At 38.3% G+C, this 57,671-nt stretch carries 57 protein-coding genes and 2 tRNA genes (1 of these 59 running past the window's edge); 21 read left to right on the top strand and 38 right to left on the bottom strand.

Going from position 1 to position 57,671, the window contains the following annotated elements; all coding sequences use genetic code 11:
* The 4 genes from WC819_04370 to WC819_04355 all read left to right on the top strand — a co-directional run.
* A protein-coding gene (locus tag WC819_04370; GenBank protein MFA5986550.1) for a hypothetical protein crosses the window boundary here: on the top strand, positions 1 to 142 show its 3' portion. Its footprint begins 338 nt before the window's first position; the window shows 142 of its 480 coding nt (coding positions 339–480); its start codon lies beyond the left edge, outside the window; its stop codon occupies positions 140 to 142.
* A 21-nt stretch (positions 143 to 163) separates the two neighbouring features.
* The gene (locus tag WC819_04365) at positions 164 to 451 is read left to right on the top strand and encodes a hypothetical protein (GenBank protein MFA5986549.1); all 288 of its coding nucleotides are present in this window, start codon (positions 164 to 166) and stop codon (positions 449 to 451) included.
* 99 nt (positions 452 to 550) lie between these two features.
* Positions 551 to 1,342, top strand: coding sequence for an ATP-binding cassette domain-containing protein (locus WC819_04360; GenBank protein ID MFA5986548.1), 792 nt, complete (start codon positions 551 to 553; stop codon positions 1,340 to 1,342).
* Entirely contained in the window at positions 1,330 to 2,097 is a 768-nt protein-coding gene (locus WC819_04355) for an ABC transporter permease (GenBank protein ID MFA5986547.1), read from the top strand. The genes WC819_04360 and WC819_04355 overlap by 13 nt, the downstream gene beginning before the upstream one ends.
* Before the next feature lie 70 nt (positions 2,098 to 2,167).
* Here WC819_04355 and WC819_04350 read toward each other — a convergent pair whose 3' ends face one another.
* Positions 2,168 to 2,398 carry a hypothetical protein gene (locus tag WC819_04350; GenBank protein ID MFA5986546.1) on the bottom strand — a complete coding sequence of 77 codons (231 nt, stop codon included), beginning with the start codon at positions 2,396 to 2,398 and terminating at the stop codon, positions 2,168 to 2,170.
* A 230-nt stretch (positions 2,399 to 2,628) separates the two neighbouring features.
* Between WC819_04350 and WC819_04345 the strand changes: the two genes are divergently transcribed.
* Entirely contained in the window at positions 2,629 to 3,522 is an 894-nt protein-coding gene (locus WC819_04345) for a hypothetical protein (protein MFA5986545.1), read from the top strand.
* 1 nt (position 3,523) lies between these two features.
* On the opposite strand, the gene WC819_04340 is transcribed toward WC819_04345, so the two are convergent.
* Positions 3,524 to 3,961, bottom strand: coding sequence for a MarR family winged helix-turn-helix transcriptional regulator (locus WC819_04340; GenBank protein MFA5986544.1), 438 nt, complete (start codon positions 3,959 to 3,961; stop codon positions 3,524 to 3,526).
* 131 nt (positions 3,962 to 4,092) lie between these two features.
* Here WC819_04340 and WC819_04335 point away from each other — a divergent pair, with 131 nt between their 5' ends.
* Positions 4,093 to 5,943 carry a hypothetical protein gene (locus WC819_04335; protein ID MFA5986543.1) on the top strand — a complete coding sequence of 617 codons (1,851 nt, stop codon included), beginning with the start codon at positions 4,093 to 4,095 and terminating at the stop codon, positions 5,941 to 5,943.
* Between the two features lie 52 nt (positions 5,944 to 5,995).
* On the opposite strand, the gene WC819_04330 is transcribed toward WC819_04335, so the two are convergent.
* The gene (locus tag WC819_04330; GenBank protein ID MFA5986542.1) at positions 5,996 to 6,862 is read right to left on the bottom strand and encodes a hypothetical protein; all 867 of its coding nucleotides are present in this window, start codon (positions 6,860 to 6,862) and stop codon (positions 5,996 to 5,998) included.
* A 158-nt stretch (positions 6,863 to 7,020) separates the two neighbouring features.
* Between WC819_04330 and WC819_04325 the strand changes: the two genes are divergently transcribed.
* The 3 genes from WC819_04325 to WC819_04315 are packed head-to-tail and all read left to right on the top strand — an operon-like array spanning position 7,021 to position 7,833.
* Positions 7,021 to 7,167 (top strand): lmo0937 family membrane protein, encoded by a 147-nt coding sequence (locus WC819_04325; GenBank protein MFA5986541.1) that lies wholly within the window; start codon positions 7,021 to 7,023, stop codon positions 7,165 to 7,167.
* 47 nt (positions 7,168 to 7,214) lie between these two features.
* Entirely contained in the window at positions 7,215 to 7,568 is a 354-nt protein-coding gene (locus WC819_04320) for a YggT family protein (GenBank protein ID MFA5986540.1), read from the top strand.
* Between the two features lie 25 nt (positions 7,569 to 7,593).
* A complete protein-coding gene (locus tag WC819_04315) occupies positions 7,594 to 7,833 on the top strand; it encodes a GlsB/YeaQ/YmgE family stress response membrane protein (protein MFA5986539.1) in 240 nt (79 codons plus the stop codon).
* Positions 7,834 to 7,937: 104 nt separating this feature from the next.
* Here WC819_04315 and WC819_04310 read toward each other — a convergent pair whose 3' ends face one another.
* The 5 genes from WC819_04310 to WC819_04290 all read right to left on the bottom strand — a co-directional run bounded on the left by WC819_04310 (position 7,938) and on the right by WC819_04290 (position 13,112).
* Positions 7,938 to 8,309: a hypothetical protein gene (locus WC819_04310; protein ID MFA5986538.1), complete on the bottom strand. Its 372-nt coding sequence runs from the start codon at positions 8,307 to 8,309 to the stop codon at positions 7,938 to 7,940.
* A gap of 121 nt (positions 8,310 to 8,430) precedes the next feature.
* Positions 8,431 to 9,117, bottom strand: a complete 687-nt coding sequence (locus WC819_04305) for a hypothetical protein (GenBank protein ID MFA5986537.1) — start codon at positions 9,115 to 9,117, stop codon at positions 8,431 to 8,433.
* Between the two features lie 107 nt (positions 9,118 to 9,224).
* Positions 9,225 to 9,749, bottom strand: coding sequence for a 5-(carboxyamino)imidazole ribonucleotide mutase (gene purE / locus WC819_04300; protein MFA5986536.1), 525 nt, complete (start codon positions 9,747 to 9,749; stop codon positions 9,225 to 9,227).
* A 208-nt stretch (positions 9,750 to 9,957) separates the two neighbouring features.
* Positions 9,958 to 10,656 (bottom strand): hypothetical protein, encoded by a 699-nt coding sequence (locus WC819_04295; protein ID MFA5986535.1) that lies wholly within the window; start codon positions 10,654 to 10,656, stop codon positions 9,958 to 9,960.
* 62 nt (positions 10,657 to 10,718) lie between these two features.
* Positions 10,719 to 13,112, bottom strand: coding sequence for a TPM domain-containing protein (locus WC819_04290; GenBank protein MFA5986534.1), 2,394 nt, complete (start codon positions 13,110 to 13,112; stop codon positions 10,719 to 10,721).
* Positions 13,113 to 13,484: 372 nt separating this feature from the next.
* Between WC819_04290 and WC819_04285 the strand changes: the two genes are divergently transcribed.
* On the top strand, positions 13,485 to 14,411 hold the full coding sequence (locus WC819_04285) for a M48 family metalloprotease (GenBank protein MFA5986533.1): 927 nt from the start codon (positions 13,485 to 13,487) through the stop codon (positions 14,409 to 14,411).
* 182 nt (positions 14,412 to 14,593) lie between these two features.
* Positions 14,594 to 14,911 carry a hypothetical protein gene (locus WC819_04280; GenBank protein ID MFA5986532.1) on the top strand — a complete coding sequence of 106 codons (318 nt, stop codon included), beginning with the start codon at positions 14,594 to 14,596 and terminating at the stop codon, positions 14,909 to 14,911.
* Between the two features lie 88 nt (positions 14,912 to 14,999).
* On the opposite strand, the gene WC819_04275 is transcribed toward WC819_04280, so the two are convergent.
* The 13 genes from WC819_04275 to WC819_04215 form a co-directional block, all read right to left on the bottom strand.
* Positions 15,000 to 15,392: a hypothetical protein gene (locus WC819_04275; protein ID MFA5986531.1), complete on the bottom strand. Its 393-nt coding sequence runs from the start codon at positions 15,390 to 15,392 to the stop codon at positions 15,000 to 15,002.
* A 199-nt stretch (positions 15,393 to 15,591) separates the two neighbouring features.
* On the bottom strand, positions 15,592 to 16,146 hold the full coding sequence (locus WC819_04270; protein MFA5986530.1) for an NUDIX hydrolase: 555 nt from the start codon (positions 16,144 to 16,146) through the stop codon (positions 15,592 to 15,594).
* A gap of 386 nt (positions 16,147 to 16,532) precedes the next feature.
* Positions 16,533 to 17,534, bottom strand: a complete 1,002-nt coding sequence (locus WC819_04265; GenBank protein ID MFA5986529.1) for a hypothetical protein — start codon at positions 17,532 to 17,534, stop codon at positions 16,533 to 16,535.
* Positions 17,535 to 17,815: 281 nt separating this feature from the next.
* On the bottom strand, positions 17,816 to 19,606 hold the full coding sequence (locus WC819_04260; GenBank protein MFA5986528.1) for a hypothetical protein: 1,791 nt from the start codon (positions 19,604 to 19,606) through the stop codon (positions 17,816 to 17,818).
* 68 nt (positions 19,607 to 19,674) lie between these two features.
* Positions 19,675 to 20,751 (bottom strand): ribosome small subunit-dependent GTPase A, encoded by a 1,077-nt coding sequence (gene rsgA, locus WC819_04255; GenBank protein ID MFA5986527.1) that lies wholly within the window; start codon positions 20,749 to 20,751, stop codon positions 19,675 to 19,677.
* Between the two features lie 121 nt (positions 20,752 to 20,872).
* Positions 20,873 to 21,901: an ornithine cyclodeaminase gene (locus WC819_04250; GenBank protein MFA5986526.1), complete on the bottom strand. Its 1,029-nt coding sequence runs from the start codon at positions 21,899 to 21,901 to the stop codon at positions 20,873 to 20,875.
* 306 nt (positions 21,902 to 22,207) lie between these two features.
* A complete protein-coding gene (locus tag WC819_04245) occupies positions 22,208 to 22,987 on the bottom strand; it encodes a hypothetical protein (GenBank protein MFA5986525.1) in 780 nt (259 codons plus the stop codon).
* A gap of 169 nt (positions 22,988 to 23,156) precedes the next feature.
* Positions 23,157 to 23,381: a hypothetical protein gene (locus WC819_04240; GenBank protein MFA5986524.1), complete on the bottom strand. Its 225-nt coding sequence runs from the start codon at positions 23,379 to 23,381 to the stop codon at positions 23,157 to 23,159.
* Positions 23,382 to 23,507: 126 nt separating this feature from the next.
* Positions 23,508 to 24,017, bottom strand: a complete 510-nt coding sequence (locus tag WC819_04235; GenBank protein ID MFA5986523.1) for a zeta toxin family protein — start codon at positions 24,015 to 24,017, stop codon at positions 23,508 to 23,510.
* Between the two features lie 69 nt (positions 24,018 to 24,086).
* Complete coding sequence (locus tag WC819_04230) at positions 24,087 to 24,530, bottom strand: SRPBCC family protein (GenBank protein ID MFA5986522.1); 444 nt, start codon at positions 24,528 to 24,530, stop codon at positions 24,087 to 24,089.
* A 183-nt stretch (positions 24,531 to 24,713) separates the two neighbouring features.
* Entirely contained in the window at positions 24,714 to 26,315 is a 1,602-nt protein-coding gene (locus WC819_04225) for a hypothetical protein (protein ID MFA5986521.1), read from the bottom strand.
* 170 nt (positions 26,316 to 26,485) lie between these two features.
* Positions 26,486 to 26,737, bottom strand: coding sequence for a hypothetical protein (locus WC819_04220; GenBank protein ID MFA5986520.1), 252 nt, complete (start codon positions 26,735 to 26,737; stop codon positions 26,486 to 26,488).
* Positions 26,738 to 27,036: 299 nt separating this feature from the next.
* Positions 27,037 to 27,423 (bottom strand): hypothetical protein, encoded by a 387-nt coding sequence (locus WC819_04215; GenBank protein MFA5986519.1) that lies wholly within the window; start codon positions 27,421 to 27,423, stop codon positions 27,037 to 27,039.
* 350 nt (positions 27,424 to 27,773) lie between these two features.
* Between WC819_04215 and WC819_04210 the strand changes: the two genes are divergently transcribed.
* Positions 27,774 to 28,919 (top strand): hypothetical protein, encoded by a 1,146-nt coding sequence (locus tag WC819_04210; GenBank protein MFA5986518.1) that lies wholly within the window; start codon positions 27,774 to 27,776, stop codon positions 28,917 to 28,919.
* Between the two features lie 139 nt (positions 28,920 to 29,058).
* Here the strand turns inward: WC819_04210 and WC819_04205 are convergent, their stop codons facing one another.
* The 7 genes from WC819_04205 to WC819_04175 form a co-directional block, all read right to left on the bottom strand.
* On the bottom strand, positions 29,059 to 31,053 hold the full coding sequence (locus WC819_04205) for an AAA family ATPase (protein ID MFA5986517.1): 1,995 nt from the start codon (positions 31,051 to 31,053) through the stop codon (positions 29,059 to 29,061).
* Positions 31,054 to 31,078: 25 nt separating this feature from the next.
* A complete protein-coding gene (locus WC819_04200; GenBank protein ID MFA5986516.1) occupies positions 31,079 to 31,591 on the bottom strand; it encodes a hypothetical protein in 513 nt (170 codons plus the stop codon).
* Positions 31,572 to 31,994, bottom strand: coding sequence for a type II toxin-antitoxin system antitoxin SocA domain-containing protein (locus tag WC819_04195; protein MFA5986515.1), 423 nt, complete (start codon positions 31,992 to 31,994; stop codon positions 31,572 to 31,574). The genes WC819_04200 and WC819_04195 overlap by 20 nt, the downstream gene beginning before the upstream one ends.
* Before the next feature lie 164 nt (positions 31,995 to 32,158).
* Entirely contained in the window at positions 32,159 to 32,587 is a 429-nt protein-coding gene (locus WC819_04190; protein MFA5986514.1) for a very short patch repair endonuclease, read from the bottom strand.
* Positions 32,588 to 32,591: 4 nt separating this feature from the next.
* Positions 32,592 to 33,674 (bottom strand): HpaII family restriction endonuclease, encoded by a 1,083-nt coding sequence (locus tag WC819_04185; protein MFA5986513.1) that lies wholly within the window; start codon positions 33,672 to 33,674, stop codon positions 32,592 to 32,594.
* Positions 33,658 to 34,566 carry a DNA cytosine methyltransferase gene (locus WC819_04180; protein MFA5986512.1) on the bottom strand — a complete coding sequence of 303 codons (909 nt, stop codon included), beginning with the start codon at positions 34,564 to 34,566 and terminating at the stop codon, positions 33,658 to 33,660. Before WC819_04180 ends, WC819_04185 begins: the two co-directional genes overlap by 17 nt.
* Before the next feature lie 114 nt (positions 34,567 to 34,680).
* Positions 34,681 to 35,592 carry a hypothetical protein gene (locus WC819_04175; GenBank protein MFA5986511.1) on the bottom strand — a complete coding sequence of 304 codons (912 nt, stop codon included), beginning with the start codon at positions 35,590 to 35,592 and terminating at the stop codon, positions 34,681 to 34,683.
* Positions 35,593 to 35,834: 242 nt separating this feature from the next.
* Here WC819_04175 and WC819_04170 point away from each other — a divergent pair, with 242 nt between their 5' ends.
* The 5 genes from WC819_04170 to WC819_04150 all read left to right on the top strand — a co-directional run bounded on the left by WC819_04170 (position 35,835) and on the right by WC819_04150 (position 40,090).
* Complete coding sequence (locus WC819_04170) at positions 35,835 to 36,521, top strand: hypothetical protein (protein ID MFA5986510.1); 687 nt, start codon at positions 35,835 to 35,837, stop codon at positions 36,519 to 36,521.
* A 108-nt stretch (positions 36,522 to 36,629) separates the two neighbouring features.
* A complete protein-coding gene (locus WC819_04165; protein MFA5986509.1) occupies positions 36,630 to 36,821 on the top strand; it encodes a hypothetical protein in 192 nt (63 codons plus the stop codon).
* Positions 36,822 to 36,881: 60 nt separating this feature from the next.
* Positions 36,882 to 37,265: a hypothetical protein gene (locus WC819_04160; protein ID MFA5986508.1), complete on the top strand. Its 384-nt coding sequence runs from the start codon at positions 36,882 to 36,884 to the stop codon at positions 37,263 to 37,265.
* A 68-nt stretch (positions 37,266 to 37,333) separates the two neighbouring features.
* Positions 37,334 to 38,413, top strand: a complete 1,080-nt coding sequence (locus WC819_04155) for a tyrosine-type recombinase/integrase (protein MFA5986507.1) — start codon at positions 37,334 to 37,336, stop codon at positions 38,411 to 38,413.
* 156 nt (positions 38,414 to 38,569) lie between these two features.
* Complete coding sequence (locus tag WC819_04150) at positions 38,570 to 40,090, top strand: recombinase family protein (GenBank protein ID MFA5986506.1); 1,521 nt, start codon at positions 38,570 to 38,572, stop codon at positions 40,088 to 40,090.
* A gap of 78 nt (positions 40,091 to 40,168) precedes the next feature.
* On the opposite strand, the gene WC819_04145 is transcribed toward WC819_04150, so the two are convergent.
* Positions 40,169 to 46,957 (bottom strand): ATP-binding protein, encoded by a 6,789-nt coding sequence (locus WC819_04145; protein MFA5986505.1) that lies wholly within the window; start codon positions 46,955 to 46,957, stop codon positions 40,169 to 40,171.
* Positions 46,958 to 47,481: 524 nt separating this feature from the next.
* Positions 47,482 to 47,676, bottom strand: coding sequence for a hypothetical protein (locus WC819_04140; protein MFA5986504.1), 195 nt, complete (start codon positions 47,674 to 47,676; stop codon positions 47,482 to 47,484).
* A 278-nt stretch (positions 47,677 to 47,954) separates the two neighbouring features.
* Between WC819_04140 and WC819_04135 the strand changes: the two genes are divergently transcribed.
* The 4 genes from WC819_04135 to WC819_04120 all read left to right on the top strand — a co-directional run bounded on the left by WC819_04135 (position 47,955) and on the right by WC819_04120 (position 52,019).
* Positions 47,955 to 48,746 carry a hypothetical protein gene (locus tag WC819_04135; protein ID MFA5986503.1) on the top strand — a complete coding sequence of 264 codons (792 nt, stop codon included), beginning with the start codon at positions 47,955 to 47,957 and terminating at the stop codon, positions 48,744 to 48,746.
* 131 nt (positions 48,747 to 48,877) lie between these two features.
* Positions 48,878 to 49,048 (top strand): hypothetical protein, encoded by a 171-nt coding sequence (locus tag WC819_04130; GenBank protein MFA5986502.1) that lies wholly within the window; start codon positions 48,878 to 48,880, stop codon positions 49,046 to 49,048.
* A gap of 56 nt (positions 49,049 to 49,104) precedes the next feature.
* Positions 49,105 to 50,160: an AAA family ATPase gene (locus tag WC819_04125; GenBank protein ID MFA5986501.1), complete on the top strand. Its 1,056-nt coding sequence runs from the start codon at positions 49,105 to 49,107 to the stop codon at positions 50,158 to 50,160.
* Positions 50,161 to 50,417: 257 nt separating this feature from the next.
* Entirely contained in the window at positions 50,418 to 52,019 is a 1,602-nt protein-coding gene (locus WC819_04120; protein MFA5986500.1) for a recombinase family protein, read from the top strand.
* On the opposite strand, the gene WC819_04115 is transcribed toward WC819_04120, so the two are convergent.
* The 8 genes from WC819_04115 to WC819_04080 all read right to left on the bottom strand — a co-directional run.
* Positions 52,008 to 52,079: transfer RNA gene (locus tag WC819_04115), tRNA-Asn, on the bottom strand. The two genes, WC819_04120 and WC819_04115, sit on opposite strands and share 12 nt — an antisense overlap.
* 441 nt (positions 52,080 to 52,520) lie before the next feature.
* Positions 52,521 to 52,652, bottom strand: a complete 132-nt coding sequence (locus tag WC819_04110) for a hypothetical protein (GenBank protein ID MFA5986499.1) — start codon at positions 52,650 to 52,652, stop codon at positions 52,521 to 52,523.
* 240 nt (positions 52,653 to 52,892) lie between these two features.
* On the bottom strand, positions 52,893 to 53,321 hold the full coding sequence (locus WC819_04105) for a hypothetical protein (GenBank protein MFA5986498.1): 429 nt from the start codon (positions 53,319 to 53,321) through the stop codon (positions 52,893 to 52,895).
* A gap of 17 nt (positions 53,322 to 53,338) precedes the next feature.
* Positions 53,339 to 54,541 (bottom strand): RNA polymerase sigma factor RpoD, encoded by a 1,203-nt coding sequence (rpoD, locus tag WC819_04100; protein ID MFA5986497.1) that lies wholly within the window; start codon positions 54,539 to 54,541, stop codon positions 53,339 to 53,341.
* A 195-nt stretch (positions 54,542 to 54,736) separates the two neighbouring features.
* The gene (dnaG, locus tag WC819_04095) at positions 54,737 to 56,539 is read right to left on the bottom strand and encodes a DNA primase (GenBank protein MFA5986496.1); all 1,803 of its coding nucleotides are present in this window, start codon (positions 56,537 to 56,539) and stop codon (positions 54,737 to 54,739) included.
* A 94-nt stretch (positions 56,540 to 56,633) separates the two neighbouring features.
* Positions 56,634 to 56,810: a hypothetical protein gene (locus WC819_04090; GenBank protein ID MFA5986495.1), complete on the bottom strand. Its 177-nt coding sequence runs from the start codon at positions 56,808 to 56,810 to the stop codon at positions 56,634 to 56,636.
* A 130-nt stretch (positions 56,811 to 56,940) separates the two neighbouring features.
* A tRNA-Pro gene (locus WC819_04085) sits at positions 56,941 to 57,012 on the bottom strand.
* Between the two features lie 91 nt (positions 57,013 to 57,103).
* Positions 57,104 to 57,671, bottom strand: a 568-nt coding sequence (locus tag WC819_04080; protein ID MFA5986494.1) for a hypothetical protein, incomplete at its 5' end; no start/stop codon positions are given.

Raw genomic sequence — 57,671 nt, 5'->3', positions numbered from 1 at the left:
AGATATTGATACCGAATTTTTAGGAGAGTATGTCCGATTCAAAAAGAAAGCAAAGAAACTTTTGAAAAAAGATGGCAAGATCTTGGCCTGGGGAAAAGATTTTTTTGAATATTTGTTGAAAAAATCACAAAAAGTACATTAACAATGATCATGGGAGAAAGAAATGAGATACATTAAATTGATCGAATTGATGGGAAAAGAGGTTTTTTTGGTGGATGGCGTTTATGAGATCGTTTTAAAAAAGAAAAGATCGCAAAAAGGAGACTTCATAGGAAATTTTGACACATCGCTTTTTCCTCCCCAATTTTCACTCATTCATACTTATGAACTCTTCGCAGGATTTGGCAAGGCAAAAACCTACATGACCATCGAAGAATTATCTGTTCCTCACGAAGGTTTTTTACGTCCATACGACGGATCAGATACGCTTATAGGCTACAGAGTCATCTGACGTATAAAAACGCTGCCAGTATTAGCAAAACTATTTCTGGCAGTTTTTATTTTCTTGCGTTGCATTGATACGTCTTTATATATACGGTATAATGAGAGGATGAATATTATCGAGGTCAAAAACTTGGTCAAAAAATTTGATGACATCACAGCAGTAGATGACATCTCTTTTAATGTAGAAAAAGGAGAGATTTTTGCCTTTCTCGGACCCAACGGCGCAGGCAAAACTACCACGATCAAGATGTTCACCACTCTTTTGCAACCGACCAGTGGAAAAATATTGATCAATGGATTTGATCCCGCCACTGATCCGGACAATGTCCGGCGTTCATTTGGCATCATTTTTCAAGATCCGAGTCTTGATGACGAATTGACTGCTTTTGAAAATCTGGAATTTCACGGCGTACTTTATAACGTACCAAAAAAGATTCGACACATCCGCATTGAAGAACTTCTCAAAATTGTTGAGCTGGAAAAACGTCGCGATGACCTTGTCAAAGAATTTTCCGGCGGCATGAAGCGACGTTTGGAGATCGCACGCGGACTACTCCATCACCCGCAGATCATTTTCCTCGATGAACCGACACTCGGGCTCGATCCGCAAACGAGAAATCATCTATGGAGTTACATCAGAGATATGAATCAAAAGGAAGGAATCACGGTATTTTTTAGCACCCATTATATGGAAGAAGCCGACCGTATGGCGGATCGGATCGCAATCATCGATAATGGCACAATTGTCGCGGAAGGCACAGCACAGACACTCAAAGATCAAACAAAAACAGACACTCTCGAAGACGCCTTCCTGCAACTCACAGGCAAGCAAATTCGCGAAGAAGGCGCCAAAGGCATTGATCACTTAAGAAATATGCGACGTGTATGGAGAAGATAAAACAATATGCAAAAGTCATTTATATCCTGTGGCTTCGCCAGATCAAAAGATATTACCGCTCACGTGCGCGCATGTTTGGCTCTCTCGCCCAACCAATCCTTTTTTTGGTGGCACTCGGATTTGGCTTCGGGCCAATCTACCAAGCAGCGGGCGGTGGCAATTATATCCAATTCATCGCTCCAGGTATTATTTCCATGAGCATCATTTTTACAGCAATGTTTGCCGGCATTGAAGTGATCTACGACAGACAATTCGGATTTCTCAAAGAGACCCTTGTCGCTCCGGTACCTCGCTGGACGATCATGCTGGGACGCACCTTTGGCGGTGCAACTGTCGCGACGGCGCAAGGCATTATCGTTTTTTTGATCGCGCTCCTCGTGGGATTTCGACCGGAAAATTATTTTATCGCTCCGCTTGCAATCATTTATATGGTGTTGATTGCAACATTTTTTACCGCACTTGGTACAGCCATTGCTTCACCGATGGAAGATATGCAGGCGTTCCCACTTATCATCAATTTCCTCATTATGCCTCTATTTTTCCTTTCTGGTGCACTCTTTCCTCTGAGTGGCCTTCCTAAAGCAATCCAGACCATCACCTATGTCAACCCTCTCTCTTACGGCGTAGATGGCATTCGTGCCGTGCTCACCGGTCAAATACACTTCACTTTGCATACTGATTTTTTTGTCCTTTCCCTTTTTGCTTTTATCACACTTACGATCGGCAGTTATCTCTTTTCTAAAATTGAAGTCTAGACTCAGTCGATAATAAAAAAGTCGCCAATCTATATAGAGCTGACGACTTTTTTTGGATGATTCAATTTCATTACGTGTACAAATTTTCACATCGTGGACAACGTTTTATAGAAAGATTCCCATTAGCCATTTTAATATTACCCATCCACAGACCATTGGCAAATGGATGATTGCACATGCTACATTTTTCCTGATTTGACGGATCACCCAAAAACTGCAGATAAACAGCTTTACTCTCTCCACTCCTGAGAGTAATTTCAAACTTTTGGATCGTCGATATGATCGGCAATTCTGTCTGCATACATCACCTCCCCTAACTAAATTGATCTCATGAGTTTTATTAGTAAGTAACTGACATTATCATAGCAAGGTGACTCATATTATGTCAAACATTGGACAAAAAGTTAGAATCATTGTATAATAAGTTGATTTCATTACTTTGATCTTAAAGTCATTCTTTCTTCTTTGCACATATGCATTTTAAAAAGGCCTGCAAACGAGAAATCTCTTACTCTTTAATCTCTCACTCCCATGACAGAAAAACCTTTTACACTTCTTAGTCTCCCTACTGTCAAAAACACACGGCAGGTTATCAAAAAATTTCCTTTTCCCATTGCGCTCACAAAAGGATCCTATCCCAACATTGTAATTTTTATGCATAATGGGAAAGTGCGCGTTTTGCATAATGATGTCGATACAAGCACGTTTTCTTTCGTATGGTTGAGTTCCGGATGGAGCCAGCGCGACATTGCTTATGCGATCAATCTTTATTTCAACCACACAAAAACGCCCCACTCCTACGTTGAAAAAAGCTCATCAAAAGTAACTGATTGCATGGCATTTGCATTAAACGGTCTTCCGATGCCGGACACTGTTTTCGTCAGTCGTTCGAGAGTCGAAAAACATCTGTCTCTTATTAAAGAAGTGTGCAGTTTTCCTTTGATCGTAAAAGATATCAGAGGATGCCAAGGAAAACACTCCGCATTCATCTCCTCAGAAGCAGAACTCTTGGAAAAAATGACGACATTGCCAAAGAGCAAAAAATTTCTCTTCCAACGATTTATCCCCAATGAGTACGATTGGGGCATCATGGTAGCAAACGGCGTTGTTGTCGCAGGAGAGAAAAGTTATCCAACCGGCGGAGAATTCAGAAACAACACCTGCAATGGTGCAAAGGAATGTTTTGTAAACATAAAGGATATACCGGAAAACATCAAAAAAATGGCAATTGATGCCAGTGACCTACTCGGACTTTCATGGTCGCGCACTGATATCATTATTGATAAAAATACCGGCCTCCCCTACGTCCTTGAGGTCAATAGATTTCCCGGCATCACATCCGAATCGCATGAAGTCCAAGGCGCATACACATTTCTCGCATCACATATCCATTCTTCCATTCCCCAAAAGCTTCCCGAGAAATAACTCACCGAAGATTTTTTTGTATAGTAGCCACTACACCTGCAATTTTTTTGATCTCTTTCTTTTGCTCCGCGGAGAAAATGTCATCCACGATGACATCCGCCCTTTCGATTGCCTCAATGAATTTCTGTTTTCCTCCGGAGGCAATACTGATCAAGCTTACGCGTGCATCATGATCGTTGACCTCTTTTTTGACCAAGCCGATCTTCTCCATAGGCAAAAGCAACCGTGTAATGCCGGATGCTGTCAGACCAACTTTCTCTGCCAGATCGATCCTGCGCATCGTCTCATTTTCCGCTTGGCTCAGATGAAAAAGGATGATAAATTCATTGAATCCCAGGCCACCCAAACCATTATCAAAACGCCTCTGCATGATCGCATGGATCTTTGCGAGATCGATAAAAAACTTTGCATCGTTACCTAATGTAATTTTCTTTGTCATATGTTTGATTAATATTTGATATATCAATTATATGTCACATACCTATTTTTGTCAATGGACATATATAAAACACTTTTTTACAAAAAGAAAAGTAGTGTATACTTACTAATATCCACTAATGATCTAATGCTATGGAAAATCACAATTGGAATCAGATCTACAATAAAGTTTCTGCGGAGGCAGAGGCAGCAAAAGAAAAATCACGTCAGGGATTATTATTGAGCCAACGTGAGGCCGCGGTAGTAAGAGAAAAAGAACTGTATGATCGTATAGAAAGAGAAAAAACTACTACGCCAGAACCAAAAATTGCAGACGACTCGCAGACCGACCGACCAGTCTCCGCAAAAATTGGACAACCCGCCCCAGAAATTACGGTTGCAACAGACACACAAAATGATACGCCGACTGAACGTGTGCAAGACGATACACCCGAGAACGACATCATGGACAAATATAAGACGGACTATGCACATACCCGCGCTGCCGCATGGCACACGATCCACAAATTGGAAAATTCTCCTCATCAGACATACGCGGATTTGTATGCGGAAACAGAGGATGCTGGCGATAAAAAGTTTTTGGAACTCACGCGAAATCTGTGGACAGAATTTGCGGTCCATGGCATGAGCGGAGATGGTGGAAAAACATGGGCCAAGGAATCCGACCTGGACGGAGAGAGTTGTCTCATGTTGATGGATCTGGCTGGTATAAAAATAGATCGTGATAAAGTAACTTTTTTGCCGAAAGGAGACACTCTCGAAAGCGGCATCATCATGGATACATCAGGACGAGACGGTGTATTGTCTGAAAATGGTGGCAAGGTCTTGATCTTTGATCATCATGATAAAGACAAGTCTACGCGTGGCACTTCCGCGACAAAATTTGTATATGAAACACTTGTTGATATGGGTCTTTTGACACGTGAACCGTATTTGGATCAGTACGTGGACTTTGTCACGCGCATGGATAACTTTGATATCCCCCAGGATCAGTGGAATGCGATCTGTGCCAATTATCCCAAAAATCTCTACGGTTTGGCCAATGCTCTGGAAGTGCACGATGTGATCGCATTATTCAAAAATAATACCGATCCCGCACAACCATTGGAGCCAGAATATCTTGCACAACATGAATACACAATGCGGGATGGACAGAAAAAAACACTGGAAACACTCAGTAAAGAGATAGAAAATCACATGGAAAATGCAAAGAGAGATATCGCTGAATTGGAGCGCGAAGGATTAGTGTTTGATTCTGGAGCAAATCACTTTGGTAAAATTTTAATTGATCCAAAGAAAGTGCTAACAAATGGACGGGCATATAACCGTGTATCAGGATCAGGCGCTTCCGCACAATTATCCGTATTCAATGAGAAAGACCCCGATGGCAAACCAAAGTATGGCGCTTACATGATTTGGTCGCCTGAACAAAACTCCTTTGTAATTTACACAAAAAATGCAATGACATTCGGTCCGGCTCTTGATGAAAAAAGAGATGGACTTATGGTACGCGAACATATGTGGATGTACCCAAATAATGACAAGCCCCTACAAATCGGACTGAAAGACCTGCTTTCACGCTTATCTGGCGACGATCGTGATATTCCGCCATCCCTCCAAAAAGCATTGAGGACAAATGACCTTGCAAAAGAGATTATGACAGATATAGCGGAAAACAAAGATTTTACAACCGCATCTTTGCGTGAAAGATTTGCCAAGAAAAATATACCGACCGAGAATGTTTTTTCTATTTTGAAAAATCAGAGCGTCACTCTGCGTCGCATTTACAAAGAAAAAATTGACGAAAAAACAAAAGGATTTGATGCTACAAGAAAAAAAGAATTTCTCACTGCATTAAGAAAAAACAAGGGAAATGCATATACGCCGCAACAAAAAGCAGATCGCGAGATATGGGAAAACGTCTATTTAGAAAGTCTGTGCACTCTCAATGCAAAAAATGGAAACGGGAAATCCGCTGCATAGCCATAAAAAATTCCCATTACGAACGTAATCCGGAATCTATCCACCGTTCCACTTATAAGCAAACTTCCTCCACTTCTTTATCGTGAACATTCGGATAGGGATGTTTGTATTTGGCAATGCGCGCCTTTTTCAGACCGTCGATCTTTTTTATATTCACACGATTTTCCCAAAAAAGTACACCAGGAAAATATGGCACCAAATCCAAATCCTGAAACAACTCTACCAACGGCTCCCAGATCCATTTTTGCTCTTGCCATTGCAATGAATCATATTCACTCAAGATAAATAATGACAATGCCAATGTCGATGCAATGATCGCGATCACTAACGCCGCAATGGGTGATCCGACGTTCTCATAAAACAATGCGAACAAGATGATCCCAAAAAGAAATAACAAGCTCCCCCATTCATAACCGCTCATTTTATTCTTTACTTGAAATGCGGACTCTTTCAAAAGAATACTGATCTCCTGCAAGTTATCAAGCATTTTTTCTTTGATCATCTCCTGTTCTGCGCCAACCGCTTTGATGCCCCTCACCATGCCAAAGATATATGAGAGGTTTTTGCTCGATTTGCCGATGTCTTCGAGCTTCCAATCGATTTGTGCGATCAAATACTGATCGATCTGGTTTCTCACTGCAATAGTAACGGCAGGATCGAAATATTGCGAGAATTGATAGAGATTGAATAATCGCGCATCTTGATCGCGCAAAGTAATCTTGATCGTGTTTATGCGATCCCGCCTGTTCTCCATAGAAAAAACGATATACAGACCGAAACTAAAAACCGTAATGATCAACACCACATACGCGATCACCTCCGAAAAATCAAAATTCGTGCCTCCATCAATGACAATTGCCATCAGAAAGAACAGGGGAAACACCACCAGAAGTTTTGTATAGATTGGAATTTTTTTCATCTCTTTGTATTTGTATTTATATGCTACCATTGTACCACGCAAAAACAGCACCTTCAAACACCTGTCCAAAAAAATCAATCCATACGACGTCTTTCATAAAATTGAAATAAAAAGCCATTTTTTTGTGTACTATCGGTGTAATTAACTTTTGACAAATTATGTGGGCAATAATTGTGACTCTGTTCTTTCTCTGGATTTTGGGACTGATCACATCGCACACGCTGGGTGGACTTCTCCATATCCTGATAATCGTTGCGATCATTTTGCTTGTCATACGCATGTTGCAAGGTCGTAGCGTCATGTAGACAAAATATCAAAGAGGAAGAAAGGTTTTTATTTTTAACATAATCACATGGATTCATCAAATTCTCCAAGCACAAAACCATTGTACAGAGGAACGCAAATCGTTTGGTACGTTTTAAGTATACTGGAAGCATTACTTGTTTTTCGGTTTGTCTTGAAATTATTGGGCGCAAATCCTATTGCCGGATTTACCAATTTTATCTATAGCATAACGCATTTTTTCGTAGCGCCATTTCTCAGCGTATTTCATATCACAAAGATTGCAGGTAGTATTTTTGAGTGGACAACGCTTTTGGCGATGTTGGTATATTGGCTCTTGGCCGTGGGCATCATCAAATTATTTCTCATGGGCAAAACGGTATCAACGACCGAAGCGGCAACAAAATTGAACGACCAAGAATAATAATTTATATCATCACATAATACATATGGGAATCATTCTATGGATCGTCTTTGGGGCAATTGTGGGGTGGATCGCCTCTATGATCATGGGGACCAACGAGGGTTTGATCTTAGACATTATTTTGGGCATTGTGGGATCGGTTTTAGGCGGATGGCTCATGAGCTTTTTGGGGGAAGGCGGAGTTACCGGCTTCAACCTCTATAGTTTCTTGGTAGCCTTACTCGGAGCGATAGTACTCATCACCATTGTAAGAGCCTTGCGATAAAAGCATAAACGATAACTACATAAGAAAAACACCCAACATATATTGGGTGTTTTTCTTTTGATTCCTTTAACTTCGCTATTGTAAAAAATTTTCCAAATTAGGACTTACGCGAAATATCCTGCGTAGATCAACGCCGCTCCCATAGCAAGAACGATCCACGGCATGATGATGAGATATTTTTTTATATTTTCTAAAGCAGCATACAAACTCTTCCCCAATGAAGGAATAACGATGATAAATAACCCTTTTACAAGAGCTACCCATCCAAGTATGGTAACAATGATGGAGTCCGTATCATATAGCGCGACAATGAGATATCCTGTAATAAGAGCAAACAGTCCCATCAGAAGAAGGACTCCCCTGTTATTTAGTATATCTCTTAATGTTTGTTTGTACGCTTTGCCATCAATTACCCATGCGAGACCGATCAAGAATAATCCGATCCCAAAAATTTGAAAGATTTGTGCGTCATTCATTGTTGTATTTTTAATTCTTATGATTATATCATACACCAAAAAATGCCTCTACACCACTTTGTAATGTCAAGACTTGTACCATCAAGGTTCAAGTGGTCTTACAATATCATCTCCAAAAATATCAGACGATGCGTTTGGACTGTATTTCAACCGCTTTTGTCCCCCGCCAAAAAGAAAAAAGTACATAGATCATCTCCACTTCCTCAACGATTCGTTGTAGCATATCTCTTTGTCGATCATTTATGTCAGCATTGAAAATGCAAAAAACCTTTACACTGAGAACATCTTGACGAGATGAGACGACGAAAAAACCATCCTTGACCAGTCCATCGATAAGTTCCTTGTTTCCAATATGCGACAAGCTTTCATTGTTTTTTAATTCCTTTTCAGTAACAGTCCTGGCTTCCTCAATGTCTATGATTCTCAATAGCACATGATCCGCCTTTGTTATTCCCGCGACAATTTTCGTCAGATCAGCCATTACCTTGCCAAACTCATGTGAACTTCTTGGGTATTTCTGCACATCATCAAAGATCTTTCGTAAACTCTGTATTTCAACATTGGTAGTTCCTATATGTCTTACTGCCTCTTTAGATCGATAGTCCAATACTTCCATCTCATTCCTATACATCCTGTAGATAACAAAACCAATGATAAACTGAGTAATGATCATGATAACCTCCACCGTTTCTTCCTCAACAAAAGATATGCCACTACGGACCATCAAAGGAGTCAGAACCGTGGTCACTACTAAAACAAAGCCTAAAAATATATATGCGTTTTTGAGTGTTATTATTTTTCTGTCCATAATTTTTATTATAACACTTCAAGTATATCACTTGAGCCCAAAAACAAAAAAAAATGACGTCAAACGATATATTACACCGTTAACGTCATTTTGTAAGAGATTACCGATCAATCCGGCCATTCCTGATGGACATTCAGTTTTCTCGATTTCTCTCTCACACCATCTGCCATTTCAAGACGATGCTGAAGTAATTTATCTCTTAGATCAAGATCACCGCCCACAGCAAGAATTTCCATCGCCAGAAACGCAGCGTTGGCAGCACAGTCTATCGCGATTGTTGCTACAGGTATTCCCGAAGGCATTTGCACCGTCGCCAAAAGCGCATCCAAACCATTAAGTTTGGAACTGGAAAGTGGAACACCGATTACCGGCAGTATTGTATTGGCAGCAAACGCTCCTGCGAGATGTGCCGCCCAACCCGCACCGGCGATAAATACCTTGCATCCACGTCCCTCCCACGCGTCAATGAGCTTTGGAACGTCTTCCGGTGTGCGATGTGCCGAGCAAATTGTCCCGGCATAAGGAACATTAAATTCATCGAGAACATCTCTTGCCTTGCTCATTTCCGTTATGTCAGAATCACTCCCCATAACAATGCCCACCTTGATAGGACTCCCGTTTTTTTCATTCATCCGCATTCTCCTTGTTTTCGTTGATTTTTGATCTACACAGACATCTCCACCACAATAAACCATATTATAAAACAACTAATGGTCCATGTTATCAACATATTTGCTGTTTGTAAAGAGAATGATATTTATTAAAAAAATAACTTTTAAAATAAAAACCTCTGGGAAAATTTCTCTTCCCAGAGGTCATATGCTCAGCTGAACATATTATTTACTGTTTTGCCTTGTCTGCAGCAATCTTTGCTTTTCTGGCCGCAATCTTTGCTTTAGCATCGGCAAGGATCGCATCCTGACCGAGACCGGTTTGCATGTCGCCCATAGCTCTTCGCAATCTGGCATCGGCGATATTTGACTTCGTTTCAATACGTTCCTGAAAATCATCCACTGAAGAAATTTCTCCGCCACCAAGCTTATTTGCCAGCTCAATCGCATCAGCTGCTTTGTTCTTGGCCTCGGCAGTATTCGCCTGCGATTGGAGCAGGGTGATCTGCGTAAGTCGCGTCTGTTGCTTCGCTTTAAGAGCAGATGCAACTTGGTCAACGGCCATCATGGTTTGCTTGAAGGTCTCAACTTCTGCTAGCGCAGATTTTTGCTGGACCTCGAGACCTGTAAGTCTTGCTTGAAGGGGTTCGGACAAATGGTCATTTGAGTCATCACCATCACTGAGTATAAAAACGATATTGGTGTTGAGCTCGTCAACCTGCGCTGTAATGGCCGTGGCCCTGTTATTGGCGGTAACCATACTTCCTTCTGCTTCTGCAGCCTCTTCATCAAGAGTTTTGATAGCTGCTTCGATATCACGCAGATTCTGCTTGAGTGCAGGGATCGACATTTCATCGATGGCCTTATCAAGCAACGCATGTGCCGCACCAAGAGTGATCGTTCTTAACTTCTGAAAAATTGTCATCATTGTACTTCCTCCATTTTTACTTTTTTGAATTGAATTTGCCTTTGTTCAACGGACCAGCGCGTTTACCAACCAGTGTCACCACCACCTCCGCCGCCACCGGTATCAATGCTGAATGTCGTGTCGCCACCTCCGCCGCCACCGGTATCAATGCTGAATGTCGTGTCGCCACCTCCTCCAGAACTTTCATCACTATTTGATGTTCTTCCGCCACTGCCACGAGTATCATTATGAGCTTCATGCTCACCAGAATATCCACCGACAACGACAACTGTGTTATCTCGTGATTCATATTCCCGACGCGATCCCCAAGAATTTCTATTCCGGGATCGATGTGCATTTTCTACATCGTCTTTGGCGACGTTATACGCATGATCTGCCGCTTCTTCCGCCAAAAACATAAGTTGTGATCTCTGATTGAGATCTGCACAATTCACCGCTCGCTGGAAATTATTTTCCGCTGACGAAAGATGTTCTCTTGATTCTGGATTGACATCCCTGTCATGATCCTCAAAATACTCCCTTGCCTTCGAAATTTTTCTCTCAACATTGTCCTGTTGAGAGCTCAATTTCCTTCGCTGACGTTCAGCTGTTTCACGCTCATCGACCGCTTGATCATAGATCTTATCGGCCAACGCATTGGCTTCCTGTGCCCTCTTGAAAGCCGTGGTATAGTCAGGCATTGTTTTTTTGAGTTCGTCCTTCACCTCCTTGATCATTTTTTCTGCCTGTCGGAGATCATCCTCGAGACTGTCTCGGATGTCAGCATCGTATTGTTTGATATAATCCCATGCTTTCTGAATATCACTCTCGGTATCTGTAACCTCTTTGGCCACATTTGCCTTTGCTCGCTCAAGATTCTCCTTGAGCGAAAAAACGGATCGCATGAGCGACTCAGCCTCGCCGAGCCATTGACCTGCCTTTTCGACAAGATCTTGCCCCTGTGACCAGTCCTGGACATCCATACTGATGCATTTTCTGATTACATCAATTGTTGCCGTCGCCTTTTTGATACGATTCTCCGCTTCTGAGCCATTGCCCTTGATCGCCTCCCACGAACGTAGAACAAAAGACGCGGTAATCATCATGAATGTTTCTTTGGCATCACCAATCATCTTGACGACTACAGGGATCTTGGCTTCAATGTCCATAACCCTCTTCTCGATCGTTTCCCCGAGATCAGGAATGGCCAGTGCCCGCTCCTCGATACTGTTGAGCTGACCTTCCACCTCGTTAGTAACAACAGCAAACTGCTCATACTGTTTCCCATCAAGGTGACCTTTGGCCTGCTGAAGAATTTTCAGGGTTGTGTTGAGAAGCTTTGACACTTCATCGATCTTGAACCCCTTACCGATCAAAGCAGTAACTACGCCACTGACTTCTTCCGCTCTTTGATTGAGAGTTTCCAATGTCTTTGATGCATTCATTGCTTGATCACGAAAAGTTCTTACTTCTTCTTCCAATTCCCGAATGAAACTCAACGCGCCACTGGAAGATTCGGTGACTTCTTTGTACTTATCTTCCATAGCAGCATATTGTGCATCCATCAATCCATCAACATCAGGATCACCTGCCGCAGTTCCTGTTCCAGAAAAATCAGATGCCAATTTGGCCTGTGCATCCTTTGCTTTTTGGAGTTTTTTCCTGAGCAATTGTGCCGATTTTTCATCCATCACGCCAGTTATTGCTGTCACAAGCGTCTCGAGATCACTCATTGCCGCTCTGATCGATGTGATTTTCTCAGTAGCATTTTGTTTCTCGATCCTTGCTCGCTGTTGCGCTCGCAGTTTCTTTTCCCATTCTTCCCGACGCCTGTTGAACATCCGTATTAAAAAAAATCCGACAATACATACAGTCAGGATACCGAGACACCACTTCATCACAGTCCAAAGACCAGTCAGGTCAGTGGGTTTTGACGGCGCCTGCTGTTGCACTATCACCGTCTTACTTGGAGAAACTTGCGACGGATGAATGTGCTCATCAACAAGTCTCGTAACTTCATCAAGTCCGGCGATAAATCCTTCCGCAAATTCACCGCGTCCAAACTTAGGATTCATGAGATCTGTCTGGATTCTAATCCAATTCTTTTCGAGCGGTCTCCCAAACTCACTGCCATAATACAGTCCGGTCTTTCTTTCCGTCAGAGACATCATCAGCACGATAAGATTGCTCTTTCGTTTGCCATTGGCTGATTGCCACGCCGGAAAACTTTTCTCAAGTTTTTCTTCATACTCCATGAGCGAACTCGCCTCTCCGGCAAAAGATCTGATTGTCCAAATGTGAACATCCGCTCCTTTGCTCTGGAGGGCTTGTGCTGCCCTCTGTACATCTTGAGCCTTGCCACCAAACAGATTTGCGTTGTCAACAATTAATGCATTCTGTTGATCTGCAGCAAAAACTCCAGAAAAACCAACGGTGATCAACACCCAAACCAAAACAAACAGTTTAGTTGTTTTCATCTTTTTCCTCCCTGTTGTTATTGTTTTATTTTTTCCCACAAATCAAGAAACACCCTCAAACATTTTAATCTTTTTATCGTCTCCTTTTGTAAAATATTTTTACGTATTCACAATGTTAAAGATCTACTGCAAAAATCCGTTTTTATGGCTTTTGCAGACCTTTTACCATAGCAAATATCCTGTATTTGTCAAGCTCAGAAATAAAAAAGTCGCTGGAAAGTCCATCGACACATGAGTGGTAGGTGACCATGACAAAAAATGAATTTGATATAAATTTTCCTTCACTTATTTCTTGACATGACATATTTTTTATGATATATTCCCATGTTGTTCAAAAAATTAACAACCATCAACCAATAGGAGGAAAGTACATTGAAAAATCAAACAGTAAAAAACTACAAGGTGTATTCTACATGGGTACGGAGTTGGGCATCTTTTTTTGTTGCATTCATCGCAATGACGTTGATGTGGAGTATATGCCTTCTGGTAATTGCCAGATTTGCTCCTGGCGCAATACGATTGTTCTATTGGGGAGCTATTGGCGCTGTGCTTCTTTGCGGAATTTTGCTCATTTTTAACGAGCCTATCGTCGCACTGACCATGCATGCAAAACGTATTAGATCACGAGAACAATCCCCAAGACTGTGGGATACTGTTCACAAGGTAACACCACTTATTGCAAAGCCGACACCGCGGATCTACTTAGTTGATACAAGTGGCATGAATGCTTTTGCATTCGGCTGGGGACTGCCTTTTTTTTCTGCAGTGGGCGCAACACAAGGCATCATAGACAATCTAACACAGGAAGAGTTAGAAGCTGTCATGGCTCATGAAATAGGCCACATCGCCAATAGAGATATTCTTGTATCTATGGCGATGACGATAAGCGTCATGATAATGGCATTTACCGGATGGATTCTTTTAAGGATTGGACCTTACCAGTCAGGAAGCGATCGGCCAACATCGAGTAAAAAAGATAGCGGTTTGGCGCTATTGGCAATTTTACTCATCGGTGGAGGAATGTACTTGTTCGGACGTCTGTTTGGATATATTCTCCAACTTTTTGTTTCACGCCAAAGAGAATATGCTGCGGATGCCTCAGCTTCAAAGATCATGGGAACATCACGACATCTCGTGTCGGCCCTACAAAAGATTGTGAAAAATCCAACGATTGGATCAGAAAAAGTCGGCGCAGCTGTAGGGTTCCTCTGCACCGCAGATCCAAATCCATCTGACATGTTGTCAACTCATCCGAGCATGTCAAAACGTTTGGCCGCATTAGAAGCACTCGAGACATGAGTCAAAAAACAAAAACCACGAGAGGTAGACACTTCCTCTGGTGGTTTTTTTATTTTATTTGAAAAATTATTTTTAACGACATTCGTCCCACCTTTGACAAAATATGAATTGTGTAATAAAACATTAGATAAGCTCTCTTACAATCGAAACACAATCAAAAATCTCACTTAGTGGAGGATTTCATGAGCGTCACTGGCACAAAGAAAGAAAATGATAAGACGACATTCACCATCCAAGATCTGGAGCATTTCGGAACACCGGATCCAGAGCCGAGAGAAATTGTGGTAATGCACGACAAATTATGTGAATTACCAAAAATTACCAAGGGGGAAATGGACGTCAAGGCCAAATACAGCCCTAACACGATCCAATGGAAATTCTATGATATCGCTGGTCAAAAAATTGTGTTTGAGTTAAGTTATGATGACACTGATTTTTGTTCAACGGGGTTTCGTGCCAGCGCACATTCAACATCATGTCCATATCTTTTGACGAAATAATCACATTATGCAAACCACTTAAAAAGCCAGATCTAAAAAAGATTTGGCTTTTTCTTTTTGCATACGCAAACGGTTGATATAGAAAAATTTAATCAATCGAAAAATGAGAATGAAGCAGATCCTCATTCACTGCATTAATAATTTTTTCAAAAAGCATTTGCACAACCCTTTGACTGGCTTCCGGAGTCAAATTTTCAATTGTATCCAGATCCACCCCAAAAGCAAGTATGGCCATCCCTACATATTTGATCCCCGAGTTTTGAAAGATCCTCAGGAGGACTTCTGTATTTGGCTGACTCTCCAAATGCTCTCTAGCAAGTACAATAGCCGCGCAACTCAATGTCCATAGAGATTTATAAAGATCACCCGCCGTCAATAACACAGGATCGATCACCGGGTCATCCTTATGTCGCCTGTCAGGATTCTGCAAAACATCATCGATCTCTCTTTTGCTCAATTGTTTATTGGGAACAAAATCCATTGTTAATCCTCCTTTTTTATGACTATGCTTAAATTTTTGTGCAAACCAACATAAAAGAACTGACTAATGATTCTAATATGCAATAACAGTTTAGTCAATGGAGAGTAATATCCATTTAAAATATAACGTTTAAAATAAAAGGACTGCTAAAAATTTTAGCAGTCCTTCTCAAAAAGAACAAAAATTCGTTAAGCCTATTTCAGAGAAGATTCAGATAATCCAACCCTCTCAGCCCAGCTTCGGAATTTGTCATTTGCTGACTCCTTAACATTTGCCGAAACTCACCGAGTGGAACCAAAACAATTTCACGAAGGCTAGGGTGTCTTTTGCGTCCTTTCGGAATTTCTTCTAACACACATTCTGTAATTACCACTGAGAAAAAAACTCCAGTGGAATATGCATCGCGAAATGATGATCCGACTGCTAATGATTCTTTGCCGCGATATCCCGTTTCTTCAAGCAATTCCCTCTCTGCAGCAATTGCCGGATCTTCATCTTTGTCCACATCTCCCGCAGGCAATTCCAGCAAGATTTTTTCCGGTCCGGGTCTGAAGTGTCTTACCATGACAACTTCACGTTTTTTTGTTATGGCAAAAATTCCTACGCCATCCGGCTCTTGTTTGACACACACATCCTTATAGAATTCATTGCCAGGCCGTAAATAATCGACACTAAGTATCGAAAATCTTTTGGCTACAAATACCACCTTTTGTGAAAGACTTCTCCACCTCTCAATTAAATATGCATTTTTCATAGACAGCTCCTCTCTATTTTTTTGTTAAGCTCGCCTAAATATTAGGACTACGCATCCTAGCACATTTTTGGGACTTTGTCCATCTTTTTAAAACGGAATGTTCCCGTATAAAAATATGAAATATTATCTAGACAACGCGAGTACTAACTGGATGACCGTTAAAAAATATAATTCTCGCCCCTATAAATACAGAGCTCAAAAAAACCAGCATTTTTGGCATAGTATAAAATATTTTTTTATTATACCATTTTTCAAGAAAAATAATCACCCAAACAAAAATCCTCTGATAATGCGCATTATAAAAAAATCGACTGAAAATAAAATAAGGCGAATAGTGGCAGGTGAGCTATTCGCCTTCAATTTCAATAGCACATACATCAACAGGTTTACACGACATTACATGCGCAGAAACCGATTGCGCGCGCCATTTTATTAAATGTTTTTTGATCTGCAATTTCTCCGTACCGTGCAAATACAATTGCCTCAACGACACAACCGGGGATACTTGTCGCGCTGTATGTCTCTAACGCTGGAACAAATCTCAATCCCTCCAAAGAGAGCCCAGCCCGATATATTGATCCTTTTTCGAACGGACGCTGTATGGGCGGATGAGTTTCACCAATGATAATCGCGCCATCTCTCAAGTACTTCATGTGCGGATGAAAATCTGACCCTTTGGCAGAAATTACGATCACGATATCTGCCACACGCAAAATATCATTCACGTCATTTGATAATTTTCGACCTTCTGGATCAAAAACACTTTGTGCACGTATATTTGTCACATTGTACCCCTCTGCTGATAAAAATTCCGCAATACTCTTTCCCACGCGGCCAGCCCCAAATACGGCAATATTTGCCGTTTGTAAAGATATTTGATGCTTTTGTGCAACAAAATACAAAGTCTCAATCGTACAAAACACCATCCCCTTTTCTCCTTGGACAAAAGGATCTTCTAAGACTATGCCGTGATGCATGAATATCGATGGTGCTCTTCCAGCAATCGCAATCCCCTTCACTGAAAAGCAGTCTGCAATTTTTTTCATTTTTTTCTCTAAGATGCGACATTCCACTTCCGACCGCAACATACTGCGCACTGTGGACGGAGAACCAATCAAAAAACCCCTTCCCGCCTTTTTCCCTGGCGGAGCAGTGATAATACCTCCAAAGAAAATCTGCGTCCTGCACCATGCACTGTTCGCAAGAAAATACGGCAAATATCCTCCAATGTCACTTTCTTTACCTGGATACACAAAGAAAATATAATCAAAAAAACGCGGCAATAATCGCATTAACAGCGGAAATGGTCCTCGCAAGACAATGATTCCCAATAGAAGCAACGCTCCGACACGAATTCTTCCTTGTATTTTTCTTATTCTTTTTTTCACGAACTATCCCTCCATTTTTTTGGTTGACAGATCAAAGAACAATTTCTTCCTTACTATAAAGCATAGTCTAATTTACATCAAGTAACAATGGCATTATCGGATTCTGATTATCCATTTGGTTATAAATAGTACTATGGCTAGCATCAGATAATATATAACCACATAACATATGCATCCAGCAGATAAATTGTGTCGCCCTGTGATAACAGCGACCATCAAAAAAATATTCACATTTCACTTACCCCTACTCGTATGTAACCAATAGGCAAAGCTCTATAGACTTATTGATAGAAGCTCTCCACAATTTTTTTGTGCTTTGCGTTTAATTGATTACGCACGTCAACTTTCGCATTAAACACCTTTCTGTCTTCTTCAAAATTAGCAACGGCATTTTTGTATTTCGCATATAGTTTTTTATAATCATCATAAGCACTATTGTCACTGCTTTTTGCCAATTTATTAAGCTTGTCTACCATCTTACCAATTTCTTCATTTTGATCATTCAAATCTTTTCTCAAAACATTTAATTCACCATCCATTTTTCTCACAGCAGAAAGAAGACTCTCAATTTCCTTTTGGGTATTGATGGTTTCAATTATTCCGGTGTAGACCCGTCCATTAATTTTGTTTAAAATCTCAATTTCCCCCAGAGGATGGGATTGATCTTCCGAAGAATCGACGCCAAAATCATTGAGCTCTGTTTTCGAAGAAGCAATGCGTGATTTTTCCATAATACTTGGAGCAGATCCAATTTTGTTTCCCATGCTCGTGGTTTCAAGAAAACAATACCCTGAATCATAATTGGAATATTCACGAGGACAAGCCACCCCTATCGCCATATGCTGATCTTCCGGAAAGATAAAAAGAGCAACGCCATATCCCAAATCTCTGAGCAAAGAGTATGCCAGATAACTTTTATCAGAACAAATTCCCTTGTTTTTATATAATACCTCATATGGATAATCCTCTTTAGGCACCACTGTTTCCCTGTTATTATATTCATTGTCATCATACGGAATTGTTTGAACGAATGACGCCACCAGCTCCACGATCTGGTCTTCATTGAGATCGTTCTTCTCTCCCAGTGATTTGATTGCTTGCGCCAGATCACCGATGGTTTTATCTCTCGTATTTTCCGTCACAAATAGTTCGTTCTTCTTTTCCAACTCTCCAACAAGAGACTCTCCGTTAAAAATATTTTGTGCAGGAAGCGACTCATAAAATGTATAATATGAGTCATATAGCTTTTCATCCAAAGAATAGTTTTTTCCTTTATATTTCCAATTGAATGTCACCTCTTTTTCTCCTTCCGGACTGGGGAGCTTGGCCTCATCATTTTCATTGATCATTGTATCAATCTTATCTACCTTCCAATATCCACCATCCATTTTGATCATGTGTATTTTCAGACTATTTTTACTGTTCTTTTCCCCTATTGATATCTCGGCAAAATTCCCTCTAATGTCACTCTGCCTAATCTCAAAACCATCAAGTCGACTCCTTTTTTCCTTGTTGATTGCATCAACCAGAGACATGGCATGCTCCGTATCTTTTCCTGAAATTGCCATCTCACCATTGGTTATTTCATTCTGGATAATTAAAACATTTGACAAATTACCTCTTAAAAAAACAGCTATTTCTTTGCCAATATTCCTTTTGGTAATATCCGCAAAGATCCTTGTGCCGACATCGTCAAATGTCAAAGAAATTACTACTTCATCTCTATCCGTAAATGATACAGATGCATTCTTTACATTTTTTCCGGAAAGTTCCGTATCGACATATGCACTGGCGTCTTTACTTTTATCACGGTTTTCTTCTTTGATTTCCACTATGGAAGTATTCAGACTATCGATCCATTCTTGCAATTGTGCCGGTGATTCTCCGAGACTCTCTGCAACACTTTCACTATCAAGATATTTTTTAACATCAGCACTATCAGTGATGATCGCCTCTCGCAACTTATAAAGAGAATATTCCGGAGTTCTTGTGATATAATAGGCCACTCCGACAGCAAAAAGCACAAAAATAATGACAGAGCCGCCCACTATTTTCAGAAAAACTTTTTTCATAATACTTTATTATATTGGAAAACTCTGCTTTATTACTCCATACATGATCAAAACAAAACGCGAATAGATCAGTAATCCTTATGCCCAAAATTCTTTAATCCCTTTTTTGCTTTTTTGACAAACTTCCCAAACTGACGCTTCTTTTCTTTCTTTTGAATTTTTGTCATTGTATAATGTTTTGCTTCTTTTTTGAGATTGACGTAATTGGTGTATTGATTCTCGTCCAATTTGCCCTCTTTTAACGCAACGAGGACTGCACATCCGGGTTCATGCGTGTGCGTACAATCGACATATCTGCAACCTACAGCAAGCGCAGTTATTTCATCAAATAGATTGTCGATACCACTACTCGTATCTGTCATCCCCACTTCCCGCACGCCAGGATTGTCGATCACGATGCCACCTTCAGCCAAAAAATACATTTCCCGCGTTGTCGTCACGTGTTTACCTCGCCCGGAACGCGCTCCGATATTTTCCGTTTTGATGCATTCTGCACCGAGCAATTTGTTGATGAGAGATGATTTTCCCACGCCCGATGAACCGAGAAAACAATACGTCTTACCTGGCGCAATATATTTTTTGAGTTTTTCCAATCCCTCTTCGCTACGCGTACTGGTCGGGATCACATCAACTTCGCCCAACCTGTTTTTTATTTCGACCAATTTCAAATCCAACTCTTCCTGAGATATCAGATCGATCTTATTGAGAATAACAGCTGGCTGGATGCCACCGTCTCTGGCAATGGCGAAATATCTTTCCATGCGATTGAGATTATAATCCCGATCCAATGATTCGATGACAAAAGCCACATCGATATTTGTGGCAATGATCTGCGTTTCATCCTTGCCACTATATCTTCTTTTCATTACCGTTTTTCTCGGCAACACCGCATGGATCGTCACCTGCTTTTGATCAGCATCAGCGATCATTACCCAATCACCGACTGCCGGATAATCTTCTCTGGATATCGCATCACGCATCTGCTTTCCAGTTATCCTCGCCAGATATTCACCTTTGGTATTTTTGACCTTATACGCTCCTTTATATTCGGCAATTACCCGCGCAACCGAAAAACCATCTGATCCGAACTTTTTTCGATCAGCATCAAAAGATCCATTCCACCCTAAATCTTCAATTTTTATCATTTTTTCCTCCATATCTATACTGTATCACAATTTCCGGTGTTTTCCTCGGATACAAAAAGCAGACTCGTATAGAGCCTGCTTTTTTGGGATTGTTTTGTGCCTATGATCACAGATCATTGTTTTACTTTTTTTCAGTGACCATTGCAATCAAATTTTTCGTATTGTCCAAGACAGGCGTAAAATTCAATTCCTGTCCCAGACCATACCGATTTGCCAGATCATAGGTAAACCGCAAAACAGAATAATCCTCAAGAGCGATCCCGACAGAATCATAAATCGTGATTTGCTCATCGCTTTCTCGTCCTATTTTTTCCCCGGTAATAAGTTCGTGAAGCTCGGCATGTACATGTTTTTTGGCTTCCTGACGATCAAAGCGTTGGATCTCACCTTCGGTCATGCATTGATCCAAATACTCCACAACGATACGTCCACGAGAAAGTATGCCAAATTCCAATTCCGTTTTGCCTTCGGAGTCCCCGCCAATTCCGTTGATGTGTACGCCGGCATTGATCCAATCATTTTTGAGTACATCCACGTGCGCTCGACAAGCGGTACACGTTGTGATTACATCTGCTCCTTTGACAGTCTCTTTGCCATTGTTGCATCGCACCAGCTTTAGATTGCTATTTTTGAAATTACTTTCAAACTTATCCATTGCCAGAGAATCGATATCAAAATATCTCACTTCCTTGATATCGCGTATCAATCGCAATGCATTTGTCAAAAACTCGCTTTGCGCGCCTGTTCCAATGATCCCGAGAATTTGACTGTCCTTTCGGGACAATAGATCAGTGGCTATAGCGGTCGTTGCGGCAGTACGCAAGGCAGTCAATAATGTCATCTCAGAAAACAGCAAAGGATAGCCCGAATCCACACGCGAAAGTTGACCAGTTGCCACCACAGTCATCATGCCGTTTGCTGTATTTTTAGGATGGCAATTTACATACTTGAAGGCAAAGATGTCCTTATCGCAAATTGGCATCAATTCAAGTACGCCGTCACGCACATGCATGGCAGGACGAGGAATTAAATTAAATTCATTCCAACGACTAAAATCATTTTTTAGCACCAACATGAAATCCTTCAAAAAATTTTCAAAGCCATGGATCTTGATTAGTTTTACCAAGACTTCTTCAGTGATAACTTTCATATATTTTTTAATTAAGGCATTCAGCTCCAGGATTATTGAGAAAAACAAAAACCCCTCTTGGTCGGGGCCGCTGAATGCATATCATTAAGAAACATAAGACACCCCGACTGCTATCTAGGCGTCGGAGAGGGGATCAATACTAATTTATTGTCTAATCTCGTGTTCATGTCTTTCATTATAAATGCATATACCGCCTTGTCAAGTCACGACAAAATAATCTCGTAAATATTTAATTGCTTATTCAGACAAAATAAAAACCCACGCCATTAGATGCGTGGGCAATGATTACAGATGATTGCAAGGATATTATATCCCGGTTTTTGACTTGACCCCATTTGCTTTCATTTTTTCTGCCATGTACGACAAGTTCCTTATGGATGCATCCACAAGAGGCGCTGAGTTACGTATGATGGTCTTCATTTCCTCAGGAGAGAGATTTAGATCCATTGACAGAAATATTAGCCACATGCTAGCCGAATCTATCTTCTCGTCTACACTTTTTTTATTGATATCTTCCTCAGTAACACCTGCATCTAGCACATAATTCATGATATTCTCATGCCGTGCCGTTTTCTCCCCACCAGCGCCCATATCAATAAAATATGCGCCATCTAATTTGACCACTCTCCATGTCTGCCGTATGGGTATAAACTTTTCAATACCCAAAATATTTGGAGAAAAAAAGAATGGTGATCTTGTAGAGTCTGGGTCTCTAGATAACCTCAGATTAACGATATATGCAGCAAAGGCCGACGTGATATCAGTAACATCCATTGACACATTTACTTCACAATCGCCGTCGGTATCAGAACATCTATCTGACAAAACAGCAGCATTTTTCACCACAATAGGTGTTTGGGTTATACTTTGAACAAAAATCAACTTCTCTCTGGAATTTACTGTCTGCGCATGCATCTGTTCATATCGCTTGAACTCCATGTTCCTTAAAAACATCTGGACAGCTGAACCAGCTTGCCCGATTTTTTTTTCGGTTTTTTTTGGTTCTTCTTTGCACCCTGTTACCAGAAAAGATACCGTCAAAACCAACAACAAAACCTGAAGCACGCTTTTCGTTCTTGTTTTCATCTTACAGCTCCTTTTGTCAAAGTAACAATTTGGCGTAATGCCCATTATAAACTAATTTGATAAAGATTATCAAGCAAATCATATTTTGTCAAACTATATGCTTACAAAAAAGCCGCTTTTCACTAATTATAGTTACTAAGTGGCTTATGGCGGTTTGAATTGAATGATTTTAGAGCACTATGCTCTGTAGTGCAGAAAAGGTAACAAATACTGGTGCGCCATCTTTGGTCAGTATCCTCACACCATGCTCGGTCACAGGTTCCACCTCCTTCACATCATCGAAAGTGATCGTAAATGTGGTTTTCTTACGATGAAGCGTAAGCCCGAATGTAATTTGGTTTCCTACTCTTTTCTCTTCCGTGAGAACTGCCCCACTAGCTCTTGTCGTGCCCATGTTTTCCTCCTTCAAATTGACATTTTGATCATTTGTTAAATTACTTTGTCTATACTCCTCACAACGCTCCATCCTAACGCAAAAAATGTCCAATGTCAAGCATGATTGGATGAATTAGAAGCAGTTTCACAAATTAGCGACTATTCGAATATGTTTAACCGTATCGTCGAAAGCATGCCTTTCTCCAATGATATTTTCTCTGATACTCTCTAGGAAATTCTCACTTTTGTACCATGATCGCATCTCTTTTTCGCCGAATTCATTATTATTTAGTCTTGTGTCATGCCGTCTGAGAGTTTCTTCAAAAGAGATGTCAAAGTAAAAGAAAAAATTATTTGATGGATGGTTGCGGATAATTTCCTTGAACATCTCTTCATAACGCCCTTTATCAAAGATGCCTTCCATGATGACATCATATTGATTGTGCAAAAGAAATAACACCGTTTCTTTAATCATCTGTATATTAAAACCCCCAGCAACATCTTTTTCCTTAAGGACGATTCGTCTGAAATAATCTTGCTCCACGTACGCCATTGGATTATTGTGATCGAGCCACTCCGTTTGAATCGCTTTTGCAATTGAGCTTTTCCCAGAGCCAGACGGACCGCGCAAAACAATAAGTTTTGTTTCTTTCATAAAATCACCGATAATACTTTTTTATATGTGCTTCGAGCGCTGGATGCCGTTAAAATCTGTTTACAATTTTTACTTCTCTAACATTTCTTTTAATTTGTCTATAACAGCATGTTCCCAAAAACGCATCGCATACCATCCAATTAAGAATCCACCCAAAATACGAAGGATTGGATTTTTTAATTCAATATTATATGAATAGTTGATTCTTGTACCTTCCGAAATTTCTTCCATAAGAAATTCTTCGTAACCAAAAGTTCCAATGCCACTTTTATTATCTGAAACATATCCTTTTGGTGGACGCAATTGAGTTTCCATTTGCACGGAAATAATACGTCCAAATGTTTTAGCTTTAGCTTCAATAGTAAGATTATTCCCATCCCTTTTTAAGATGTGCAGTGACTGAGCTACTTTCGGAAAATATTTGGGCATATTTTCAAAATCGCTCATTATTTTATAAACTTCTTCGCGAGGAGCATTTATAACCCAAGATTTTTGTAGAAGAATTTTTTTCATATCAATATTTTACCACAAAAAGTTCTATCGCCCCACTTGGATATAAAAAATGAGTCGCTAGAACGGTTCTAGAAATAGCCCAATAAGAAAAAGAAAAACTGCCCCTTCATATGGGCAGTTTCCAGACATGCTCGGCAAATGGTGTACCTTTCATACGGTTGGAATCAAAATTAGGAATGAATTTTATTTCTCAAACACTATTTTATATCTCGGAATTTGCAAGGTATCAAATCCGATGACCACTACTTTTCCGTTTGCCTGCAGGATTGAATTCATATTTTCAATTGCTGTTTCTTTTTCATAGACCGGAGCTTCTTCAAATTGAACAGCCTCCAACTCTTGCTTCATCTCCTCTTTTGATGTCCAATTTCCCATTGTCTGTGGAGTTGTGTTGAGCCATGTTTTCATTTTAGCAGTCAGATCCATAATATCTGGAATGGATGATTCATTAGGATAAACAATCACCGAAACACCTAACATCAAATTATTATAATCCGCAACAGTTTTATAAATACGAATAGAATTGACGTCTTCTTTTGTTGCAATCAGATCTAAATCTTTTTCTGTAAGCATCGACACTTTTCGATTTCCCAGATCAGTTATTATTTTTTCCGGTTCTCCCCAAAGTTTCTTTTGTTTCTCATTAGACAATGCTCCAATATCCTTGAAGATTGAAAAAAATCCGCTGCCGTCCAGAGTGGCATGCTCTCCATGCGGATAATAGCTAAATGCCCCTTCCTCTGGAACATAACACTCGGCAAAGTTGGTTTTAACAAGATTTTCAAGTATTTTTTTGGCCTCAACCTTGTCTTCCGTTGAAGCATATTGCCATATATATCTAGTTATCATATAAGTGCCTTTCCCCATCTTTAATTCCCATTCGTGCCATTCATCTAAATCCTCGACATCTGGCGTTGGCTCAGACATAACTTCAAGAGCAGTCTTGAACATTTGACTTCCATATCGTAAAGGGAAGGTCTCATAAATATTATTGCCATCCTTATCAACGAACGCTTTAATAACTGAAGCGGTATTGGTTAAATCTTTTTTTAATAATTTATGATCCGCTCTCGATCTCGGTCCCCAGAATCCTGTTTCCGGATCCTGATTGTCATAAAACCATTGGAGCAAGGCCTGCTTCCATTCGTCAGAAAATTTATAAAGACCTTTTTCTTCCATCATTCCCTCGCCATTGGCATAACTTAATATGCTTCTGGCAAAAACATAAGACGTTTGCGGAAACTTCGTTGAAATCCAACTGACATAAGCAACATCATCGAGAAATGCTTTTAATTTTTCCGGTGTATTGATTTCGTCGAGATATTTTAAAGGATATTTTAATTTGAGTGGCTGTCCAGTTTCTTTTGTCAGCGCGTCAAGATTGTTTATCGCATTTTCTGTAACTTCATTGTAAACTGCATACGGATAAATATCGTCAATGAAAGCACCTGTCTTGGGATTTTGTAAATTCAAATAAAACTCAATTTCTTCCGCTTTATTATTAAACTCGGGCAATTTGATTAGTCCTTCTCTGGTTTCGAACTGATTATGCAGTTTGTTAAGCTGCACTAGGGCACGATAGTATTCTCCTTTATCCAGCCAATACAAAACCCCCATCATTTTGAATTCAAAATCACCCATGTAATAACCTGCTTCTTGCGATTCTTTGTTCATCCGGAAAAGATCTTTCACTTGAGTCTTGGTGCGATACACTACAAAAAATCCCGCGCTTGCAAGAAGGATTAGAATCAATAAAATTACAATGATTGATTTTTTGTATTTCATAATTAAAAAGTATCATAAATAAACATTAAGCGCAAAACAGTTTAAATCCCGTTCGGACACCCGAAATAAATGCTTAAAAAAATCTTGATGAATTACTAGGACAGTCATAGAAAAACCTAGCCAAAAAGAAAGCTCACCTAAACGGAAAGCTTTCCGTGGCGAGCTTAAAATCAATCTGTGGATTCAATTGTTTCTATATCAACAACAGGGATTTGAATAAACCTAAATTCTTCTCCCGCTGTGCCAACAATTTCTTTTCCGACCGGGCTTTCCATATGGTCGCCCGGCATGAGATTTTCATTATCTTCATCCTCTGTCAATTCCCATGGATTGATCAAATAAATCAATCCTCCTTCGCTACCAAAATGGAAACCCTTGTACATAGTACCATTCTTTTTTATGACTTTTACCAGTGCCGGCATAATCAATTCCTCCTCTGGAAGTTTGTTTATCGTCTAGCCCTTTCTATAGAAAAAAATTTTATGAAATAACTCAACAAAAGAGCGTAACACAAATGCTACACCCTTGTCAATGTCATTGCTCCAGTTGGTTGATATGTTCAAAACTCTGGACTTAAAAAAATAATGCAATCATTGGAAATGTTGGCTGTTGGGAAATAAAAAGGCGACCAGTTGGGTTGCAACGGGCCGCCATATTTCTGGAGTTATATAGTTGTGACCCCAATCAATGACGGTCCTCGACTTCACATCATGCGTGATTCTTAATTTAAGAGAATCTGTCTCAAATTGCTGACGAAATCACGAGTCCCGAGACAAATAAGATCATTGCCTTGAACGGGCTTAAACCAGGCACGAACCATTTTGGCCTCGATAAGTACTTTGCCATATGCTCCAGATGTTTCAAATAGACCAGAGTTCAGAAGATTGGTCGCATCGGCTAACGTCAAGATCATTTCAGACTTGTTTCCCAAGCCAAAATGGCCGATAAAACGAATTGATTCACTATCTCTGACGATTTCCACTCCCCGAGCGTCATTAATAGCTTTAATCATTCTCTTTCGATGCCGTGCGGTTTTGATTGTTCCAATCGCTCCCGATTTTTGCCATATTTCCCATAGCCTTGAGTCGTTCACTTTACTCCTGTTCATTTTCTCCTCCACCAAATGATGGTTAATTGAATGCTTCTTGTACAAACTGACAATAAAATAATAAATAACTTGATTACTTTATTGTCAGCTTGTGAAAAGTTTATATGAAAAGAACTAAAAAAAAATTCTACCATATAACTATATTTTAATCAAATACAACCAACAAAAAAAGGCTTTAAAAAGCCTTAAAATGTGTTTGTTCCGCATCCTGGACGACATTCGAATTGATTTGCAAGAATCCTATACAAAATGATTGACTAAATAGTTAAAATACGATATCATTCTCAGTTGCTTTTTGCATGTAAATTAACAGAAGAATAATACAATTCAAATACACTGGAGGAACAATCATGTCTTCAAATGTTGGATTACAGAGAATCGACCACTTATTATCCCACTGGGAAAATTTGTGTTTCCTTCGAAGTGCAACATCAATGAATTTGCAAAATTCATTGCCTCAAAATCACAGAGATTTTGATTCTTTCAGAGAATGTCTTTTAAATCTAACAAAAAAAGATCTCTTTGAAAAAAGATTTTTGAATTACATACCAAATTATAATGAAGAAAGTGAAGCAAATGGATTTATTCCATTTTCCATATTATCATGGAATTTTTCCTCCAGAAGGATATTTCACTTACCCTCAAACGTCCAAAATCTATTAGACGCGACAACCATTAACGCAGTTCGGTGGAAGGAAATTAGATTTCCTTTTGATTCATTCATTATCACATTAACCGATTTGTTGGTATCCTATGATGGAACAGCTTACGATTCAATTATTGTGAGCAATATCGGCAAGTTTCTTCCTTCTGCTGATTCTTCCGATTTATGGGAGCTACGTCTTTTGCCACCAAGTCTTTCTAGATGTAAAAGACTCAAAAAAACCGAAAGAAAAGAGCTGTTAAATTTAATAAGGAGACAGGCATCAGAGCATGAAATTGAGTGTTTTTTTGAAAAACATCTTAGCTATGACAAAGATGGCAAAATGACACTTCCGATAATGTATTTCAAACCAAATGAGATGTCCGAAAATTTTGTGATTAAGACATTTCTAAATGCTAACATTCTCGATATAAGTGCTCCGCTTAAAGATTTTGCAATAAACTCTGCGTTTCATATTTTCATAAACTTATGTATTTATCTGGAAAATTTTCCAGCAAGTACAACAAAGAAAAATGAAAAAATGAAATCAAGTTCAAAAAAACGAGTTTCTTTAGAAAATGCATTCATTGATCAAACATCTGATTTATTCACTGTATCAGCTAAGTTCAAGATGAAACAAGAAAAAATCGACCAATTGGTTAGCTTCATCAAATCATCTAAGGCATCACAGGAAAAACGTGTGCATTGGAGAAGAGCCCATTGGAGAAGAAAACCTGGCTGTGGCAACATCCCATTAGACCGTGCACCAAAAGATTGGATTCCAATGAAACTGATCAATGCGCACAAACTACCCGAAAACGCTTTGCCAATAGCAACTGAGGCAATAGCATAAAAAAAGAGCTTCTTGCATAAATGCAGGAAGCTCTTTTCTTGTTTAGTTCAAATGTCATCTTGTATGGGGCTCCCGCTAATGGACATGTTCCGCAACTTAAATATGAGAGAAATATCACAAGAAATACGACTGCTACAATTCAGTCAGTGCTAAAGAAAGCTTTTATGCATGCCAAAGCTTGTTCTAAATCTTGCCTTGCATTACTTTGCAAACAATCCACATCAAATGTATTACTCATTTCCGCTTTACTTTTTATAGCATAGCACAATGCCTCCTTAATAATTTTATTGTTCCGACTAATATAATTATTCACAAATCTATCCGTAAAATTTCCTTCAAAATCACCTTTGTTATATACAAAAATTCCAATATTTGATAATCGTTCGACTAAATCACTAAATCTACGCTCTTTATCTGGGCTAGCCGCTATAATACTTCTCATATCCTGAGCTGATACCATCCCACTACCCCCTCTCACCTCTTCTTGTGTAAGCACCTCATCAAAAATGAAAGCCCTTGGTACCCCACCAAATGACTCAATAATTCTTCCAATCGAACCATTGAATAAACAATCGATATCAATCAGACATGCACTTTTTATTCCCAATTGCTTATATAATTGAACTGTATCAGGTATTTGAGATGCGCCACCAGCTGGCTGTAAATTGCCACTATCTCCGTGATCAGTTCTTGGTTGCGAAGATACTGATTGAGCCATTGTAATTGCATTAGATTCTAAGTCTTCATTCAATAATCTCATGAAAATAGCATTTAGACACACCGCCTCGCACCCCTCAACTATCAACACTCTTTGTGAAAAAATTGTTGACGCTTGAAACCGTAATATACGAGAGTTTATTTCCATAGTGCTATCTGTCGATCCATCATGAAATAGTATAGATTTGATCTTTCCGTCTGGATCAATCGCACCTGGGAATATCAAATTTGAGCCATTCATAAAAGGCCACTTAACAAATCCCTCATCATGCGTCGAAACAATTACTTGCGCCCCAGAGTCAGCAAATTTCTGTTTAAGAATAGATACGAGCTTTATTCGCGCTGGAGGATGAAAGTGTGATTCAGGCTCTTCTATCTGTAAAATCGTAGCCCAGTGTGATGGAGCGGATCCACTCCGAGATGTGCTATATTCTGGATGATTGAGAGCCTCTCGTTCAAGAAAGCCCAAAAACAATGCTATAGCACTCGCAGATTGGATACCGTGACCCTTCTTATCAATTTCAGCAAGAAAAGGATCAGATAAAAAAACATGAGCGTATTTATACAATGAGTCACAATGCTCATGATCAAAGGTGTGAAGTGACAATTCACTTATATCACCAAAGAGATCCTTGAGAATATCTTTTACAGAATTATCAAATTCCAATGGAAATGATTGCAAATGACATTGATCAAAATAACTTTCGACTTCACTATTTTTTTCTTTTTGTAGAATTTTCAAATATTTGCCAAGCCACGTGTGTTGTGCCACTTGAAATATTTGTCGATTTTCAGATCTGGCAGCTGGTATAAACAAAAATGAAATCAGATTACTCCTCACCCACTTGGTCAATGAAATTTGAATGGATGTATAGTTGCCATCATTTTTATAAACTGGCTCACACAAATTAAGTACGACGAAATTTTCAACACTCAGACTACCATCTTCTCTTTTAGCAACAGTAAAGAAATGTACGGACTCAATATTTATATCCTCCCCAACTACATCTGTTATGCTATCTATTTCATCTCCATCAAGAAATTCTCGAGGTGTGGCATTTGAAAATTGTCCATACACCATTGATCGAACATTGCCTTTTGCAAGCTTCAGATTTCTAATGAAGTTTATTCTGTTTCTATTAGATGAACAACCGATGTTTGGAAAGGCAATTTCCACACAAACAACAAAGTTATTCTCCTCTTCATAAAAAAAAGAATGGTCAAGCATATCCTCAGAAAGCCACGTATCCCCCACAACAATATCCACAGCTTGAAGAATTGTACTTTTTCCAGCGTTGTTCGGACCTATCAAGAAATTAAGTCCAGCCCCAAAATCAATTTCAGCATTACTGAATTTCTTAAAATTTTTCAGATATATTTTTTTTACATAGAATGTTTGACTTTGAGTTATTGGCATATTTTACAATTATTCTTACAAAAAATTATTTGTAGTGATTTCTTCGTATAGCAACAATATATATCATCTTTTTTTGTCCATACACCCAAAAAAATATTCTACCACCTTGATTTGAAATGTATGATTCATAAATCGTAGTTTCCTTTATGTCCACACCGCACATTTTCAGTTTATTATATAACCTTTTATACTGATTATCGTTTGCAATCTTTTTTGTTTCAAAACCAAGATGTTTAAGCGTCCTAAGGTTGCTACAGTGCGATCCAATCAGTTTCAATAGTTGCAATGCTCGACCTGAACATTTATCTCCATTGCTAATCATTGCGTCTATCTCACATTCATTACTGGCATATTGAGAAAAACTTATAGAATAAACTTCACTATCATCAAATACATCACCCATACTGGCAACACTTTCAGGAACTCTACCCTCATTTACATCATCTCGTTGTACACCAACAACGCACTCTATCAAAGAAGACTTCTTTTTTTGAAGTCTTCTCTCCTGTTTTCTTTTGTTATTTCGATTCTTGGACATCATCCGTTGTTTTAGCAAGCAGTTCTTTATAAAAACTTTTCATCAATTTTGTATCAATCTCATTTTTTGAAGCATTGAACTCGCCAACTCCAGCGCGTGCAACACGCCAAGGTTTTTCGTTATGTGATAAGATTTCTAAATAATCAGCATCATATTTTCCATACACTTTCCAAATATCCGATAAAAACCTCTTCGTATTATCTGATATTTTATCCAAAAAATCCTTATCAATTTCCTTTCTAATTGGAAAAAAACCGAACATCTTATACTCTTGATAAATGGAGTAGATCGCCGGTCCATGCATCCACGCCTCTATTTTGTCATCAAAAAGCCTCCTGTTTTCAAAAACCAAAAACCACGCTTGAGCATAATAAAGCATCTTTTGTAATTTTTTTGGCGTCATTTCATCCCCTTCCTTACACGCTCTTGCGATAAAATACTCCGCCACCTCGATAGCCCTTAAGTATTTTGTAGCCATATATAGTAATATCTTAATAATTTCAATATAACAGATATTTCCAAAAAATCAAAATTCCGATTTCTTGATCAAAAATAATTGTATTTCCATTACTTTATTCGTGCACTTTCATCTTTCAATAATAAATAACTAGTTTTGTCAAACGATTTCTGAAAATTCCTCTTCAAATCATGCTCCCAAATTCGGATAATTTTCCAACCATTTTTTTTATAATAACCTGTAACGTCCTTATCTCTTTTTTGGTTTTGTACCATCTTTTCACTCCAAAATTTCTGTCTTGTTGAAGGAAGTTTGAAATGTTTTTTGCATCCATGCCAGAAACAAGAATCGATGAAAATAACTGTTCTATATTTTTTAAGTAAAATATCTGGTTTTCCAAAATAACCAGACGCGTTCTTTCGATATCGAAATCCAGAATGCCAAAGTTTTTTTCTGAATTTTACCTCCATTTTGGTTTCTTTTGATCTTATTTTCGACATTATTTCGGACCTTTTTTCTTTTGAAAAAATATCTACCATTTGCTTATTTTATAAATCTAATCTGCAAATTATATTTGATTTTTTTCTCTCCATTTTCATCATAAACGTCGCCAAATTTATGTCGTGTCGTACTTGGAGTATCCAGCTTTGTATTATTATAAAGATAGTCCTCAAATTCGTCTCGATTGTAGATATGATAACAGATTATTTCTCCATTTTCTTTTACAATTATGTATCCACCGTGTGCACTGGCATGTCCATCCCATTCTCTGCTTGGAGTCATGCCCAAAGCAACATCTGATAAAAATCTCTTTACCTTAAAAATAAAGTCACTTTTGTCTAAATCAAGCTTTTTGCAAAAATCAACATCCTTCGAAATATGATCAACCAAATCAGAAATGCTATTTCCCCTGCCACCATAGTAATGCCTTACAATTTCTGCAATTATTTCTGGAAAATTCGAATCAATCTTTCTAAGGTTTTTTCTAAATTTAGCACTGTCCATCCCACAATATTCAAAACGGCCACCTGCATCATAGATAAATTCGGCCCTATCTCGAACTGTAAGCGATTTGTTACACACATCAAGCTCTTCATCAGACTTGCCGCTTTCAGCAACCTTATAGACGAAATTTGTCGCCCCTGAGGCATTCAAAAGTGTTGATGGTGATCCGAGCATGGATTTCACGCTAAACCCCAATTCAGGAAAGGCTGGTGATTTTTTGTCGTGCAAAACAATCATTAAGTCCGCCTTTCGTCCGCTTGATGCTTTTATCTGGGAACAATGCAAATCCCTCATAGCCTCTTCAGCAAGTAATATCTGGAAAGTAGATCCTTTCGCTTTTCTCATTTCATCAAAAATATCCGCAACTCTTTTTTTTATTTTTTCCAAATCAACAACATCACTCAATTTCATCATTTCATCAAAAATCACAACTTTGCCATCCCGCTTAGAAATATCATAAGATTTCTTCCCATTAGTTTCCTCTCTAATAATTTTCAAAACAATATAATAATTATCTCTCAATATTTCGAGATCTTTATCTGCAGTAAACATTTTGCCATCAGTCAATATTTTGAGAAAAGCATAAAATTCACTCCATTCTCCTTTATTTCCTTTTATCATAAGAGTTCAATGATTCAATTATTGCCTGTGCAACAGCTTGAATGGCTGGCACAGCTACAGCATTCCCAAGCTGCCTCATTGCTTGGGTTTCAGAAACTGGAAATTTGAAACCTTTCGGAAATCCCATCATTTTTTTCCCCTCCGCAGAAGACAATCTTCTTTCTTTACCGTCAACCAAATATGTGTCCCAATTTCTCCTGTCATTCAAACCAGACCCCCTACCACCGCATCTGAGAGTAAATCCCACATCTCTACTGCATTTTCCTCCCCATATGTCAGACATGTTCATTTTCAAGCCAACTGGATCTGGAAACTCAAATTCTATCTTTTTATTTTTGAAGCCAACCATAAATAAACGAGGTCTATGCTGGGGCAAACCAAAATCGGAGGCTCTAATAATCTCAGGATAAAAAGAATAGTTCAGTTCTTCTTCTATTGTTTTTTTGATTACTGAAAAAGTATTGCCATCATCATGATTCAATAATCCCCTGACATTTTCTATAAAAAACGCTTTTGGTTTTTTTTGTCTCAATATTTCGACTATATTGAAAAATAAAGTGCCTCTGGTATCCAAAAAACCCTTTCTGTGTCCAGCGTGACTAAAGGGCTGGCAAGGAAATCCTCCCGTCAAAATGTCAAAATCAGGAATCTCCTTTTTGATGTTTTTGATTGAGTTTATATCCCCTATAAATTTATTTTTTTCAAAAAGATTTGGAGAAATCTTTTTGAAATTGAGTTCGTACGTTTTTCTGGCATTTTCATCCCATTCTGAAGAAAACACACACTCAGCTCCGATATTATGAAAAGCCTGGTGAAATCCCCCTATCCCAGCAAACAAATCTATAAAAGTATAATTCTCACCTATTTTTTTCTTATTTTTTCTATTATTCATCACAAAAGTAATAACTGATATACAAATTTAGTGTACAATCAAAAGAACGTTCAATCAAGCAGCCTTGAATAAACGACTGAAATAACCATATCGGAAAAAAATTCTTTTTTTACATCATTTCACCTCAAATTTGAGAGTTTCGACATATTTACCAACTCTTGGATTATCGGACCCAGTTGCTGGAAAAAACGACAATGAATTTTGTACAATTTCTTCTCCAAACTGTCCAGAAAAACTTGCAACAAGGTGATCTCCGATCAACTCCATTTCATCTTGAGTAAGAATTCTCCCTAAAGTATTTTGAGCATAGTGACTTTTCTGGTACAAACCAAGAGTCTTTTTATCATCTAATATATCAATAGAAACTTTTTTTCCTTTCTCTTGTACAACTTTTGTCACAATAAATTTTATATCTTCTTTGAAATAGTTACTTTGTACATCGACTGGATCAATCAAAATTCCAAAATCAATCTCACCTTGCCCATATTTATTATTTATTGTATAAACAACTTCATAGTTCGGTGTTTTTTGAATATCCTGAACTTCTTCAACTTTTTCATTTTGACTGGCTATTTCCGAACTGTTTTCTGAAATTGCATTCTTTTCCTCCGTAATTTGATCATTCTGTTCAACAACCTGTGCCATACTACCAGTATTTGAATCTTCTTTTTTATCATCAATAGGCAAATTTTTCGCAATTTCCTGCTTTTGTTCCTTTGAAGTTGTTTGTGTTTTTGTTGAAGCATTAGAACCAATTATAACCAGGACTGTCATCAAAAATAAAATGAAACCGATCGTAGCGGCGATTTTACCGCCATTACTCCATTGTCTAGTCCAAATGAGAACAATCAGTCCAACTGGAATAAAAAACCAAAAAAACGGCAACATTACTATTATTGCAATTAGTATAACCCACCATTTTTTGTACCACTTTTGTTCTTGATTTTTTTGAGCCTCATCAATAGGCATATTGCTATCCATAGCATTTTTATTACAAATTATTTTTATTTCAACAAGATTATCCAAACAAAAAAGGACAACCTGCTGGTTGTCACACCCAACTGAACACGAACACGAGGTTGCGCTCAATTGTTTTTAGCAAGGTTGCCCCTTTCCAAGAACAACCTCGTCGCCAAAAACGGCATTCGTGCTAAATATTCAGTTGGGTGTGACATTACCAATGTACCATCTAAAAAGATAAAATTCAAGCAATAATATTGATTTTTTCTCTCAAATGAAGCAAAATGGATATAAATAACTCTCAATATATGGATCTTAAAGAAATTATCAGAACGCAAAGCGCAGAATTCAAGATTGCTGTCTTTTGGATGTTGCAAGAAATCCGAAAAGAAATTGATGCAAGCATCAGTGATAAGATAGAAATCCGTATTCAAAGCGCCGATTCGACTCTGCCAAAACCAGACGACCAAAGACGTGTTTTAAGATTTCTGCAAAATGCAAGTATTATTACTATAGAAAGAAGCATGTATTCCGATTCGCCACTCGTTGATTCATTCATAAAAACAAAAGCCGCATTTGGAGGAGTTATATCTACTAAGCCTCAAAACTACACACTTAAAGTAAATAGAAAATCTATTTCCGATATATATTCTTTGTATGAAAATACAAAATCACAAAATATACAAATCTCTTTCAATACTGCAAATGGTGCACTTAAAATTTCTGACTCTTTTATTTATTTTGAAATTGGCACCGCCTCTTATTACATCCTCAGTGCATTATTTGATACGCATGATGAATATTATTCACCTGGACAATTATTGGATTTCCAAACCGCAAATGAAATTATTACTAGAACGGACGAGACCCATAAATTGAATGAAAAATCATTTTATAGCGCAAAAAACCACATAAATGCACAAATTCTTAAGAGGACTGGATTTAGCGAGTTTCTAACAATTAAGAATAAATGTCTTCAGCTAAATTATTACTAGAATATGGTGGAATATACTGAAATTAGGTAAAAAAGTACTAAAATTTACTAAAATTTACTAAACTTGAAAGATATAAACTGGTCTCAAGGATAAGATCAGTTTTTATTTATGCAAAAAATTGAAGACGAAAAACCATTCTATGAGGAACTCTCTCAAAAGAAATTATCGAATGAGGAAGTTATCGAAGCAAATCAAAACTTTGTCGGTTTTTTCGACCTGCTCTATCGCATAAATAAACGCGAAAAGGAAAAAACACTCATCAAGAAAGAAAAATATTCTGACCTGCCATACATCTCATAGGTTTTTGAGAGTTTCCTGTGTCTTTATGGCAGATCAAAATATTTTTCCTCAAAAAACTCTATGAAAAAAATAACTACATCAAAAAAGAATAGATTTAGTAAATACCAATCATACACCATCGATGACGTGGCGTTTATCTGCGACAAAACTCGCAAAACAGTAGAACGCTGGATTGCAGATGGTCTTGCGCCTTATAATCCAGGCTCAAAACCATATTTTTTTATGGGAGACGCTGTTGCTGACTATCTGCATAATAAAATCAAAACGCGCAAATGGAATATGTCAGGAGGAAGCTATCCATGTTTCAAGTGCAAAAAAGGTGTCAAAGCAAAAGAAAAAAACATCCGTGCAGTTGGCAATATTCGTCATTCATTGTGCAAAAAATGTGGTTCTCATATCTGTAAAACAATCGGAAAGGCAAACGTCCAAATACGTTCGCCATAATGTACTACCATGTTTTATCTAAGATTAGATAAATGTCCGAATGTCCATAATTTGATAACAACACTAATATGACCAATTCGATCATAAAGAATGAGGCGGCAAAACGTGAATATTTCAATCATTGTCGTAGCGCAAAAGGCTTTGCAGAAAGCACGATCAATAAATACGCGCAGTGCATCTACAAGTGGCAAGTGTGTTTTGAAAATTCTGATTTTGCAGAGTTTGATCGGGATTTATGTGATGAGTTCAAAAAATACCTCAAGCGAGAGGCTGATAAGAATAACACTTCACTCTCAAATCAATATGACATTCTCAGACACACTAAACGCTTCTTTTTATGGCTTAGTGATCAACCATTCTATGATAAAATCAAGAAAACGGACCTTGACTACCTGCGCCTTTCAAAGAAAGAAACGAGCATCGCACTTGAAAAAACGGAAAAAGATATTCCAACACTTGAGGAAATCAAATCAATTGTCCAGAGCATCTCGGGAAATCACGAGGTTGCCCTGCGCGATAGAGCAATGATTGCATTCCTCATCTTGACAGGCATGCGCATCAGTGCCGTTGTATCTCTACCTATGCAAGCATTTGACAAACACAAACTCCACATCGAACAGAGCCCCGCAATGGGCGTCAAGACAAAAAACTCAAAAAAAATTATATCAACATTTTTTCCCATTGGCTGGGATGATGGTGAGAGAATTTTTCTTGAATGGTATTCCTATCTTACAGAAGAAAAGGGCTTTGGGAGCAAAAAGCCAATATTCCCAGCAACACAAGATTTCTCACTCAAAAAAGTCTCGGATGAATTTTGGCAATCATCAAACCCTGCGCGAAAAATCATACAAGAGAGATGCAAGGAAGCAAATGTTCCCTATTACAATCCTCATTCATTTCGCCATTCCGCTGTTGCATTTATGAGTGAACTCGGATTGACTGAAGCGGATAAGCGCGCTATCAGCCTCGTACTTGGACATGAACATATCGGTACAACATTTGGCTCATACGGCTACGGCTCCCTAACCCCCATTGAGGCCGTTGAACGGGTAAAAGCTATGAAAAATCTGAAAAATAATGGACTGAGTATAAACATATCAAATGAGGAACTCGGCAAAGCAGTGAGAAATGCATTGCTCATAAAATAGAGACCTACCAAAAAACACTTTCTTACTGTATAATTTCATTGCTTACCCAATAGAATAAATTCAAGGACATCGTCCTACTCAAAGGGCGGTTCTACCAGTATTTCCTTGGATTTATTGGGTAAGCTAGAACCGTCCTTTTAGTATTTATAATTCACTATGAAAAAATTTATGAAAGCATTGATACTTGCTCGTGTATCCACAAAAGAGCAAATGGAAGAGGGGCAATCAATACCATCACAAGTTCGTCGTATGAGAGAATATTGCGAATATAGAAATCTTCTTGTTGATGAAGTGTTTGAGATTACAGAATCATCAACAAAGGATGTTCGCAACGAATTTTCCAGCATCATTGAGATCATCAAAAAATCCAAAGAACCAATTGCATTGATCACTGATACCATTGATCGCTTACAAAGAGGCTTCAAGGAATCTGTTATTTTGGATGATTTTCGCAAACAAGAAAAATTGGAATTGCATTTTTTACGTGAAAACCTCATTCTCAACAAAGATTCAAACAGCGCGGACCTATTGCGTTGGGATATGGGAGTAATGTTTGCAAGAAGTTATGTCCTACAACTTGGCGATAACGTAAAGCGTAGTTTACGAGAAAAACTAAACAACGGTGAGCTGCCTGGGAAAGCTCACATTGGATACAAAAATATCACATTGAGTGATGGTAAAAAAGATATTGTTATTGACGAAGAGCGCAGTCACTATATTCTAAAAGCATTTGAACTTTATGCCGCTGGCGGATATTCTGCAAAATCACTTGCAAAAGAAATGAATAAGAGAGGTCTTACAAATTATCCAAGCAATAAACCAGTTACAGCCAGTCAAATTCACAAGATACTCAAAGATTCATTCTATCACGGGGAAATGCTTTATAATGGAAAAATTTACAAACATAGATATGACACGGTCGTCCCGAGACATCTTTTTGAAAAAGTTCAAAAAGTCATTGCTGGATATAACAAACAAAACTACAAGCGAACCAACAAGCCATACATTTTTCGGGGACTTGTAAAATGCGCAGAATGTGGATGCGCAATTTCTCCAGAAATTAAGAAGGGAAAATACATTTACTATCATTGTACAAATTACCATGGAAATTGCACAAACGTTGTTTGGATACGAGAAAAAGATTTGATTTTGCAAATCAAACAAGAGTTTCAAAATATGAAACTCACAAAAAAATCCTTGGATAAACTAACTACCGAAATGCGACGAATTCACGATTCAGAGCAAGAATACTTTATACAAAATAAAAATACATTAGAGCATAAGCTCAGTAAAATCCGAAATCGATATAAAGTGATGTACGAGGATCGATTGGATGGACGTATAACAACTGAAGATTATGATAAGCGCTGCAATGACTATAAATTACAAGAACAGGACTTAATGGAGCAATTAGAAGATCATAGCAAAGCAAACCAGAACTTCTATATTACAGCTGGTACTATTATAGACTTATCTCAGAAGTCATGGGAGATTTTTCAAGTTGCGGAACCAGAGGAGAAAACACAACTCATCAATTTCGTATTTCAGAACTTTTCGTTACAAGGAAAAATTTTAGTATTTGAAACAAAAAACCCCTTTGCAGGGGTCATTGCTTACCAGAAAACTGGAAAATTGCTCCACGTTATGGAAGAAGTCAGAACCTTATTGAAAAAATAAAATAGTCCCGTGCTTGAGCATAAAAGACAAGACTAGGCCTTTGTTTGGGCTTGTGTGCACTTTTAATCAAGAGTGCGACTACTTATCGCCTTTACGACGACGCGACGTGCGCTTAGCCAGATCTGGCACACCAGGACCAGGAGATATCACGCTCATTGCTTTTACATTGGGCAATTTTTTGATTAATTTAGCCATTGGTATGCCTGTTTCTTTATGTTCTTTATAAAGATTTGCGATATCCGTGCCCGATATGGTTGTTCCGGGGGCTGCTTCAACCAAAGTAGACGTGTGCAATTGAGCATCATCATAGTTTTCAGCCCTAATCATTTGATCCAAAAGCTCATCTGGAGAAAAGTTATCTAATAATTCCTGCATCCCTGCCCCATGTATATGCTTGTAGCCGAGCCTTGGTATCTTTCCTTCGCTTATAGAAAAACCAAAAAAATCCTCATCGTGGAACGGAATATGAAAACCTCCATAATTTATAATAACTCTGTCATCTAATTTCATTTGAAAATGATAGTGTGGCATTTTTCCTTCATGACTATCTTGATGTCCGCTAAAGTCAGATTCTGCACATGAAAAAGACCATTCTAAGTTTTTATACCGAATTGTTAACTCAATTTTCTTTGAAGATGTTTTTTCCTCAACAAGATCATTTATATTTTTTAATGGCACATCAGTATTTGCCACCCACCGAAGATAAGCCTCCATTCTATGAAAATTATATTTTTCAAATAATAATGGAAAATGCTTTTTTTTGAAACCATTGGGCTTCAATAGCCAATGAAGGCAAGGCTTTTTTTCAGAGAACTGAGAGATTGAATTACCACATAAGCTGCACTTATTATTTTTAAGTGCTTCTTTTAGCGCTTGAAAATCCAATTCGGTTTGGGCTGTCTCTTTTTCACTTTTTTCCAGAAGCTCTTCATCAGTAATGTTTTCGAGATATTTATTTAATGCAGCGTTCCTTTCTTCAATTTCATTTAAATCATACCCCTTGGGCTTTTCGGGTATACCAATAACATTTATTAATTTAATCTTACTATCCTTTTCAACCTCATCATAGCTGTGCTTCCTTGTCCTATAGGTAGTTTTCAGCATATATCCAATCTTAATATCTTTGCCCAAGCAATCATCTAAGAAGCTTTGTTCCACTATCAGAAACTGACCATGCGGTATGGGCATATCTCGATTGTATCTCTCCTTTAATCCCTCAAGCCAATCACTATGCATGACCACAGCTTTACCATTTTTATCCTCCAGCTGCCAGCTATTTTTTTGTAAAACGAGCTTAAGCTCTTGTGAAAGTGGGAGGTTTAAATTGAATGGTACATTATAATCTCTGAAATATTGCCAAAGGGCAATGGAAAGATCGCGTTCCCTGGCTATGATAGGATAGATTACAATATCCTTGATTCGGAATGGCTCATGCCTAACTGGTAAATGATTTTCCTTATCTTCTAAGAAATTAAAGGGCTTGTGTGTTCTTGAGGGGATAGTAATCAAACCAGGAGAAGCATAAGAAATTCTATCTGAAACCTCATCCGGGGTTGGCACTTCTGGACCTACAGCTCTGTAGCCAAAGGCGATCAACTTAAATGAATGTTCTGGATCATTTTTCCAGCCATTATCTGGCTTGATAGCACCCTCAGCTGCAATTATTAATTTATCATCCTGATTATTAATCAAATCCTCCGGAGCTTTCTTAAAAGAAATACTCTCCAAAGAAGTATCTTCATTATCGTCTTCCCTACTTTTGGATGCGATCTGCGGCCACCATTCTGGCGCACGATTTGGTAAAATTTTCCATTTGGATAATTCTATAGGCAGCGTCGCATAAGCATATTCCAAATAAAAATCTTTCTCGATATCTCCATTTTGGTAAAAATATTGTATAGCTCTTAAAAATGCTGATCTATATACTTCACTTATTTTTGTGGAAAAACCAAGTAAAAATTCACCTTGTTGACTGCGACCATAATAATAAACATGGTCATGGTTAGGCTCTATTCCTAAATCCTTTATTATCTCATCTGAAATAAACGCCCATTGTTTGATAAAGCTTTTCCCTGATCGCCTTTCAATATTTTTTGCCCTATCCATATAAATAGGTGCAAGAAATGTTTGCACATGTTTAGAGAAGAAGCTACTTGGAATATAACCATCTCCAAATTCCTTAATATTTTTAAAGGGCTTTAAATTTGGCGTTGGCTTGTTTTTTAAATCTGAAAGCTCCTTAAATAATGCTTCTATAACTTCGGAACTTACTGACATTGAAGAGGCTACATCGTCAATGTTGATGTATTTTAAATCTTTAGTGTCTTTACATATATAAAAAGTTTTGATGATAGGAAGAAGTCCAATTGCTGCTACAGATTCTATCTTTTGTTGTTTAAGCCAGAGCAACAGATGGTTAAAGATATTCAATTTTTTCTTACTCGAACAAAGCAAGCTCGCTAAGGCAGTGGCAGCTCTTTCTCGGACTAATGGACTAGGCCAAATTAATCGCTGAATTAAAATATCAAGCGCGTCAATTTCTTTTTCCTCCAGCCATGCTGGCGATGGCAGATTGCTATTTGCCATCAAGGATTTTGCAAACTGGATACTTGCCTCCACTATTTCTTCGGCCCGCTTTAAATCATTGAATAAAAGAAAGTATTCAACCCCTCTTGATAATGGAATATAGCCATTAGTGCTCTTCTGAAAAAAATCTACATATCGTTGCGGGTACTTTTCTTTAATAAACTGCCATCTTTTTTCAGATTTTTTCTTGTCAGTCCAATATCCTTGCCATCCATTATCCTTTGATTGAGCTTTGCATACAATATCAAAAGCGGCTTCATTATCAAATTCATACGCTAGAGGGTATGCTATATCAAGAATCTCTCCTGATACAGATTGAACGCCAAATTTGTCAATAACATTTTTGAAAATGTCATATATTTTGGCTTTATTATTTTTTTCCAACCAATAAATAAACCATCCCTCTAAATAGCTATTTCGCTCCCATTTATTCTCAAAATTATTGCTAATGTGGTCTACTAATTTATCAGGATTAATCTCTGAATAGTTATATACGGGCTTGCCTGAGCCGGTATAAGGACTTTGTTTTTCTTCAGGAAAACTAATTTCACCAAGATAAGCCTGCGTGTCATTCAAAGCCTCTGAGGCGCCGAGATTATTCACTGCAGTTGCTTTAAGCTTCAAAAAAGAATCTTTTTCAACAACAGTCTTTGCTAAGGCAATCTCCTCTTCACTTTTAAACACAAGAGAGGTCAATACACACTCAAATAAGTCTTCAGCGTGATAAAGATTCTCCTGATCAGCAGACCAATAATAATACTTACGCAATAGCCCGGGATTATATTTAGCTAAAACATCTGCAAGTTCGATAGGTAGGGCATGTGTTTCATCTCCATCGGTATATTTTCCGACATTTTCTATCAATGGAATAGTTTTTAAAATCCATTCATTAATTTTTTCTTGACCAACCCCAGCTTGTGCACAAAACTCTATTACTTCAAGCACATCAAACAAATAGACGTCTTTATGGTCACCATAGCCAAGAAGATTATCCGCCGCTTTCTTCAGGACCTCTTTTGATAATTTTAAATCTTCATACAATCTAGCAAGTTTTGAGATGACGCCGTATTCTCTAGCCCTAATGGGAAACTGATCTACGGTATCACGAAGTCCGTATATATTTTTATTTTTTATTTTTTCATATACCTCACGTGAAAATAGTGGCCTGTATATTTTTAGAACTAACGCCGTCAGATTATTTTCATTTAAGAAACTTGTGCTACCAGTGATCATTATATAATCAGACAGAGTAATTTCTTGATTGTCTCCAATGTATCCCTTAATATAAATAACGATTTCAAATATTTCGCTAATAGCGTCACTGAATGCAGTCTGAAAGTTTAAAACATCCCGATCTTCGGGCCACTTCAGAGCTTGCAAGTCAACCAATGAATTGAATAAATCTACATATTCAAATTTACAGTTTTTAATGCCGTCACTAACTTTTAAACTTGCAACAAATAAGGCGGCTACTGCCTTAGCTGGCCATGCATCAGGAATATTAGCAATCCATTTTTCTATATCTTTTTTATTGTCAGAAAAACCATATAACAATCCAACAATAAAATTATGATAATAAAATTCACTCCATTTTTTTCGCTCTTCGGGATCATGCTCACGAATTGTTTCAGGAAAAATATCATATTTTGGAAGAGCAGGAAGATTAAATTTCTCATTCCTTATTGATTTATACAGCAAGCAAAGTGGCGTTAAATTTTGTTCCTCATTAAAATAGATGGAGCAATCTTCGGTCCTATTCTTAAATCCATGTACAGCACATTCCGCTAAAACAGCTCTCTTCTCAATATCATTGAGCTTAAGTTTTAGTAACTCAAGCACTTTGTTTTTTTGACCTAATTCCAATAGTCTACGAGAATAAATTTTAAATAATTCACCTGTTACATCTAGATTTCTAAATTGAACTATATATTTATAAACTTTGACTAATTTATGAGCTCTATCAAAAGGAATGACATCTAGAAATACACCCGTTACTCGAGGAATTTCATTCTTACGATATTCTTGCCGACTTAAGCGCTCGATTAACTCGTCTTTAGCTTCCTCTGCTGCAAGATTATTTCCGTTGGAATCTGCCATTTCTGCAACAACAGAAAACAGCGTTGTTGGTAATGATTTAAAATCAATATATTCAAAGATATTTTGCTTCAGACAAAGTGCTTCTTCGAAAATTAATTCGGGAGTCTCCTCTGCAAAATCTTTGGAATTTATATAGTAAGTATGCAAATAAGAAATTTGCAATGCCGCTCCAAAGTCTTCTTTTTCAAGATTCACTCTGACAGCTAATTTCATTTGCTTAGAAATTTGAGCAGTATTGCATGGATAGCAAATAGCATCTATAAGCCACTCTCTATCTATTTCAAGAATCCGTTCACTATTTCCAAGTTCATGCTCAATTATCCTTAATTCTGCCCATTTTAGATATTCATAATTAGATTGCTCCAGCCATTTCTTAATATTTGTTTTTATAACAATTTTTTGCTGTGTCATTTCCTTCCGATTCCTCAAAAATAATTCGAAACTGTTATGAAATACGCTCATCTGCCCGCGTATATTTTTTGAAATTAAATGTGAGATTTGATTAAACCCATCTGTTACATCCTTAGAATCGGTCACAAAAAAAGAAATGCATTCAATAAGTTGCTGCTCCGTAAAAAGAAAATTAACACTAGCCATTGTAAGCAGGAGTGATTTTGCGTTATCTGAAATATGATTCCAGAGAGAATCATAATACTTTTCTATACCATCTCCATACGATATGAGATCGTTGCAGGAATATTCCGTAACGATACTATTCCCAGATATATTTTTTAATTGCTGCAAACTATAACGCAAATGCAATGGATTACCATCTGTGATTGAAAATAACTTTTCCACTAAACTCTTGAGTAGCTCTGCTTGATCTGGTAGATGTAACTTTATGTTGTTTTTTTGGATAACCCTTGAGACAGCTTCCTTGCTCAATCCCTTTATTTCCATCCATTTGTTCTCTGGAAACTTATCAAAAACCACTTGAGGCAAATGCGACTTAGCAATTAATTGCATACCAATAACTATCCAAACTCCAGGCTGCGGTACGCATATTTCTCTTAAAAAACTCTCTAATTCTTCCTTTTCACCATAGCGCAAAACATGATCAAGTCCATCAATAATTATAACGAGAGTTTTGTTATTTCCATTGAGTTTCGTGCCTATTTTTGTAATAAACTCTCCAACTGGTATTTTTCTTGAGTCCTTATTCGCCAAATCACCAAGAGCTTCCTTGTGAGACTTTAATTGTGACTTTATGGCCTCAATTACTCGCTTCGCGTTCAAGCGCTCTTGGGGATTAGAATCTTCTGGTGAAATGTGGTAATGATGCTTGATTGAAATTATTTTTTTCTCACCCAGCTCATCAGAAAGCTTTGATAAATATACGCTCTTGCCAACACCTGGATTACCAAAAATTACTCGGATACCGCCCTCTGTTTTCCCTAGATCATTTAGGATAGACTGATGAGTTTTATCATCAAAAAATTCAAAATCAGTCGGAATATCAAACTGTTCATCCAGTGACCGAGGCGTATCAAATTCACACCACTTACGAAGTAGCTCGATGCTTAGTTGTTGAGTATTCTTTTGCCTGCACTCCTTGTCTATTTCATGATATAAATTAGTAACACCGGACTCAGTCGCATTAAGTTTTTCATAATAATATTTTCGTATGTTTTTTTCTAATTCATCAGATGACAGATTTTCTTGATTGAATTGAAAACGAAGTGTTTGAAAAATACAATCAACATCATTCTCGATTCCTATTTCTACAACAATTCGATCATAAAGAGCGGGGTCCTTTTTCTTTATTTCTTCGATATTAAGCAATTCATCGTATATATATTTGCTAATGCAATCTTCAGAATCACCATTTGTTATAAAAAATGCCGCCTTGGTTTTGTCGAGACGATTAGCTAAAGAATTTGCCCATTTTCTTATAAGTGAAGTTCCGCCACTCCGTTCCGCATTTAAAAAATTATCCCAGGTCCACTTATTAGTGCAATCCTGTCTATATTTAGTTTGATACAAATGCCATAAGTTATCTGAATCAAGACAAACAATGTCGTCCAAATAGAATTTATTTGGATCTTTTTCATCAGGACATGTTTCAAATTGAATCCATTTGTACTGCTCTGGACTAGCCAACCATTCTCCGCACAGCCTTAAACCCCAGAAATTCTGGTAGGCAAAACCGCTTCTAATTGAGCTTGTGCGATTGGTATTTGTCATATAACTTTTCTTCTCTTAATTCAATTGCTTTTTAAATCATCGACCCTTATATAAGTGTTTGTAAGGAATTCTAGGCCACTCTTATTTAAAAAACTGGTCTCATAACCAGTCTATCACTATTGCAAATTTTATAAAGCATAGCAGTTTATTTGTTGCAAAATCTCTTCAAATATCTATAACAAATAAACATAAGAACATTCAGAAAAAGAAGCACTCCAAAAGCAATACTCCAAATAATAGCCATACCAAAGATGTCGCTGTTTATATTTATAAAGGACATCAGATAAATAACTGCTATTAAATTGAATACGAAAAGTAAAAATTTCATTTTTTAATTTCTCTAGTGGCTAATTAAAAAAGCACTCTTATAAAACCAAATGCTATTAACGCAGTTAATATAATTAAACCTACCTCTTTAACGCCATAGTCCTTCATCTTTTTGTTTCTAACTTCTAAAAAGACCACGACTGCGAAAAATATCAATATAAGTATATTTTTCATGCTTATTAAAATTACATAATTAACTACACCGCCTTACTTTTCCCGACTTCGTATGCAGTGAATATAGCCATTGCGACCATCAGGGAAGAAAAATAAAACCGAATTTGATTACTCGGAGAATGTCCGAAGGCAAATAAAACAAGAAACATACTCAAAATATAAACACCTGCAAACTCAAGTGCCTGTCTGAAAAAAGATTTTTCATTTGGCTTTTCCATAAATTTGGATAACAAAAAACGACTTAGTAAATAAGTCGTCGAGAAGTTCCGCTTGAGTGGACGACCCGACGGAACCCACAATCAAGAAACACCGAGGTGTCCTATCATGTGCGCCGAGCCGCCCGCTAAAGGGCGTGATAGGACAAAAACCTCAAGGTTATGCCTCAGTATTTTTTGATTGTGGGTTCGCATATAAAATACCATCAAATGGCTTATTATACAAGTATTTGATTGATTTTTTGCGCTCGCTAAGGTAGATTAAAGGAAAGGAAAAGTTTATGAGCGAATTAGCAACAGAAACTGCAATAGCTAGATATGGCCTTAAGCAAAGATTTCAGGCTTTAAGTGATTGCGTGAAAAAAAAGGATAACAAGCTTTTTTTATCAGCGCGCGATGCTTATTTTGAATATGTTCAAAACGATGGAATTTTTAAAAAAATATTGGGAGAAGATTTGCAAAGTGGACTCATACCTAGCGAGGAGCTGCCTTTTGAAGAATGGCTAGATATAGGATCTGGTACTATAGATGAAATGAAAAAGGATTTTGAGGCTATTCACCAAGTGCATGATATTTTAATTAAGGGACTAGATGAAGCACTTTCCTTCGCGGGTTTTTATGAGGAAAAAATCAAGAAGGAAGAAATCCCAGACAAAATTGTGAATGATGAGAATATGAAAGAGATTAAGGATATTATAGTCGTAACCAAAACACAGCAAGCTGATCCACTTATGGTTATCAATAAAGACTACAATGAAGCAGTAACAATCGTAGGCTCCACGTCTAAAAATATAAAAGCCATGATTGAAGCAATTGAGGATGGCACTGACGTATTAAAATGTGATGATCTAGTTCAGTGTAGAGATTATTTGAATTCAAATGCCAGTTGTAAATTATATCGAGGTAAAGATGGAAAAAAACAAATTTACAAACTAACAGAAATTGTTCGATTTGATGACCCATACAAGCATGACAGAAAGTTAGAAATATCCAAAAAAGTGACTACGCGAAAGATGACAAGCCAGGATTACAAAAGGAATCTTAGTAAACAAAAAAATAGAATAGGAACTTAATTAAGTACTTAATTTTATAACACCTCCAAACATTCGCTCATAAGAGCGTTTTTTTTGTTTATTTTAAGTGGTCTTACTATATTTTTAAGCAATGGTTTCGTGCTCAAATAGACATAATAGCACGAAACCATATGTCTATATTTTCTAAAAGTGAAACGGAAGAATTAGTCTCTTTGTTCAAATCAGAGCTGGATTTAGATATCTCCGGAAAAGAAGCTTGCCGAAATGCTGAGCAATTTTTAAATTTATTAGTTGCTACCTATAAAAAAGAACCTAGCTCTTCAAGCAATTCTCCTCCCTAGTTTGATTTGTAAGTTATCGGGGAAATAAAAACTAATTCGTTATTAACAATAAAACTATGTTATTACCAAAAGTATTTAGGGATCGAAAAATATCCAAAGACTTTGAAGCATACGATGAATTTGGGGAGTTTGATTATAATAAGTTTTTTAAACCAGTGTATCTAAACAATTTACTGGAAAAGAACTTTGAAGCTCCATTATGGATAGTCGAAAAACTGATACCAGCAGAAGCTATTACTATAATTTCAGGGGCTCCAAAATCATATAAATCGTTTATATCGCTTTATCTTGCACTTTGTATATCTCAGGGAAAGAAAGCTTTTGAGCAATATGATTGCAAAAATAACGGCATTATAATTGTCGATGAAGAAAATCATGAACGATTCATAAAAGAAAGAGTAAAGAAACTTGGAGCAATAGAAAATTTGGGAATATCTTTCATATCTCAAAAGGGATTTTCCCTAACAAATGACGACCATATAGACGGTCTAATAGGAATATGCGAAGAAAGAGAGGCCAAGGTGGTTATCTTGGACTCATTGGTGCGCTTACATGATTTGGAGGAAAATAGCTCAAAAGACATAGCAAAAGTCTTTGCGCAGATTAAGCGTTTGTGCGAAAACAAACTTACCGTGATTATTCTGCACCATGAAAGAAAAGAGGGTGCTCACAATAGCGCTGCTCCAGTTAGGATGCGAGGATCATCAGACATTAGTGCCGCTGTTGATTCGCATATAGCAATAAAAAAGGATCCTGATGATGAAAATAAGATTATTGTTGAACATGCCCAATGCAGATGCGCACGAGAGGAAGGCTCATTTGCCTTAGAAATCATAGAGACTGAAGATAATATGTGGTTTGAATTTAAAGGAAAACTGGATTCAAAAAAAGAATCTGCCTACAAAAAAGCAAAGGATGCTATACCAGTAGTCCTCCAAGGATATGCGGCGGGAATATTACGTGGAGATTTAACCAAAGAAATCAAGACAAAGAGCAATGTTGGAATGAAAGTAGTGCGCTGGGCAATCAATGCACTTATCGAGGATGGCATTATTGAGGAGGTGCAGGGTCGAGGAAATCAAAAGTTAATACGCCCAAAAGAATCCAAATAAATAACAAGGTTCTGAAACGGCAAAATTTCATCCCATATAATACATGTGTATTTTGCCATTTCAACCAAATATCACATTAATCATCAAAATTAATAATGGCTCAAATAAAGCAATTTTCAATTTCAACAGGTCTAAAAAGGTTTAAAAATGTTTAAAAATTAGGCCTTGAGAAAACTTAAGTTTCTCAGATAGACTTGTATGCCTTTATGGGGTATTGTGTTGTTGGAAAAGCTCTATAACAAGCCAAAAAGAAAAATATGTATCAAAAAAATGCTCAATCAATCAAATACTTTGTGTATGCTCGCAAATCTTCTGAAAGCGAGGATCGCCAAGTGCAATCCATAGAATCCCAAATAGAGGAACTAGACAAACTTGCCGAAAGACATGGCGTAGAAATAGTGGAAACATTTACCGAATCCATGTCGGCTAAAGCCCCAGGTCGACCAATGTTTAGTAAAATGATGACCAGAATAGAAAAAGGCGAAGCCGATGGGATCATATGCTGGAAGATGAATCGGCTCTCACGGAATCCAATCGACAGCGGTCGGATAAGCTGGATGCTCCAATCGGAAAAACTCAAACACATTCTCACTTTTGAAAGAAGCTACTACCCGGAAGATAATGTATTGGTAATGGCGGTCGAGCAAGGAATGGCCAACCAGTTTATTCGCGACCTAAGCATAGATACAAAAAGAGGACTGCGTACCAAAGCTGAAAGCGGATGGTGTCCTTATTCTCCTCCGCTTGGATATCTTCCCGCTCCGAAAAAAGATAAAGGCAAAAAGGAAGTCATCAATGACCCTGACAAATTTGATATAATACGCAAAGCTTTCAAATCGATTGCGACCTTTAAAGAAACTCCTGCTGATGCTTTTAGGATTGCTACAACTAAATTTGGTTTAACAAACAAGAATGGAGGGAAAATATCAATTAGTTCTTGGTATGCCATGTTAAACAATTCTTTTTATCAGGGAACATTCGAATATCCCAAAGGCAGTGGCAAATGGTTTGAGGGAAAACACAATGCGATGATCTCACAAACAGAATTTCTGAAAATCCAAGCCATACTTGGAAAGAAAGGCACTACCCGACCCCAAAAATACACCTTTGCCTACACTGGGGTGATACAGTGTGGCAAATGTAAGGCAATGATAACTGCTGAACACAAAACCAAAAGGAACAAAAATGGAAACGTGCATTTTTACACCTATTACCACTGCACCCGGAGGAAAGATCCTAACTGTCCGGAAAGAAAAGTAGTGGAAGAAAAAAAGCTCGAGGGTCAAATTATGGATTTCATAGAAAACATGGATGTTCCGCCAGGCTTTAAGGATTGGGCGGTGCGCTATCTAAGAGATAGATATTCTGAAGAATTGGCAGCAGACAAGAGAATCTTGGACGGCCAAATTACAGCCGTTGAGACCGCTGACAAGAAGTTAAGCAGGTTGATGGACATGAGGCTCAATAATGAAATTTCTGAGGCAGAATTTGCAGCCAAAAAGACAGAGATAACGAAAGAAAAAGAAAATTTCAAGAGCGCTATAAAAGACATGCCGACCCAAACAGAAACTTGGCTGGATCGCCTAGAAAAAGCGTTGGATGTTTCAGAAGATATCGCAAGAAGATTTAAGGATGGAGATGATAAGACAAAAAAACAGATACTTGCGAATTTAGGTTCGAACCTCACCATTATTAACAAATTGTTCAATGTTGAAGCCAAAAATCCAATTCTGGCATGCCAAAAATTATCAAAAGCGTCTCAGTCAATTATCGGGAGGTTCGAACCTCCCGATTTGCCGATAAATAAAGAAGAACTGGAGGTTTTATTCTCCAGTTCTCCAATGATGCTCCGCGAATAGGATTCGAACCTATGACCAATTGATTAACAGTCAACTGCTCTACCGCTGAGCTATCGCGGAATATTCAATTTTTGACCAAAAGCTCTTTTTGATCAAATTTTTAAACATTCAACATCTTTATGCTCTACCTCCGCCAGCTGGCGGAGAGCTATCGCGGAATATGTTCTTTAACAAACTCTCTACCCCTAAAACTTTTTAGTTGTTTCTCTCTATTCAGAGCATCTGTGCGAGATTCAACTTCTTCAGAGTAGATCAGAACCCACTCACCATCAAAACGAGAAGTAAAACCTTTAAACGTTTTCTGGTTATGTAACTCTAATCTATTCTCAAGATCTTTTGTTTGTCCGATATAGATTTTATTATTCTTTTTATTATAAATGCAATAGACGTAAAACATATGGCAACTGCTCTACCTCCGCCAGCTGGCGGAGAGCTATCGCGGAATATCCAATTTTTAATCAAAAAAATTTTTTGATTAAATTTTTAAATATTCAACAACTATTAATTACTTTGAATTTTAATAAATCCATCTTCAATAATTTTTTTCAAATAATCTTTTCTTTTCATTTTCTTTAACTTCATTTCCATCTTTCTTGCCAATTCAACAGACGCAAACTCTTGCATAAAAACCATTTTAACTCCTCCAAATCTTTTTGTCGAATATGTACCTCCTCTTTTCTGAGACTTTCCAAAATATAAACGTGAGCCATACTTTTATTGCTAAGCTCCGACGAGACATTTGTCTGTCGGAACCCCGACACAACGTCGGGGCTATCGCAGAATATTCCTGTATCAAATCGATACAGGTCTGATTATAGAGTAAAAATCAAAAAGACGCAAGCATCTGATGATTTTGCGTCTTTTTGGAAAAAATCAGTGTGTATCGACAGAAGATCCCAATTTTTCTTGAATGGCTTTCTTGATCTTTTTGTGCAAATTGGTAGCTGAATTATCCACATATTCATCCATTTTTTGCTTGTCACCCAATAACTCATTGACACGCAGATTATACACACCGCTATTCTTACTTGCTTCTATTTCTCCCTCAATAATGCGACCGACCGTTTGCAGATCTTCTGGGGTGAATATATATTGCCTGATCTCATCATCAGCATTGATCTTTTCTCGCGCAAGATCAAATATCTTTTCAAAATCGGCATTTTCAAAACTCACACCCTCTAATCCGGGAAATAATTTGTCCACCTCACCGCTTTCCAACATCTCCTTTGTGATCTCTATCGGACCTTCGTGAGATTTTGCAGGGGTTTGTTTTTTTAGGGGAGATTCAAAACCTTTTTCCATATACTTTTATCAAAAAATTAATAATCTTTCAGTTTTTCGATGATCGCATTATCACGAATCTTTTCCAGTGCCTTTGCCTCGATCTGACGGATGCGCTCACGTGTCACGCCAAACTCCTGTCCTACTTCTTCCAATGTATGTGTCACGCCATCTTCAAGTCCAAAACGGATTTTGAGGATCTTTTGTTCGCGTGGTGACAAATCCTCCAACACTTGCGCCACATGCTCAGAAAGTAACGTACGCGATGCGCCCTGTTGCGGTGCGATCGACTCTGTATCCTCAATGAAGTCACCCAAGACACTGTCATCATCACTGTCGCCTACGGATGTTTCCAATGATACGGTTTCTTGTGAGATCTTTTGAATATGACGTACTTTTTCTACTTCGATATCCATTTCCGCGGCAATTTCTTCCGGAAGCGGTTCACGCCCAAGTTCCTGCACCAATCGACGCACTACCTGGATGTATTTATTGATCGTTTCCACCATATGCACAGGGATGCGAATTGTGCGCGATTGATCGGCGAGCGCACGCGTGATCGCTTGACGGATCCACCATGTCGCATAAGTTGAAAACTTAAATCCTTTTTGATAGTCGAATTTTTCCACTGCACGAAATAGTCCGATATTACCCTCCTGGATCAGATCGAGAAGTGAGAGATTGGTGGAACGTCCCACATATTTTTTTGCAATGCTCACGACCAAACGCAGATTTGCTTCTGTAAGTTTTTGACGCGCGGCTTCGTCACCGCTTTCAATCGCTTTGGCAATGGTAATTTCTTCTTCTGTGGACAACAATGGCACACGACCGATTTCTTTGAGATACATCTGCACCAGATCCGCCGTACCCCCTTCCAAAGCTGCTGCCTCTTCAACCAAAAGCACATCTTTTTGATGCTGAAATTTTTTCCCTTGTGCACCCTTCTTTTGGTCAACCTCCATATCAAGCTGTAAAATGTCATCCGAATGGACAATGTCAATGCCAAATGACTCCACACCCTCATAAAACGCCTCCAGACCGCCAAGATCCTTCTCAATGTCCGGCATCGCATGCATGATCTCATCTTCCGTCACAAAGCCCCTCTGACGTCCACGATTCATCAACTCCTCAAGCTGTTTTGGCAATGCGCTCTTTACATGACTCTTGCGTTCAACGCGTCGTTCTTCCACAGTTTTTGCCACCGGTTTCCCCTGTTTCTTTTGTGCCGGTTTTTTCTTCACTTGTTTTATATTTTTCTTTTTCGTCACCGGTCGTTTTTTATGTGCCTTTTTTATGTGCGCAATCTTTTTTGCACTACGTTTTTGGACAACTTTTTTTTGTCCTTTTTTCAGAGGTTTTTTTACGCCTTTTTTCTTTGACGCTAGTTTCTTTGCAGAATTCTTGGTTACCTTTTTTTCTGATTTTCTGGTCATTGATTATATATTACGTATTATTTGTTGTGATAATGTGTTGATTTGTGCGAGGATTTTTTTCTGCGCAATGCTGTCCCCATTCCTTTCCGCTTCTGTCATTTTTTTGAGTAGATGATCGATCTTTTTTTGGTTGATATTTTCGAGAGCGATCGCGATATACGTTTCTGTATCTTTGATTGGACTGCCTCCATCCTCACGTTCGAGCTCATAGAGCTGTTGCATTTTCATTGCCGCTTTATACAGCGCCTCGCGACGGATGTCTTTACTCACAAAATCTCCGATAGAAAATCCACATTCCGGTCCTTCGCGCACAAGCGCGGAAATATGACTTTGTTCGATTATTGGTCCGTATCGATCACGATTTTTGTAAATATGTTCCCACACATGCGGATATGCCATCATCATGAGGATGATCGATCTGTAAATTCGTTGCATTTGCATGCGTATCTCGTCATCCATGTCGTCATCACCATCCGCAACCGGTTGACTTTCTGGTATGTATGGCAACTTCTCCGGACTTTTGACAAACGCCTGCATCGTTTTATGGATCATCTGCTCGGATACAGCAAAGATTTGTGCACATTTCCCGATCCATTCATTTTTTTCTATATCATTGGCAATATGCGCAATGATCTCCGCCACATATTCGATCGCCTGCCTTTTTCCATGCGGATCCGCTATGACAAAAGTGTCCTGTGCCATGCGGATAAACACCATCACGGCGTTTTCCGCATCACTGATGATCTTGTGCAACTTCTGTGGATCTTCGCGCACAATATCAGCCGCGTCCTTTCCTTCCTTGAGGAGCACCATGCGTAATTGCACATCCGCAGCATAGCATGCGATCGCACTGCGGCGCGCCGCTTGAATACCCGCCTTATCAGAATCGAAAAAAAGTATGAAATTTTTTGTATAGCGTTTTAAAAGGCGAATGTGTTCATCGGTCATTGCCGTACCTGACACAGCGATCACATTATTCACGCCCGCATCATGCGCCGCCACCACGTCCATATTTCCCTCCACGATGACCACACTATCCTGACTTTTGATTGCTTGTTTTGCGTGATGGATCCCATACAACACGCTGCTTTTATGATAGAGGAGTGATTCAGGTGTGTTGATATATTTTGCCTGTGCATCTTGGCCGGGTAATGCACGTGCTGTAAACCCGATTACACGTCCCATCACATCTGCAATAGGAAACATGATCCTCCCGCGAAACCGATCGTAATATTCACCGGAATCTTTTTTGATCAGCATACCGGTTTGCACGATCGCATCTTTTTCAAAACCCTTATCTTCCAAGAATTTCTCTAAAAAATGCCATCCGTCCGGTGCAAAGCCCAATTGAAATTTTTTGATCGTTGCGTCCCCGATCCCGCGATTTCGCACATACGTGAGAATATCTTTCCCACCAGAACCTTCCCATAATTGTTTTTCATAAAAGCGTACTGACAAATCCACGATGTCATAAAGTGCTTTTTTCCGATCGTCCTGCCCGTGATCATCACCGCGAGAAAAATTCTTCTGCAGTTCCACACCGGCTTTTTCTGCCAGAAGCGTGAGTGCCTCACGAAATCCAATGCCTTCCATTTCCATCACAAAACTGAGCACATCCCCTCCTTGTCCGCATCCAAAACAATGGTATGTCTGTCGATCCTCATTCACGATGAAAGATGGCGTCTTTTCTTGATGAAACGGACAACATGCCTTGAAGCTACTACCCGCCTTTGTGAGTTTGACATATTCGCCCACAATGTCCACAATATTTGTCCGAGATTTTACAATATCGACATCTGAATACATAATGACACTTTCTTTACACCTAAATTTACCGAAAAAACCGCTCTTTCACATATTGAGAGCTACTTATTACTACATGATTCAAAGATGATTTATTTCACTTTTTCTTTTTGGCATACCTTTTTTCCCAATAATGGACAAAGAGATATGTCACTGATAACGCTCCCATCGTCATAAAAATAGTCACGCTCCCATTGAGAATGCTGAAAAGCAAGAATGTCCCTAGGAAAACACTGATGATCTTTAACATTGCCTCAATTTCTTGTTTGGTCATAAATATTCTGTATATACACCTTACAAACAAAACCACCCTTACTGGTGGTTATGTTGTTTTTCCGTCCATCCGCCCAGGGCGGAACCCCTTTCACGTCCCAGAAGAGGTTCATTTGGAATTATCATTTTTGTCGGGGTACTGGGACTCGAACCCAGACTAAATCCTCCCAAAGGACTCGTGCTAGCCATTACACTATACCCCGTCTATACGTGATTTTCATTCTACTCTATCAAAACCAAAAAGGCAAGCTACTGCTTGCCTTAATTGTTTTTAAAACAAATTCTTAAAATATACTAACACTTATAACATACATCCCAATGATCACCTTCTTTATAATAGGTGCTCCCTTTTCCATCACTATATGCTGCCGCACCATCACTGCGCGTTCCCGTCCTTTTATAATTTCTTTCAATGTAGTTGTTTACAGCCGATGTCGGTCGTATATCAACTTTATAACCATTCGCATGTGATTTTGTCCCCGATGTATGTGGCTCAGATCCGCCTGTGATCGTGATCGGCTCTCCAACTTCTTTCTGAAAATCCACTACTCCATCAAGAGTGTCTTGACGCAAACCATTTACCTCCGTTGTTGGTGCCGGCTTATTGACACTGATATTATCATCTGAAAGTTGATCTCTGATTTTTTGTTCACCGCTTCCTGCTACAATACCTGATTCCGTACTTGTATCTTCATTTGTTGTGCCCGGTGTTGTAGTACCCGGTGTTGTCGTACCTGGTGTTGTTGTACCAGGCGTTGTCGTACCTGGTGTTGTTGTGCCCGGTGTTGTCGTAGTGCCCGACGATTTTGCTTCACAACTAAAATTCCATGCATTACTCCCCAAGCCAGTCAAATAATTTTGA

It is taken from the genome of Parcubacteria group bacterium (genome assembly GCA_041660065.1).
In the GTDB taxonomy this organism is placed as follows: Bacteria; Patescibacteriota; Minisyncoccia; order Moranbacterales.
Note: the sequence above shows the minus strand (reverse complement) of the source record. Positions and strands in the feature narration are given on the sequence as shown.

What these genes read in the sequence shown, in the direction of transcription:
- WC819_04350 (MFA5986546.1), bottom strand. Translation starts at nt 2,398, where the DNA reads ATGCAGACAGAATTGCCGATCATATCGACGATCCAAAAGTTTGAAATT.
- WC819_04165 (MFA5986509.1), top strand. Translation starts at nt 36,630, where the DNA reads ATGCAAAAAATTGAAGACGAAAAACCATTCTATGAGGAACTCTCTCAA.
- WC819_04225 (MFA5986521.1), bottom strand. Translation starts at nt 26,315, where the DNA reads ATGAAATACAAAAAATCAATCATTGTAATTTTATTGATTCTAATCCTT.
- WC819_04195 (MFA5986515.1), bottom strand. Translation starts at nt 31,994, where the DNA reads ATGACGCCAAAAAAATTACAAAAGATGCTTTATTATGCTCAAGCGTGG.
- WC819_04270 (MFA5986530.1), bottom strand. Translation starts at nt 16,146, where the DNA reads ATGAAAAATGCATATTTAATTGAGAGGTGGAGAAGTCTTTCACAAAAG.
- WC819_04135 (MFA5986503.1), top strand. Translation starts at nt 47,955, where the DNA reads ATGAGCGAATTAGCAACAGAAACTGCAATAGCTAGATATGGCCTTAAG.
- WC819_04310 (MFA5986538.1), bottom strand. Translation starts at nt 8,309, where the DNA reads ATGAATGACGCACAAATCTTTCAAATTTTTGGGATCGGATTATTCTTG.
- WC819_04185 (MFA5986513.1), bottom strand. Translation starts at nt 33,674, where the DNA reads ATGATAAAAGGAAATAAAGGAGAATGGAGTGAATTTTATGCTTTTCTC.
- WC819_04130 (MFA5986502.1), top strand. Translation starts at nt 48,878, where the DNA reads ATGTCTATATTTTCTAAAAGTGAAACGGAAGAATTAGTCTCTTTGTTC.
- dnaG (MFA5986496.1), bottom strand. Translation starts at nt 56,539, where the DNA reads ATGTATTCAGATGTCGATATTGTAAAATCTCGGACAAATATTGTGGAC.
- WC819_04190 (MFA5986514.1), bottom strand. Translation starts at nt 32,587, where the DNA reads ATGGTAGATATTTTTTCAAAAGAAAAAAGGTCCGAAATAATGTCGAAA.
- WC819_04230 (MFA5986522.1), bottom strand. Translation starts at nt 24,530, where the DNA reads ATGAAAAAAATTCTTCTACAAAAATCTTGGGTTATAAATGCTCCTCGC.
- WC819_04160 (MFA5986508.1), top strand. Translation starts at nt 36,882, where the DNA reads ATGAAAAAAATAACTACATCAAAAAAGAATAGATTTAGTAAATACCAA.
- WC819_04245 (MFA5986525.1), bottom strand. Translation starts at nt 22,987, where the DNA reads ATGAAAACAAGAACGAAAAGCGTGCTTCAGGTTTTGTTGTTGGTTTTG.
- WC819_04215 (MFA5986519.1), bottom strand. Translation starts at nt 27,423, where the DNA reads ATGAACAGGAGTAAAGTGAACGACTCAAGGCTATGGGAAATATGGCAA.
- WC819_04325 (MFA5986541.1), top strand. Translation starts at nt 7,021, where the DNA reads ATGTGGGCAATAATTGTGACTCTGTTCTTTCTCTGGATTTTGGGACTG.
- rsgA (MFA5986527.1), bottom strand. Translation starts at nt 20,751, where the DNA reads ATGATAAAAATTGAAGATTTAGGGTGGAATGGATCTTTTGATGCTGAT.
- WC819_04180 (MFA5986512.1), bottom strand. Translation starts at nt 34,566, where the DNA reads ATGAATAATAGAAAAAATAAGAAAAAAATAGGTGAGAATTATACTTTT.
- WC819_04150 (MFA5986506.1), top strand. Translation starts at nt 38,570, where the DNA reads ATGAAAAAATTTATGAAAGCATTGATACTTGCTCGTGTATCCACAAAA.
- purE (MFA5986536.1), bottom strand. Translation starts at nt 9,749, where the DNA reads ATGAATGAAAAAAACGGGAGTCCTATCAAGGTGGGCATTGTTATGGGG.
- WC819_04235 (MFA5986523.1), bottom strand. Translation starts at nt 24,017, where the DNA reads ATGAAAGAAACAAAACTTATTGTTTTGCGCGGTCCGTCTGGCTCTGGG.
- WC819_04335 (MFA5986543.1), top strand. Translation starts at nt 4,093, where the DNA reads ATGGAAAATCACAATTGGAATCAGATCTACAATAAAGTTTCTGCGGAG.
- WC819_04365 (MFA5986549.1), top strand. Translation starts at nt 164, where the DNA reads ATGAGATACATTAAATTGATCGAATTGATGGGAAAAGAGGTTTTTTTG.
- WC819_04315 (MFA5986539.1), top strand. Translation starts at nt 7,594, where the DNA reads ATGGGAATCATTCTATGGATCGTCTTTGGGGCAATTGTGGGGTGGATC.
- WC819_04170 (MFA5986510.1), top strand. Translation starts at nt 35,835, where the DNA reads ATGGATCTTAAAGAAATTATCAGAACGCAAAGCGCAGAATTCAAGATT.
- WC819_04145 (MFA5986505.1), bottom strand. Translation starts at nt 46,957, where the DNA reads ATGACAAATACCAATCGCACAAGCTCAATTAGAAGCGGTTTTGCCTAC.
- WC819_04125 (MFA5986501.1), top strand. Translation starts at nt 49,105, where the DNA reads ATGTTATTACCAAAAGTATTTAGGGATCGAAAAATATCCAAAGACTTT.
- WC819_04330 (MFA5986542.1), bottom strand. Translation starts at nt 6,862, where the DNA reads ATGAAAAAAATTCCAATCTATACAAAACTTCTGGTGGTGTTTCCCCTG.
- WC819_04200 (MFA5986516.1), bottom strand. Translation starts at nt 31,591, where the DNA reads ATGTCCAAGAATCGAAATAACAAAAGAAAACAGGAGAGAAGACTTCAA.
- WC819_04110 (MFA5986499.1), bottom strand. Translation starts at nt 52,652, where the DNA reads ATGGTTTTTATGCAAGAGTTTGCGTCTGTTGAATTGGCAAGAAAGATG.
- WC819_04345 (MFA5986545.1), top strand. Translation starts at nt 2,629, where the DNA reads ATGACAGAAAAACCTTTTACACTTCTTAGTCTCCCTACTGTCAAAAAC.
- WC819_04250 (MFA5986526.1), bottom strand. Translation starts at nt 21,901, where the DNA reads ATGAAAGTTATCACTGAAGAAGTCTTGGTAAAACTAATCAAGATCCAT.
- WC819_04105 (MFA5986498.1), bottom strand. Translation starts at nt 53,321, where the DNA reads ATGGAAAAAGGTTTTGAATCTCCCCTAAAAAAACAAACCCCTGCAAAA.
- WC819_04220 (MFA5986520.1), bottom strand. Translation starts at nt 26,737, where the DNA reads ATGCCGGCACTGGTAAAAGTCATAAAAAAGAATGGTACTATGTACAAG.
- WC819_04295 (MFA5986535.1), bottom strand. Translation starts at nt 10,656, where the DNA reads ATGATGACAATTTTTCAGAAGTTAAGAACGATCACTCTTGGTGCGGCA.
- WC819_04240 (MFA5986524.1), bottom strand. Translation starts at nt 23,381, where the DNA reads ATGGGCACGACAAGAGCTAGTGGGGCAGTTCTCACGGAAGAGAAAAGA.
- WC819_04340 (MFA5986544.1), bottom strand. Translation starts at nt 3,961, where the DNA reads ATGACAAAGAAAATTACATTAGGTAACGATGCAAAGTTTTTTATCGAT.
- WC819_04280 (MFA5986532.1), top strand. Translation starts at nt 14,594, where the DNA reads ATGAGCGTCACTGGCACAAAGAAAGAAAATGATAAGACGACATTCACC.
- WC819_04155 (MFA5986507.1), top strand. Translation starts at nt 37,334, where the DNA reads ATGACCAATTCGATCATAAAGAATGAGGCGGCAAAACGTGAATATTTC.
- WC819_04305 (MFA5986537.1), bottom strand. Translation starts at nt 9,117, where the DNA reads ATGGACAGAAAAATAATAACACTCAAAAACGCATATATATTTTTAGGC.
- WC819_04360 (MFA5986548.1), top strand. Translation starts at nt 551, where the DNA reads ATGAATATTATCGAGGTCAAAAACTTGGTCAAAAAATTTGATGACATC.
- WC819_04260 (MFA5986528.1), bottom strand. Translation starts at nt 19,606, where the DNA reads ATGAAAAAAGTTTTTCTGAAAATAGTGGGCGGCTCTGTCATTATTTTT.
- WC819_04355 (MFA5986547.1), top strand. Translation starts at nt 1,330, where the DNA reads ATGGAGAAGATAAAACAATATGCAAAAGTCATTTATATCCTGTGGCTT.
- WC819_04320 (MFA5986540.1), top strand. Translation starts at nt 7,215, where the DNA reads ATGGATTCATCAAATTCTCCAAGCACAAAACCATTGTACAGAGGAACG.
- WC819_04140 (MFA5986504.1), bottom strand. Translation starts at nt 47,676, where the DNA reads ATGGAAAAGCCAAATGAAAAATCTTTTTTCAGACAGGCACTTGAGTTT.
- WC819_04275 (MFA5986531.1), bottom strand. Translation starts at nt 15,392, where the DNA reads ATGGATTTTGTTCCCAATAAACAATTGAGCAAAAGAGAGATCGATGAT.
- WC819_04090 (MFA5986495.1), bottom strand. Translation starts at nt 56,810, where the DNA reads ATGACCAAACAAGAAATTGAGGCAATGTTAAAGATCATCAGTGTTTTC.
- WC819_04120 (MFA5986500.1), top strand. Translation starts at nt 50,418, where the DNA reads ATGTATCAAAAAAATGCTCAATCAATCAAATACTTTGTGTATGCTCGC.
- WC819_04210 (MFA5986518.1), top strand. Translation starts at nt 27,774, where the DNA reads ATGTCTTCAAATGTTGGATTACAGAGAATCGACCACTTATTATCCCAC.
- WC819_04290 (MFA5986534.1), bottom strand. Translation starts at nt 13,112, where the DNA reads ATGAAAACAACTAAACTGTTTGTTTTGGTTTGGGTGTTGATCACCGTT.
- WC819_04205 (MFA5986517.1), bottom strand. Translation starts at nt 31,053, where the DNA reads ATGCCAATAACTCAAAGTCAAACATTCTATGTAAAAAAAATATATCTG.